The sequence below is a fragment of the Saprospiraceae bacterium genome (assembly GCA_016716185.1).
Lineage (GTDB): Bacteria > Bacteroidota > Bacteroidia > Chitinophagales > Saprospiraceae > Vicinibacter.
On sequence record JADJWV010000002.1, the window covers coordinates 2,721,689 to 2,770,000 of the forward strand.

Sequence of the window (48,312 nt, forward strand, 5' to 3'; positions counted from 1 at the left end):
ATAAAAATCTCACATACCTCAAGGAGAATTTATATAAAACCAAGCTGGATTTATTGATATCCCATGCTTTCATGGATCTTGAGAAATCAGGGCTACAGACTGAATACCTGGAGATTGTCGATGACCAAAGTCTGGAATCTGTTATGGATCCAAAGAAGCACGAGAATCTGGTTGCCTGTATAGCGGCATGGGCGGGTAATGTCAGGTTAATCGACAATTTGTGTATAAAAGGAAGCTGTGATTGAACTATTTGGGTCTAAACCGACTTATAAGGGGTAAATTCTTTTTTTAAGCTAATTTTGCGGCATGTTCCTCCAGTTTTTTAAGTCAAAAATTCACCGGGCGAAGGTTACCGAAGCCAATTTAAATTATGTGGGAAGCATCACCATTGATGAGAATTTGATGCAGGCAGCCAATTTATTTGAAGGGGAAAAAGTCCAGGTAGTCAACAACAACAATGGCGAACGTTTTGAAACTTACGTGATCAAAGGTGAAGCCGGAACGGGAATGATCTGTTTAAATGGAGCTGCAGCCCGAAAAGCGGAGGTCGGAGACATCATCATTGTGATCTCATATGCTTTTATGACTCCCGAAGAAGCAAAAACCTTTCATCCTGTTTCCGTGCACGTGGACGAAAACAACCGCATAAAGTAGTACCCGTTTGCCTGTTCAACTTAAAAATGTCCTCAAGCTGCTGCTTTTTTTAAGCATTGGTTTATCGATTATGTATTTTTTGTATTCAAAAAATCAAGCAGCCTACCTTGAGCATTGCCAACAAGAAGGCATATCCCAGGAAGATTGCAGCCTGATGGATAAACTTGGCGAAGACTTCAAACAGCTTAATTATTTCTGGATCTCCCTGATTTTTGTGGGATTCGCAATGACCAATTACTCCCGCGCAAAGAGATGGCAGATCCTTTTGGAAACCATGGGCTATCAAGCCCGGTTTTCAAGTGCCTACAGTTCTATTTTTATAGCCTATTTAGCCAATTTGGGATTCCCGAGAATTGGAGAATTTGTAAGAGCTGCTGTATTTTCCAAACAAGAAAATCTGCCGGTTGACCGGGTTTTTGGGTCTGTAATTTTGGACCGAATTGCCGATATGGTCACCTTCGTTTTAATTGTCGCTCTGGCCATTACCCTGGATTGGACGACATTTCATATCTTTTTTACAAAATTTGCGAAAATACCTGGCGTGCATGTGAATGGTTTGTTGTTGGGTGTTCTTATTATTCTTATGGTGCTTATTTGGCTCTTAAGGGAAAGTTTTTTGAAGTTAAAACTCATTCAGAAGATGGTTGGAATTTTGGATGGGATCTGGGAAGGTGTGAAATCCATCCGCAATTTGCAAAAAAGGAATGCTTTCATATTTCATACCTTAATGATCTGGGTTTGGTTTTTCCTGATGTTTGTATTCGCCTGTAAATCATATCAACCTACCTCCGGTTTGAACTCCATTCAGATGCTGGTTGTTTATGTGTTTGGTAGTTTTGGTGTGTTTATTCCTTCGCCTGGTGGAATGGGAACATTCCATTATTTAGTTATTATTTCTTTGGGAATGTATGGAATTCATCAGGCTGATGCTTTTTCATTTGCCAACATTGCCTTTACCTGGGGACAGTTTTTGGCACTGGTTGTGTTTGGAACCGGAAGCCTGATTTGGGTCAATTGGAAATCAAAAATTAACTCCTCTGATCATGAGCGCATTCAAAAAATCGAGCAGTAAGTATCGGGAATTAGCGGACCTGCTAAAAGTAAGGAATCAGTGGAAATCAGAGGGATTGGTATGCGTCTTCACCAATGGATGTTTTGATATTTTGCACGAAGGCCATGTGCGGTATCTGGAGGAGGCTCGGATGCTGGGAGACAAGCTCATAATTGGGCTTAACAGCGACAAAAGTGTGCGGAAACTGAAAGGTCCTACCCGACCGATCAATCTGCAGGACAGCAGGGCCCTTGTTCTGGCCGCCCTTCAAGCTGTAGATGCGGTGGTTGTCTTTGATACTGAAACCCCGGAGGATATAATCAAACTGCTCAATCCGGATGTTTTAGTGAAGGGTGGAGATTGGAAAGTCGATCAAATCATTGGGGCAGATCACGTCCTTAAAAACGGAGGAAAAGTATACTCCCTGAGCTTTCACAAGGGCTTTTCGACAAGCCTGATTGTAGAAAAAGTAAAAGCAGACTAATGACCAAAATCAGTGAACTGGCCGGATTTTTAGAAGAAATTGCACCCTTGCATTTGCAGGAATCCTACGACAACTCAGGTATAATATGTGGAGACCTTACATGGGATATTCGAGGGGTTTTATGTGCCCTGGATGCCACTGAAGATATAGTTAAAGAAGCACACCAAAGAGGCTGCAATGTGGTTGTAAGCCACCATCCGATTATTTTCAAAGGCATCAAAAAAATCCAGTATCGCCATTATGTGGATAAGGCTATTATTTATGCCATTAAAAATGACATCGCCTTGTATGCCATCCACACCAATCTGGACAATGTACTTGCCAATGGAGTGAATCAAAAGATCGCTTCAAAACTCCAACTGAATGAATTGAAAATTCTGGCTCCATCTGGACCGGATGGACAGACCGGAACGGGCATATGTGGTGAGTTAAGCACGGCGATGGATGCCGGGTTATTTCTTGATTACCTTAAGGAAAAGCTCCAGACGGCCTGTGTCAGGCATACCCGGATTTTATCCAAACCCATAAAAAAAGTAGCAATCACCGGAGGTTCCGGAGCATCGTGGATCGGATCGGCCATTGCTGCCGGTGCAGATGCTTATATCACAGCAGATGTGAAATACCATGAATTTTTTGAAGCTAATGGCCAGATCCTGATTTGCGATGTCGGACATTTTGAAAGTGAGCAATTTACGATTGAATTGCTGGCTGGGCTGATTTCGGAAAAATTTCGTAATTTTGCAGCCCATTGCGCTAATTTAAATACAAATCCAATTCAATATTTCTAATATGTCTAAGACCACACCACAGACAGACCTGCCTATAGCTCTGAAACTCAAGCAATTATATGAATTGCAGCAGATTGATTCCGAAGTGGATAAGCTTCATATCATCAAAGGTGAATTACCCGTAGCGGTTAGCGATCTGGAAGACGAACTTGCCGGATTGAATACAAGAATTCAAAAATTGGATGGTTCAATTTCAGACCTGGACCAGGAGATTGCCAATCACAAGGTAAATGTCAAGAATTCCGAAGAACTTATTAAGAAATACGAAAAGCAACTCAACTCGGTCAAGAACAACAGGGAATACGATGCTTTAAACAAGGAGATCAATCTTCAGAGGCTCGAAATCCAGCTTTCCGAGAAAAAAGCCAAAGAAATTGCCGAACAAGTCAAATTGAAAAAGGCCAGTCTGGAAACGGTCAACGAACGCCTGGAGCATAAGCAAAAAGAGTTGGAAGAAAAGAAAGAAGAACTAAGCAAAATCATCGAAAAAACTGAAAAAGAGGAGCTGACGCTCAGTAAGAAATCTGAAAAAGGACGTAAAACTATAGAAACCAGGCTACTCAATGCCTATGATAAAATCCGCCATCGCTATCGCAATGGGCTGGCGGTTGTGACTATTAAAAGGAATGCCTGTGGTGGCTGTTTCAATCAGATCCCTCCTCAGGTTCAACTCGAAATCGGACTTCGGAAAAAGATCATCGCATGCGAACATTGTGGCCGCGTACTGGTCGATGATCAGATTGTAGAAGTAGAAAGTTGAACATTGAATTGAGCCATGATTCGAACCCGAAATTTATGGCTGTTGTGCATTCCCTTCTTCCTGTTTACACAGTCGGTTTTTTCATTACCAAGAGACACTTTTATCTTTGATTCAGGTGTTCGCGAGATCTATAACAGTATTTTAAACCTGGATCTGGATGCTGCAGGAAATCAATTAAGTGAGATCAGAAAAAAGACCGGGAAACGTCTAAACAAAGCATATCTATTGCTTGAAAATGAGCTCGATTTTTACAACATTTTTCTTTTAGATAAAAAAGCCATATTCGAAAAGAGTAAATCCAACCGCGATATCCGGATCAAGGAGTTGGATAAAAGCAAACTCAGCGATCGCTGGAAAAGTTTTATCAAATCAGAAATCGATTTACAATGGGCACTCATTCATCTCAAGCAACAAAACATGTTGAAAGGCATACAATTGTTGTACGGCGCCAAGAAACTGCTGGACGAAAAAATAGAAGAATATCCTGATTTTTATCAATACAAAAAATCCTGGGGCATACTTCAGGCCTTGTTGGGAACCATTCCACCTGAATATCAGTGGGCCAGCCGTCTGGCCGGATTGGATGGAAATATTAAACAAGGGAGAGAAGCACTTCAACTATTTGTTCTTAAAAGTGAAAAACAAGGCGGTTTTTTAATAGAAGAGGCCTATGCTGCCTACTGTTTTATTCTTTGTTATCTCGAACACAAACCCAAAGAGGCGTTTCAATACTGGATTGGTAAATCCATGCATCCGAACCCCGGGCCTCTCCAGGTGTGGGTTCAGGCCAAAGTAGCACTCAGAGCAGGTTTAAACGAAGCCGCCAGAATGGCCCTTCGATCTGCTCCGGAGAGCCATTTTGAAAAACTTCCGCATTTGTATTATTTGAGAGGTCTGGCTGAATTGCAAGCCCTTCAAAATCAGTCGGACAAGTACTTTGAAAAATTCATAAAATCCAATCAGGGACACAATTACATTAAAGAGGCCTGGCAAAAAAGAGCCTGGAATGCTTTACTGAAAGGACAACCAACTCTTTACAAACTGCATATTTCACAATGCCTGACCCAGGGAGCTAACCAACTCGACGAAGACCAACAGGCCTACCAGGATGCAAAATCAGGTGTATTGCCCGATACGCTGTTGTTGAAAGCCAGATTGCTCTGTGATGGGGCGTATACGGAAAAGGCCAGAAACTTGTTGGAAGCAGGTAAGGCGGATTTTAATTCCAATCCCCTTCACTTATTGGAATATCATTACAGAATGGCCAGGATCTATCATATCGAAAAAAACTACAACAAAGCTTTGGAATTTTACCAACAGGTCATGGCTTCAGGTCAGCATCAAAATTACTGGCACTGCAATGCTGCCCTGCAAAGCGGACTCATATTGGAAGAACTCAGAAAGGATGAAGAGGCTGCACGGTATTTTGAAACCGTATTGAAGTTAAAACCAGATCGGTATAGGAATTCCATGCAACAAAAAGCCAAAGCCGGCTTGTCAAGATTGGCAACAAAATAATTGGTGAGTTGGCTGTAGAATTATATTTTTGCAGCCCGAAAGGAAAACAAGTTCTTTGTGGCGTGGTAGCTCAGCTGGTCAGAGCGTGCGATTCATAATCGCAAGGTCGAGAGTTCAAGCCTCTCCCACGCTACTTCTTTTCCACAAATTTACTGAATCATTTATAGGGATATTTCAATAAAAAGTACTTTCATTTTGCTTTCCAGATATTCCGATTAGTAATGTCAATCTTGTTATTTGCTTACGGTACTTTGAAACGAGAATCCTCAATTTTATCGGATCTTCGCATTGCTTATAGAAAGATAGGCCCCGCCAGGATAAAAGGAATACCTCAAAGTGGTACGGAATATCCAGCCATCGTAAAACCCAATGCAAATCAGGGCGAATGGATTCCCGGAGAACTGATCGAATTGTTGAAAGGAGAAAAAGACCTGGCTAAACTCGATGAGTACGAAGAATACGATCCTTTGAATCCCAATCTATCTTTGTATCAAAGAGAACTCGCATTGGTATATCCGACGTCAAAAGATCAACCTGCATCAGCTTATGTATATTGGTTCAATCAGCATGCCAAAAAAGCTGAATTTGAATAAAATCAATTTGAAATTTACAAGTGGTTTGGCCATGAATCGCCTTGAATTCCTTTGAATTTTTTTTCATCGAATAAAAATGAGTACAATCAGAAAATAAATTCTTTATTCGATCATCAAGAGATAATTCCATTTCATTTCTGCTACTTCTTCTGTAAGTAAATAAATTCCCGATTCGATGCGATCTAAATTTGAAAGATCATTTGTCAGAGTTCTTCCATCAAGTGTTGATAGGCGGTAATAGGCTACCCCTAAACTGCAATTTCTTACCAAAGTTCCTGTCCCACTTCCCTTTCTGTATTTTAAAGAAATCAGTTGATCCGGATCGTTTTGCCATTGTCCAAAGGACTGACAACTTTTAATGTATTTCCCTTTCCAAAAACAGTCCCCTTTTTTAACACTCACGCTGAGATTGTTGAAGTAGGGTGCCATCAGCTCTACGTATGATCCTGTTGTGCCATTGGACCAATTTATTTCATAATCCGAAGGATTGATCAATCGTCCATCTGTTTCAAATAATGCAATAATAAACTGGCAGGCACCGCCACAAATGGTTTTACAAATACCGGTTGGATAATTCAGATTAAATTGTTTATGGTAATCATCTTCGCAGGAAGCCAATATAAATTGAAGTTCACTACAGGGTCCACTGCAATTTAGTTTCACCGTATCCTGGAATTTTTGCTGGCAGATATCCGCATACTCGATAGATTTTGGTCTGCCCGGCGGCCAACTGTAATACTTGTAAGTCAAACTGAAAACATCGCTTTCGTAGAGGAGAATTGGATTCTGATTCTGAATGGTATACTCGGGATGGTTACTGTGTTTTTGGATATTCCAAAAAAGTTCGCGGTCGCGTTGCCTGGGTTGGACGAGCCTGGCATTTCCATCCAATGCCGATATTTGAATCATCCCGTTGGGCAGGCATTCCGATTCCAGAAAGATGGCACAAGGATCAATTGTACATGGCTTGACAATGACATCAACGGTGTCAAATGTTTCGCAGGTAGCATTGTAAGTTCTTAAAATATACCGGGTGTTTTTTACGGGACCGGCTTTGGGATTTGGACAACGAACACATGTTAGTCCTTCCAGGGGACTCCATTCATACATATAATCCGGATCGTATACCTTGACTAATTCCACTGAATCGAGCAGGCAAATGGTATCTGTTCTGAAATTAAAATCCAATTCGGGACCATCCAAAACAAATTTCTTTAAAATTGTATCGCGACACATTTCTTTCGACTCTACAATCAATTGAATTTCAAGAATACCCGTTTCGGAGCTTACGAATTCCGGATCTTTCAAATCGGATCGTTGCACCTGACCATTGATCCTGAATTCCCAGAAATATTTCTCCAGGCTTGAAAATAAGTCTGTGGAATTGTTTTGCAATTGAACCTTAAATGGATTAAGGCACTGGAGAAAATTTAAATCAAAATCAGCATGGGGTGTAGAATTACACAAACGCACATTGATTTGAAAATCTCTACGAAGCGTAGAAAGCAATTTCCCATTCCGGTATTCTTCCACGCAGTATGCAATGAGGTATTGCGCAATTACAGGTTCAGCAAAACCCGACATAAATCCTGAAGATGGAGAAATATTCAAAGGAGGAATCCCTCCGATCATATCATTGAGGCTGTAATTGCCACTGAATATAACGAAGTCATATGGTGGATTTGAAGGTGTGGCCGGCCTTGGATTTAGTTGATCGGCACCCAAGTAGGGTGTACACATTTTATACACCAAAGAATCTCCATCTTCATCCCTGGCCTTCAAATCAAATGCGATGGCCTGGCCTCCACAAATATAAATCGGAGGATAAGGTCCCAAGAGCGGACTGGCATTGCATTGCAGTAAGGATTCTTCAGTAATTTCCAGGGTATAAGTAGCTCCGGATGCCAGCGGGTCAACAATATTGCGGATCGTAAAATTGCGACAACATCTTTGGTACGATAGGATGTATCCGCCAACCAGGAATGGAAGTTCTATAGTATCCACATAAGTTGTAGTATGCACGCAAACATCGCCGCCAATAATTCCACAGGATTTCGAAAGAACCTCATTTAAGGTATCATCTTGTCTGAATTGCATTAACAAACGACCCACGTTTCCTAATTGGGATTGCAATCTCCCCTGCCGGTCAAATATTCCCATGGAAGCAGGGTTATCAAACTGAGCTCCCGGATTACCGTTTATGCAATCTCGTCGCAGGGTCAGCGTAATTTCATATAGATTATTGCCCAAACACCGGTAACCAATGTCTCCTCCAACAATGTGTGTGGTATGCCCCGTGTTAAATTGCAGCATAAAGAACACAATCAGACCGAAACGCATAACAGGAATAAAACCTGACAATTTTCTTACGATGAAAGCTCCGAATACAATTTTTTGAATGAGATGATGCATACTTTTTCCTTTAGACTGGATAAAAATACAATAAACTCCAATGAGACGCCTGTTATAACCAAACAGCTGCCCCGAAGACGTTAAATTAAGGGCATGTTTATGTTAAATGTTCAAAACGAAAAATAGACTGGCGACTTTGTATCTTTGCATCATCCATTACAATCATAAATTAATGATTTTCTCAACGGTTTATAATTTGCGTCATTTTCAATTCAGGTTTCAATCTTCCAGGGCCATCCATTTATTATTGTCAGGCTTATGTTTGGTTTTATTTTCCTGTTCAGCTCTAAAAAAGTCAGCTGAGGTAAAAAACAATAAAGAGGTTTCCTTTGCAATCATCCAAATCAATGATTTTTATGAGATTTCTCCCCTGGAAGGTGGGAAAATCGGAGGTGCGGCAAGAATTGCAAGTTTGAGAAAAAAAGTGATGAAGGAATATCCCAATACTTTTACTGTACTTGCCGGCGATTTCCTGAGTCCTAGTTTAATCGGAACCCTAAAATGGGAGAACGAAAGGATCCGGGGAAAGCAAATGGTTGAAGCATTGAACACATTGGGATTAGACCTCGCTACATTCGGCAATCACGAGTTTGACATCGATTTGTCCTCGTTGCAAAAAAGACTCAATGAATCCAAATTTGAATGGGTCTCATCGAATGTACTTCAAGTCCGGGACGGAAAAAAATCAGCATTTGGTACAATGAAAAATGGCGTAATGCTGGATATTCCAAAATATAAAATCATCCGTTTTGTAAATGAACATGGAGCAAGTGTTCGCGTTGGTTTTGTGGCACCCTGTCTGCCAGCAAATCAAACCGATTTTGTGTATTATGAAGATATTTACGAAAGTACAGCAAATCAGATCCGCTTCATTAAAGACAGCATTGATTTTCTTATATCTCTTAGCCACCTCAACAAGGAAGACGATCTGGAGATGGCAAAACGATTTAAAGAACTGAATTTGATTTTAGGAGGCCACGAACATGACCACATGAAGTACAAAATAGGACGAACTGTGATGACTAAAGCCGATGCCAATGCTAAAACTGCTTACGTTCATAAAATAAAATATAACACCACCAGCAAAACCTACACGCTGATTTCGGAACTTGTTAAACTGGATGAACACATTCCTCTGGATCCGGAAGTCAACCAGGTAGTTGAAAAATGGAAATCTATCGAAACAAAAATCATCAGGGACATGGGTTTTGATCCGGATGAGGTCTTAATGAAACTCAGCACTCCTTATGATGCCCGTGAACAGACGACCAGAAACAGCCAGTGTGCTTTTGGCGAATTGATCGCTAAATCGATGTTTCATGCATATAAGGATTCAGATCTGGCTTTATTGAATTCTGGTGGTATCCGGGTGGATGACATGTTGAGTGGTAGTTTATCGCAATACGATATCCTTAGATCATTGCCGTATGGAGGTTCGATTCTGCTGGTTATGATGAAAGGCTCACTCTTGCAAAAAATTGCGATCATTGGCGAAAAAAATAAAGGATCTGGTGGTTATCTCCAAAGGTACAGGCTTTCTCAAAACAATAAGGGTAGCTGGTTTGTGGGAAATGAAATTTTGAATGAAGAGTCGTATTACAAAGTATCCATCAATGATTACTTATTGACAGGAAAAGAAAAAGGATTGGATTTTCTGACGCGTTATCATCCGGAATTAAAAGTCATTCATGAAGCAAATCCCAGCGATAAAAATGACGATACAAATGACATCCGGACTGTGATTATTCAATACATCAAACAGGGAGGAAAATAAAGTAAATCCGCTGGAGTGGTTTATTCATAATATGAGCCAATTGGATTCATGTAATTTTTGAGTTTTTGAAATCTAAATCGTATTATCAACTTGAATTTCACTATTGATAAAAGTATTTTAGATCATTAATCAGGGATCAAATAAAGTTCGCTATTTAAATAAAATTAATAATCTTCGTCCTCTATATTTTTACTATGAAGGATAAGAAAAACATAAAGCCGGCAAAAGAGGCAGCCAATCGAAATGCTGTACAAACCAGGTCCCAAAATTCATTTATCCTGGAAAGCAAAGGCCCCTGGCTGCTTCCAGCGATTGCAATCCTATTGACATTGATCGGATACCTACCTGCCCTGGATGCAGATTTTGTAAACTGGGATGACCAGGATTATGCAAGCAACAATCCGTTGATCCATAATTTTTCAGATTTTCTGAAATTCTTCACCACCCCGGTTCAAGGGAATTATCACCCGCTTACCATGATAACCCTGGCATTCAATTATGCCATATCGGGTTTAAATCCCTTCAGTTATCATTTGCTCAATATTTTATTCCATCTTGCCAATGTCTTTCTGGTTTATCAATTCATTCTTAGATTGGTACCCGGACGATTATTTATTGCCTTTAGTGTGGCATTGCTTTTTGGGGTTCATCCCATGCATGTCGAATCGGTAGCCTGGGTATCTGAAAGAAAAGATGTGCTTTATACATTTTTCTTTTTGTTGGGATTTATAAATTACCTAAAATATCTCGACCAACATTCCAGAAAGCATTACGTTTATTGCTTTTTGTTTTTCTGTCTTTCCATCCTGTCGAAACCGGCTGCCATTATTTTTCCTGCAGTATTATTGACATTGGACTTTTACCGGAATCGAAAGTTTGATTTTGCAATCATCAAAGATAAAATTCCATTTGGAATCATAGCGGCCTTCTTCTTATATCTCACTCTTCATGCTCAGACGAGTGCAGGAGCTACACCAACCTCAGAATTCTATGGTTGGGATAAACGTATTTTTTTTCCGTTCTACGGTTACATGATGTACATCTATAAAATGTTTTTCCCTGTAAACTTAACTGCATTTTATCCATTGCCGCCAATCAACGAATCTCTCAAACCAGCATTTTATCTTGCACCCTTCGTTTTTGCATGGACAGCATTATGGTCATTGCGAACCTGGAAAAAAGACCGGGCTGTAGCATTTGGTTTTAGCTTTTATCTGGTGAATTTATTTTTGGTGCTGCAATTGTTTCTGGTAGGAAGTGCCATCATTGCAGAACGATATACTTACGTCCCTTATATTGGTTTGTTCTTTGTTTGTAGTTGGTCTTTAGAAAATTTTTGGGGAGAAAATAAAAACCGGATCTATGGAATCGTACTCGCTGCCGGTATTATTTGTACTGGATTAACTTTCAAACATGCAACCAGCTGGCAAAATACAGGGAGCTTGTGGGACAATGCGATCAGATCCTACCCGGGTGCTAAAGCATACACCAACAGAGCTTATTTGTATCAACAACAAGGACAGCTGGAAAAAGCGCTGCAACATTATCAGCTTTCACTAAAATACAATGTCATCGATGCAGAGGTGTATTACAACATGGGTGTGATCTACTACAATACTAACCGCGACAGTCTTGCACTCGTGTCTTATGGTACCGCACTGCAATATAAACCCTCCTACGCCGAAGCGTTCAACGGCAGAGGATCGGTATATGCACGCATGGGCAACAGTCAGAAGGCTTATGACGATTTCAATAAATGCCTGAGCCTGGATCCCAACTATGCATTGGCTTATAAAAACAGGGCGTCTTCGTATTTTCTTGAAAACAAATACGATTCTGCGATTGCAGATTATAAACGGTACATTAAACTCAATAAAAGCGATGTGGAAGGTGTATCCAACCTGTGTGTAGTTTATTTAAATAAAGGCGATAACGAAGAAGCTATTAAAGTTTGCGATCAGGCAATTCAACAAGATCCAAAATTTGCAAAAGCGTATACCAATGCCGGCGCGGCATACATCAATCTGAACAATTTTCCGAAAGCCATTGAATACTTAAGCAAAAGTTTTCAGTTGGATTCCCTGAGCGAAGAAAATTTAAAATTCCTGAGTCTCGCTTATCTTAAAAACGGCGACAGCACCAAAGCGTATTCAATTTTTGAATATGCGCAAAGAGTGAAAGGGATAAAGTAGCTTGTAGTTTTCAGTCCCGACATGGAAGTAATCTAAGTTCACAATAAGATGAATAAGTCGGGAACAGTTACCTCTTTGGCTGAGAATTAGGAATTGAAAACTGAAAACGAATAGAATCCCCGAGGGATTCATCATCGTTTACTTCCGGAGATCGCGCAGGATATTGATCGATTCGGCCACATAAATATCTTTTGCAAGATTCTTCAGAAAGTCTTCATTTCGAGCTATCCGCGAAGAGTCTGCCTGAATATAAGCGAGATCTGATTTTAAGTTTTCGCAAACCAAACCGGGTATCGGAACATCCATGATTTTCTCGTATTTCTTTGCTTCCGAATTTCTCTGGTCATACCAGGCTTTGTATTTTCCGTATTCAAGTGGAATGATCGTTTCTTCCCGGGTTTTGGCAAGTCTTTTAGCATTTTCATCGATCAAACTAAAAGTTTGATTCTCTTTTACACGATCCTTACTTTTTCTCTTCAATTCTTCCAAGTTTTCAACGACAAAGGTGTTTTGAGTATAATTCTGTTTTTCGATGACGTCGTATTGCAGCGGATGATCGTATTCCTTTTCGCCATTAGTGATGTAACTATAAGTGTCTGGTAAGTGAATATCGGGGTCAACACCTTTCAGTTGAACCGAACCCCCACTAACCCGGTAATACTTCTGTATTGTTACTTTCATGTCTCCCATTGGCCGCATCTGTGGATAAGGAGTAAGCTGATCGAGATTCCGGAATTGTTGAACCGTACCTTTACCAAAAGTAGGCTCCCCCCCGACAATTATTGCCCGTTTGTAATCTTGCAGACACGCGCTGATGATTTCCGATGCTGATGCACTGTTTGAATTAACCAGAATAACCAATGGACCATCAAACTGAACTTTCGGGTCAGGATCGTTGTATGCTCTGACTCCCTTCTTATCTTTTACCTGAACAACCGGTCCTTCTGTAATAAACAGACCAGACATTTCCACAACTTCCTGTAGAGAGCCGCCCCCATTATTTCTCAGATCCAAAATGATACTTTCTGCACCTTCTGCTTTTAGTTTGGCAATTTCTTCTGCAATGTCTTTTGCTGCAGATGGACTATTTGCATCATTGAAATCGGCATAAAACCTCGGCAACCTGATAAAACCGACTTTCTCCTGAATTCCTTCGAGTTTCAACAGGGCAGACCTTGCAAAACCTTCATCCATAATGACTTCATCCCTGACGATGGTTATTTGCTTAACATCGCCACCTTGTTTCTTGACTTTCAAAGTAACTTTTGTTCCTTTTTTTCCTCTGATCTTACTTACAACATCGTCTATCCTCATCCCCTTAATATCCACTTCTTCTTTACCATCCTGCTGTACACCCATGATGATGTCATTGGCTTCCAGGTCGCCCTGCCTTGCAGCCGGTCCTCCTGGAACGATCGAAGAAACTTTGGTATATTCTCTTTCTGTTTGAAGTCTGGCCCCAATCCCCTCGAGTTTTCCCGACATATTGATGTTAAAATCTTCTTTCTCTTTGGGGTTTAAATAATCTGTATGAGGATCGTATAAATGAATGAACGTGTTGACAAATAATTCAAAACGGTCAGATCTTCTGATCTGCTTCAGCCGATCAAAAAAATTGTCGAGATTGTCCTTCACCTCCTTAACAATGTCCATTCTAATTGAATCATCCGGTCTTTTCTTATTTTCTTTTTCCAACAAAACCTGATCTTCAATATATCTGTTTAGTTTTTCATACTTGACCATTTTTCTCCAATAATCCTTCATCGCCTTTTCATCTGCCGGCCAGTTCCTTTTATCGGAGTCAAACTCATAATCTTCATCTTTTGAAAAATCAAATGGCATATCGATGAGTTCACTGTAATATGTTTGCGATCTGGAAATTCCCTGATCCAGGAGTTGCAATGCAAGATCGAAAAACTCGACCTTACCCTCTTTAAAGTGATCGTCCAGATCCTTTTTATATTTTTCGAGTTGCTTGATATCTTTCTGGGTATAAAACCGCTTTCCCGGATCCATATTATCCAGAAAATCTTTATATGCTTTTTCCGAAAATGCATCGTCTACAACGGGAGGAGCATAGTGAAATCTCTGGGAGCTTTCATAAACCAATTTCAACAGATGGCTTTCCTTGGATGAGGGTTCATGTTGGGGCTGACGGCAATATCCCGATAAATAAAATACTAACAACAGGATTGGTAATAAAAGAAACCAATTTCTTTTTGAATTCATCTTCTTCTCCATTTTTAATTAAATAGAAACAACAATTCAGGCAAATCGATTACAATGTTCACCCAACTTTAAAAAAGCTTTAACAAAGATGCAACTGATGCCTGCAATTATTGAATTTTCAAACGCAAATATACTACGAATTGTTTCGTAGAAATTTTTAAAATTCAAAAAATCGAAATATCCAGCTCCCATATTCGATCCTAAGTTTATTCAGCTTTGGTCTTTGATTTCACAATGTTGCTTTTTGTTAAACCAACGATATCGGTTCTTTGCCACAAGTTGATATAAAAAATCTCGAATCATTTTCGGAATGACAAGCCCTGCTCCAAAAACCTTATAAATCCCCCCCAATACAAGCCCTAATTGAATGATGGCATCGGATGCAAAAAGCCATTGATTTTCTTTAATAAGCAGAATAGAGTCCGGAAGTTCTTCCGTAGAATAAGATTGATCCGGGCCAATACCCGCTTTCCTGAATTCATTTAGGGTAAAAATTTCAATTTTGCCTTGTTTATCAGCTTTTCTTACCCAATTGCAAAAACGGGAACATAAACTACATTCCCCATCGTAGATAAGTTTTAAGCGCTCTGGTCCAGACATGATAAATTAACAATTTGACTCCCAAACTGATCAAATCGAACAGCAAAATCTTAAAATATCGGTCTTAAAATTGTCATAATAAATTGATTTACTGTAAGATAATCAGAAAATTGCCTTGCAAACCTTAGGTTTTGCCTTTTCTTTATACTTTTGTGCCGCCAAATTAGAAAAAATGGAAAACCTCATTTATTATTTACCGGCTTTCGGGATTGTTGGATTGCTTTATATGGCCTATTTATATAAATGGGTCGCTAATCAGGACTCCGGCGATGACAAGATGAAATTTATCTCCAGCAACATTGCAGAAGGAGCGATGGCTTTTTTAAAAGCGGAATACAGGGTATTGGCTATTTATGTAGTTGTAGCGGGCGGATTACTTGGTTTTCTGAGTTTTATGGTACCAACTACCCATTGGACCATCGTTGTTGCCTTTATTGTTGGGGCTCTTTTTTCTGTTATTGCAGGGTTTATAGGTATGAAAATAGCTACTCAAGCCAATGTCAGAACAACACAAGCGGCCAGAACTTCCCTGGTGAGGGCATTGAATGTTTCCTTCAGAGGAGGTACCGTTATGGGTCTGGGTGTGGCCAGTTTGGCGGTTCTTGGATTAAGTCTTTTACTTGCTTTTTTGTTTTATACATTTATGGGAGGGAGCTGGTCAGGAGCTGCTGTAAAAGGCACGCAACTCGCCGCGGGAGATGTCATGACAGTAATTCTGGAGATCCTGGCCGGGTTTTCGCTGGGTGCCGAATCTATTGCCTTGTTTGCTCGTGTAGGAGGGGGTATTTATACCAAAGCTGCTGATGTGGGAGCAGACCTGGTCGGGAAAGTTGAAAAAGGAATTCCGGAAGATGATCCGCGGAATCCCGCTACAATTGCCGATAATGTTGGAGATAATGTTGGCGATGTTGCTGGTATGGGAGCGGACTTATTTGGATCGTATGTGGCCACGGTATTGGCCGCCATGGTGCTTGGAAATTACGTGATCCGCGATATGGGTGGTGACATCACTGCAATAGATGCATTTGGTGGGTTGGGCCCAATATTGTTGCCATTATTCATTGCTTGTATCGGGTTGATCTTTTCGATCATCGGTTCGTTTTTTGTATACATCAAATCTGAATCCGCCAAAGAGCAACAAGTTCAAAATGCCCTGAATATGGGTAACTGGGTGGCCATCGGACTCACTGCTGTTGCATCCTATTTCTGCATTCAGTGGATGCTTCCCGAGACCATGAAAATGAACTTTTTTGGAATCGGAATACAGTCTGTAACATCCTTGCAGGTATTTTATGTAGTTCTGGTAGGTTTGTTTGTAGGTACTGCTATTTCATATCTCACAGAATATTACACCGGATTGGGTCGCGGACCTGTAAATGATATCGTCCAAAAATCCGGTACAGGAGCTGCTACAAACATCATCGGAGGCTTGAGCAATGGAATGTTGAGTACGGCGTTTGCAGTGTTGATCTTTGCCATGGCCATCTGGATCAGCTATGCACTGGCTGGGTTTTACGGAGTTGCCATTGCTGCTTCAGCCATGATGGCTACTACTGCTATGCAGCTTGCCGTAGACGCTTTTGGTCCAATTGCAGATAATGCCGGTGGTATCGCCGAAATGTCAGAATTACCAAAGGAAGTGCGTGTACGTACAGATATCCTGGATTCGGTTGGAAACACTACTGCAGCTATTGGAAAAGGATTTGCCATTGCTTCGGCTGCTTTAACCGCACTGGGTTTATTTGCAGCCTATGTCACATTTACTGGAATCGATGGCATCAATATTTTTAAAGCCGATGTGCTTGCCGCCTTATTTGTTGGTGGAATGATTCCCGTGGTATTTTCTGCATTAGCCATGCGTTCTGTAGGCTCTGCGGCCATGGATATGGTCAATGAGGTTCGTCGCCAGTTTAGGGAAATTCCCGGTATTATGGAAGGTACTGCAAGACCCGAATACGGCCGTTGTGTGGAAATCTCCACAAAAGCGGCCCTGCAACAAATGGTTCTCCCCGGAGCGATTACTCTGATCACTCCAATCGTCATCGGATTCGCGATGGGTCCTGAAGCTCTTGGTGCATATATGGCCGGAGTTTGCGTAAGCGGCGTGGTCTGGGCCATATTCCAAAACAATGCCGGAGGATCCTGGGACAATGCTAAAAAATCGTTCGAGGCGGGTGTCACGATTGGCGGACAAGTCTATCACAAAGGTTCTGAACCACATAAAGCAGCAGTCATTGGCGATACGGTTGGAGATCCGTTTAAAGATACATCTGGTCCTTCCATGAACATTCTGATCAAATTGACCTGTCTCGTCGGATTGGTGCTGGCGCCGATACTTGGCATGAAAACAGGTAAGGGTCATGGATACATTCCGGAATCAGAACTTCGGCAGCAACAAATGCTTCATAAACTGGAGCAGGATCGGGAACTTTGGTGTTGTTTGGAGGTAAAAGGCTGAAAAGAATTCTCTTGGAGGCTTGGAGGATTTAAGGAAAAAGTTCAAAGATCGATTTGTATTCCCATGAAAATACTAACAATCGTTAGTTTGGTGTGCATCGCATTTTAGGACAAATTTAAAGATAACCAGATTCTTCCGTGGCGCTTTATTCCCTGTATAAACTTTTGTCATCCATCCCAATCTCTGCATTAGAATTAAAAATAAACTATATGAATAATGGATAATCCCAATTCATGCATTAGAAAACTTATATGGAGGCCTAATCACCTCCAGTTTTTCAAACAAGTGCTCTAAAAAATGTCGTCGCCTCCCTTCTGCAGAAAGTTTCATTACCAATTTTCGACTTCTCTTTGTCAGATAACTTCCTATTGCAATGCATTGGAATCGAATAGTTGGTAATCTATGGTTGCGTTCACTATTCATGATTGCTTGTTTAAACAATGTCATAATATTGTATGCTACCATCACAAACCTGAATGCAGCTTCCATGGCTCCAAACTCTTGGAGAGCAAACCCATCCATTCCGAAGTCGTATTTTAATTCCTTTATTCTATTTTCGCTGTCGCCTCTTTGATTATATCTTCTATGAACTTCCACCATTGATAAATTTGAGTTCGTTACATAGGCTGTGTAATCATATTTACTTAGGTTCTCATATTCTTCAAACAATTCTTTGGGTTTATTGGATTGGTATTTTTTGGGTGTTCGTACAATGATCATTCTGCGGGTTTGCTTCCAATTTGCGGCTTGATATTCAATTTCTGCATAGGCTGCATTTGGCATTATACTTTCATCATGATAAAATCTCTTGATTTCCATTATTTCACTGGCAAGGGCTGTTGTCATCTTGGCTCGGAAGATATAAGGTACCACATTTGGCTTTTCTTCCAGATAGCCCATTATATGCTGACTATAAAATCCCGAGTCGCCTCTTATTAAACCAATATTGCTCCGATCTATAATTGTAAATACTTCTTTCAGAAATTCAATTGAATCCTTCGCTGAGTTGCTATCTCCGCTTCTCATCCAGGCATTTACTACCATTTTTAATTCATCGCAAAAGGCCATTATTGGATGGTGTGAGACCCTACCATTCTTATTTGGATTGTAACCTTTACATGCATACTCTTGATGACCATAGCGCGTAATGATCGTGCTATCTATGTCGATTGTTATATACTTCATCGGAACTAATGAAAGGATATACTTCATCAGTTTTGGAAATATTTTATCGTTCCGCTCAACCGTGTATTTTGAAAAAAATCTACTAAATGTACTGGCACTAGCCATCCCCTTTTTCCACCCAAAGATTTCTTGAACAACGTTATCCATCCTGATCATAGAACTATGCTCCAATCTTCTAGCTCCTAAAATAACACTTGCCAGAAATCCCTCTATGATGTCAATGGCTTGATAACCTCGATTTGATCCTGGATGGGGAATATCCAGTTTTGAAAGATAATCCCGGATTCCGCTGGTCACATATATTTTATGAAAGTATTTTAAACCACCCCATGGACTTACCTTGCGATCTGTAAACTCATGCGCTAATTCATGCATCTTTTTGGTGCGTTTAGGTATCCGTCAAATTTCCTTATTTTTATGCAAAGTTCAAAGCTTTTTTACCTTCTATTGCATGAATTGGGATAATGCATACTGATTCTGCCTTACGCCTTAAGCCTTAAGCCTTTAATCTGAACCTAAATTCCATTGCATGAATTGGGTTCATCAGTTTCCTAAAATCTTCTTCCAGGATATCTTTTCCCGGATTATACTTTCAAGGGCGGAGATCGGCACGCGCTCTTGCAATAAAGTATCCCGGTCGCGAATGGTCACGGTCTGATCTTGAAGCGTATCGAAATCTATGGTTACGCAATACGGAGTTCCGATGGCATCTTGTCTTCTATAACGCCGCCCGATGGCATCTTTTTCATCGTATTGGCACTGAAATTCAATTTTTAAATCTTCAAAGATCGATTTAGCTTTTTCAACCAATTCGGGTTTATTTTTCAGCAAAGGTAAAATGGCACATTTGACCGGAGCAATGGCCGGATGTAATTTCAATACGACACGTGTAGATGAATCTCCTTCAGCATCGGGGACTTCTTCTTCGGTATAGCCTTGGCTCAACATGGCTAAAAACATGCGATCGCATCCAATGGAAGTTTCAACCACATAAGGTATGTAATTTTCATTTTCTTCCGGATCAAAATATTGTAATTTTTTTCCCGATAATTCCTGATGATTCTTCAAGTCAAAATCCGTACGCGAATGGATACCCTCCAGCTCCTTAAATCCAAAAGGAAATTGGAACTGAATATCGACTGCAGCATTGGCATAGTGGGCAAGGTTGTCGTGGTCGTGAAATTTTAAACAGGAATCGGGCGTGCCTAAAGCAAGATGCCAGGCCATGCGCTTTGCTTTCCAATATTCGTACCACTTCATCTCTTCTCCCGGTTTCACAAAAAACTGCATTTCCATCTGCTCAAACTCCCTCATCCTGAAAATAAATTGCCGAGCGACAATTTCATTCCGGAATGCTTTACCTATTTGTGCAATTCCGAAGGGTATTTTTTGGCGACTGGTTTTGCTGACATTGAGAAAATTGACAAATATTCCCTGCGCAGTTTCCGGGCGCAAATACAATTTACCTTCTTCACCTGCAATGTTTCCCAACTGGGTATTGAACATCAGATTAAACTGCCTGACCTCCGTCCAGTTTCTCGAACCGGTATCGGGATCTGCAATTTCACAATCATCGATGAGTTGTTTCATGGCTGGCATATCGCCTGATCCAAGCGCATCGGTCATGCGTTTTGTAGTGGCGTCCATCCGGTTTTGAATTTCCAATATCCTCGGATTGGTCTTCCTGTATAAATTTTCATCAAAAGCATCTCCAAATCGATTCCTGGCTTTGTCAACTTCCTTTTCCAATTTTGCGGATTGCTTGTCGATGTAATCTTCGATCAGCTGATCTGCTCGATAGCGCTTTTTAGAATCCTTATTATCAACCAATGGGTCGTTGAATGCATCGACATGTCCCGAAGCTTTCCATGTTTTTGGATGCATAAAAATTGCAGCATCAATTCCAACTATATTCTGATGCATCTGCACCATGCTTTTCCACCAATATTCCTTGATGTTGTTTTTCAAAGCAACACCATTCGGTCCGTAATCATATACAGCACTCAGGCCATCGTAAATTTCAGAGGATGGATAAATAAAACCGTATTCTTTACAATGCGCAGTTACTTTTTTAAACAGATCTTCCACGGATAAAAGTTGTTAGATGTTGGTTGTTAGATGTTGGTTGTTAGTTGTTGGTTGTTAGTTGTTGGTTGTTGGTTGTTAGGATTAAAGGCTGAAGGCCTAAGGCTAAAGGTTTGTTTAGTTTAGCTTTAAAAAATCAGACTTCACTTTATAATTTATTAAATTGTAAAATCAATTTTAAAATTCCTTTTATAATTTTATGTCCTTAAAACATCATTCGTTTCTATCTTCTATCTTCTATCTTCTATCTTCTATCTTCTATCTTATATCTTCTATCTTCCAGCTTCTAGCTTCTAGCTTTTCCCTTTTTCCCTCTTTCCCTTCCAACCTTTGGCCTTCAGCCTTCAGCCTTTTCCCCCCTTACACATCAATATTCGCATACACCGCATGGGTTTCAATAAACTCCCTGCGCGGAGGTACATCATCTCCCATCAGTATGCTGAAATAATAACTGGCATTGGATGCATCCTCTACAGTCACACGACTCAAAGTTCTGGTTGCAGGATTCATGGTGGTTTCCCACAATTGTTCGGCGTTCATTTCACCAAGACCTTTGTAGCGCTGGATGTGAACACTGTCTTCCTTTCCTTTGCCAATTTCGGCAACGATTTCAGCTCTTTCCTTTTCATTCCATGCATATTTCGCTTCTTTTCCTTTTTTAACCAAATACAGTGGCGGCCTGGCAATGTATAAATATCCATTGCTGATGAGTTCAGGCATATAGCGGTAGAAGAATGTCAAAATCAAAGTCGTGATGTGGCTGCCGTCAACATCGGCATCGCACATGATCACGATTTTATGATAGCGCAGTTTATCGAGATTTAATCTGCGTTCTCCTTCTTCGTCTTCAAAGATGTGCACACCCAATGCGGTGAAAATATTTTTAATCTCCTCGTTCTCGTAAATTTTATATTCCAATGCTTTTTCGACATTCAGAATTTTTCCTCGCAAGGGAAGGATGGCCTGATAATGTCTGTTACGGCCTTGTTTGGCTGTTCCACCCGCAGAATCTCCTTCGACGAGAAACAACTCCGATTCTTCAGCTGACTTGGATGCACAATCCGCAAGTTTACCAGGAAGTCCCCCTCCCGTCAAAACATTTTTGCGCTGAACCATCTCCCGCGCTTTACGGGCCGCATGCCGGGCTGTTGCAGCCAATATAATTTTGTCGATAATCCTTCTCGATTCTTTGGGATTCTGCTCGAGAAATGCCATGAGTGTGTCACCCACAATGCGGGAAACAATACCCACGACTTCGGAATTTCCCAATTCGCCTTTGGTCTGACCTTTGAACTGGGGTTCGGGAACTTTTACAGATATTATTCCCGTAAGTCCTTCTCTAAAGTCTTCACCACTAATCTCCATCTTCAGTTTGGAGAAAAAACCATTCTGGTCTCCGTATTGCTTAAACACTCTGGCCAATGCCCTTCTGAATCCACTGACATGGGTCCCACCTTCGCGGGTGTAAATATTATTCACATAAGACAACAAATTTTCCTGGAACCCATTGTTGTAAACCAAGGCGATTTCAACGTCCACATTTTCTTCTTTTCCGGTAATGTAGATCACATCCTCGGTGAGCGGTGTCCGTCCCTGATCGATATATTTGACGAATTCTTTCAATCCGCCCTCTGAATAAAATTTTTCTTCCCTTTGCTGACCCTCTCTTTCATCTTTGAGGAAAATGGTAAGACCGGAATTCAAAAATGATAATTCCCTCAGACGCTGTGCCAGCGTATCGAAATGGTAGACCAGCGTTTCAAAAATTTCGGAATCGGGGGTAAAAATAACTGTCGTGCCTCGCGAACCGGATTCTCCGATAACGGCCACATCCGCTTTGGGTTTTCCACGCTCGTATTCCTGCATGAAAACTTTACCTTCTCTTCTGACCTCAGCCCTGACATAAGAAGAGAGTGCATTGACGCAGGAAACCCCTACCCCATGCAATCCTCCGGAAACTTTATAAGAATCTTTGTCAAACTTTCCACCGGCATGTAATACGGTCATGACCACTTCCAGGGCAGACTTTTTCAGCTTTGGATGAATATCCACAGGTATCCCACGTCCGTTATCTTCAACTTTAATGCTGTTATCCTGTAAAATGCTCACCAAAATATGGCTGCAATGGCCTGCAAGATGTTCGTCAATGGAGTTGTCAACTACCTCCCATACCAAATGATGCAATCCTTTGACATCTGTACTGCCGATGTACATCCCCGGTCTTCTTCGCACCGCCTCCAGTCCCTCCAAAGCCTGTATACTCGAGGCGCTGTAATCTCCATTTTGTCCTGACATATGCTCGTTTTAAAAGTGCCCAAAGATACACAATAACCATCAAAAAAATTAGGCTAAAATCCTAATAATGAACATATTTTGAATGCAAAAAAAATGTATGAAATGGAGGTAGGTGGGCTTTTTGAATTATGGTCCCGATAAAATAAAGGGAATTATTTATTTTCTTAGATATTTTGCAATTTTATCGGGATTTAGACTTTTGAGCTGCTGATTAAATGTTCATTTATATTCCGAAGAAGTGTGTCATTTTGTTGGAACAAGCCTTTTCCCCTTCTAAGCTTTCGACCTGTTCGCCTTTGGCCTTTATAGGGTAAGGACTGAAAATAATCGCCAGAAACAAATTGAACCCACAAACTGAGAACTGGAAACTGGAAACTGAGAACTTATTTCAAAAATCCACGCAACTTTTTGTCTAACTCGTACTCATCTCCCGGTGTATATCCGGAATGGGTATATAAAATCTCACCCCTGGCATCAACCACAAAGGTTTGTGGAATGGACTGAAAATTGAGCGCGCGCATCATTTCTTTATTCTGGTCGGAAAGAATGGTGTATTTCCATGACTTCTGAGCAACCATGGGTTTTACTTTATTTAAGGCCTGCGCATCATCAACGGTTATAGCGATCATTTCTATGCCCAGTCCCTGCCACTCTTTATAAAGATCTTTCATTGCATCCAATTCTTTTTTACATGGTGAACACCAGGTCGCCCAAAAACTAATAACTGTTAGTTTGTTCTTGGTGAAATGGTCGTTTAGCAAAATGTTTTTTCCATCGAGGGATTTTAACTGCGCAGTTGGAAATAATTTATCGACAACGACAAAGGAACTTCCAATAAGGAAAAAGACCGGTAAAAAGAATTTCATTAATTTCATAAAGTTAAATTGATAACAAACGTAAATGTCATTAAAAAATCATTTACTTTAGGGCTTTCAAAACAATTTAACGAATGATTAACCACAGATATTTAAGTTTAATTTTTTCTTATATCTTTCTCGCATTCAATGCTTTATATGCTCAGGAAAGCTTGATTCTCGGTGGAGGCTTTCAGGCCAACGCCAACATTTTTTTAAGAGACAGCCAGATCGGCGCTTTTAATATTCCGCAATACGATTATCAGATTTACGGGGGTGAATCCTGGATGGATCTCAATGCTTCCTATGCCGGGTTTACCGGAGGTATTCGCTTCGATGCCTTTCACAATTCGAACCTGTTAAATCCCGTGAGTTCTTATACCGATTATGGAATCGGACGTTGGTATTTGCGAAAAGAAACCGATCAATTTGAAATAGAAGCCGGATACCTTTACGACCAGATCGGCAGTGGGGTCATCTACCGGGCTTATGAAGAACGGGCACAATTGCTCGACAACGCACTGGTAGGCATCAGCGGTAAATACAAAATCGGAAACGACTGGAGCATCAAGGGCTTTGCAGGTAAACAAAAAAACTTGTTTGAATCTTACAACTCAATACTCAAGGGAATATACCTTACCGGGTATTTCAAAGTAAGCGATACCAGTATCTGGAGCATTTCGCCAGGATTCGGATTTGTAAACCGCACTTTTGGAGATGAAGTGGTCAACCAGTTAGCCACCATCCTTGGTGATTACGATGCAGTCGATCAGTTTAACCCTTACTATAACGTAAATGCTTTTACGATTTTCAATACCCTCAACATTGCTGATTTTACCTGGTACGCTGAAGCAGCATTCAAACCAAAAGATATTTATTTCGATCCGAATGCGGTAAGAACACTACCCAAAGGACAAACCGCTTTGGGTAAACTGGTCGACAGAAAAGGTTCGGTACTTTATTCAAGCCTGAGTTATGCAAAAAATCAATTGGGAATTACAGCCGAAGTAAAACGTACGGAAGGTATGATCTTCAGAGCTGAACCTTCTCTGAGTTTAAACAAGGGACTCATTGGTTATATACCACCCATGGCTAAAATAAATACTTACAGACTCAATGCATATTACTATCCGGCCACACAATTTCTGGACGAAATGGGTTATCAGTTGGATATCAAATACGGCATTGGCGATCACTGGAACTTTTCATTCAATACCTCTGAAATCAGGGATAAAGATTTTGATGAAAAATTTTACAAGGAATATTTCCTGGAAGTGATCTATAAAAGTTCGACACAATGGCAACTTACCGCAGGACTCCAGAGGCAGGAATTCAATCAGGCCCTTTACTATGGCAAAACCGGAGAACCTACCGTAAAAACATTTACTCCTTTTGCAGAATTTTTGTACAAATTCAATAGAAAAACTTCGCTGCGTTTTGAAACCCAATACATGGATAATAAGCAGGACATTGGAAGTTGGGTGTACGGACTTGTCGAACTGGGATTCGCCCCCCACTGGCTGATCGAAGTTTCCGATATGTACAACACCAAAGCCTTGAAAGGTAAAGAAAAATTAAACTATCCAGCCGTTGGTTTTGCTTATACTAAAGGCGCAAATCGTTTTTCCGTACGTTATGTTAAACAGATTGAAGGCATTGTGTGCTCCGGCGGTATTTGCAGATTGGAACCGGCTTTTAGCGGCATACGCGCCGGCATTACTTCCACTTTTTAATCAATGAATACAAAAATCTTTATGAGAAATAATAAATCAATTGCGCTGATACTCCTGGTTGTTGTTTTATTCTCTGCATGCAAGGACTGGGAACAAACCGTCGAATTACCCAACAACAATGCTGTGGTGTCCAAGAGAGTCGTGCTTCTGGAAGAGTTTACCGGGGCTTCCTGCGTGAATTGTCCGGCAGGTATTGCAATTTCGAATCTCATCGCCGATGCATATCCCGATAACGTTATTTTAGTTGGTGTACATTCCCGTTTTCTGGCCCAGCCTGCAACCAAAGGACAAGTCGATATGAGATTACCCGATGCCCAGGCCATAGAAGACTTTCTGGGCGATTGGTTGGCAAAACCTGAGGCCGCGATTAATCGCCTCTATTCCACACAAGCAGCGAGTTATCGTTATGGCAATCCAGACAGTTGGAAGGGAATCGTAGAAGCTGAACTTCAGAAAGATCCGGAATTCGAACTCAGTATTAGTCCCTCGTATAATGAAAACAGCCGGGAACTGCGCGTCGTCCTGAATGCAAAAGCTCTGAAAAACATCGACAAACCGATTCACCTGCATTGTGGCATCAATCAATCCGGAATCCTTGCCGACCAACTCGATAATCAGGGACCTAAAATCATCAACTTCGAACACAATCACGTTTTATTGAAAATGTTGTCCGCCATTTCCGGAGACCGAATTGCTGCATCTGCAACCGAAAACACAAGCTACACGAAGACTTATACTTTCACGATGCCAACAGATTCCATTTTGTGGAATGCCGATCATTGTCACGTGTTCGGATATGTTTCACTTGATGAAAATGAAAAATACATTCTGCAGGCAGCAGAAGCACCGTTGAAATAATAATGTTTATTGGAGAATGGAGTCCCGACATGATGTAGCTCATATAAAATTACATCATCTTCATGTCGGGAGGAGGATAGAGTATGGAGTATAGAGAATAGATGAATAGTGATGATGGAGAATAGATGATGGAGAAAAGCATTTAGGAACATTAATTTAACCAAAATCCAGCCCCGTAGGGGTGACATGTCAATAGAGTATGGAGTCATGACATGATGTAGCAGAAATTAAAATACGGCAACTATAAGTCTCGGGAGGAATATTGTGAAAATCTAATTAACAATTATTAGTTGTTGTTCTTACAACTAATAATTGTAACCTGGTGTCTAATGACTTTGGACTTATAACTGAAAACTGGGAACTGGGAACTGTAAACTATTCTGCCATCAGGCTGATCGCACATCCTCCGCCAGGAGCTAATTTGATTTTAAGTTGATCTTTGGATGATACGTTTTGCATTTCGATTTTGTAATCTGTTGGATTGCTTTGCCAGTGGGCTTTCGCACCATCCCCATAAATTTTTGCAAGGTATTTTTTTCCAGGTTCCAGGAAATCAAAACTTAATTTAAACTCCCGCGCATTCTCATCGGTAATCAAACCTACAAACCAATGGTCCTTTCCTCTTTCTTTCCTGGCGATATAAATGAAATCGGCCGGAATGGCATCGATAACCACCGTCGTATCCCAGGTAGTTGGAACATCTTTAATAAACTGAAATGCTTCCGGATGTTTTTCGTAATTCTCTGGTAGGTCTGCAGCCATTTGCAGCGGACTGTACATCGTCACATAAAGTGCAAGTTGTTTGGCAAGTGTTGTTTTAACTTTTTTATTTTTGGATCTCAATGATCCATATTGGTCTAAATCCAATTGAAAGATTCCGGGAGTGTAATCCATAGGTCCACCCAACAACCTGGTAAAAGGGAGAATCGTTTCGTGTTCCGGAGGATTTCCCTGACTCCAGGCATTAAATTCATTCCCTCGACCGGCTTCACAACTTAGCCAGTTGGGGAAGGTGCGATGCAATCCTGTCGGCCTTACCGGTTCATGCGCATTCAACATTAATTTTTGCCCGGCAGCTTTTTGTGCAACATGCACATAATGATTGACCATCCATTGTCCGTCATGCGATTCCCCTCTGGGAACCAGCCTTCCAACATAACCGGTTTTTACAATCGGATAATCGAATCTTTTCATGAGACTGTAAGCATCATCCATTTGTCGCTCGTAATCCGTTACAGCCCCATAAGTTTCATGGTGCATGATGAGTTTTATATTTTTCCCATTTGCATATTTATGAATGCGTTCAATATCAAAATCAGGATAAGGTTTTGTGAAACTAAATTTTCTTTCATTCCATCCCTGATCGCCAAACTCCCATCCGCGATTCCATCCTTCGACCAAAACGTATGGAAACTTATGCTGCGAAGCAAAGTCAATGTATCGCAACACGCGCTCAGTAGATGCCCCGTGATCTGCATGTAATGTGGAATCCAATACTTCGCGATAAGCCCAGTCTTTCGTACCCAGATGCATTTCCCACCAAATGCCTAAATATTTTCCGGGTTGGATCCACGATGCATCTTTGATGACTGAAGGTTCATTCAAATTCAAAATGATCCGGTTGCGCAAGAGATCTGCTGCTTTTCTGCCCACGAGTATAACTCTCCAGGGCGTTCGATCTCCGGCATTCAAATAGGCCTTATGGCCAAACAGGTCGGCAACAGATTCTGCCTTTAAAATGAATTTTGATTTTTGTACGCCGAGCATCATCGCCGGATAATTGACCAATGCCGCTTCGTGAATGGACATGTAGTAGTTGTTGTTTAGACGCATGGTGAATGGTGTTTGCACCATCGTATCGCTCAGTGGATTTTTAAATCCGATACCATCACCCGGACCTTCGGCTAAACTATTTATTTCTTTAAGTGTGGTTAATGAATATAAATATTCGTTTGTATCCGGATCGCCGGGAATCCAAAAAGCGCTGTGGTTTGAGCTCATTGGAAAGGTGGTTAGTTCATCTTCCACAATGAAATGACTCAAACCTTGCTGCACAGGGAAGATATACCTGAAACCAACCCCATCGTTGTACAACTTGCATTCAACTATCCATTTCCGTCCGGATTTGGTGTGTTCGAGATGAACCAGCATTCTTTTACAATGGTCTCTGATGATCCGCTCCTCACCCCATACAGTTTCCCAAATGGAATCAATAGTGGAAGTATCAATTTGTTTTAATTCAAATCCCTGATCAAAAGAAAGCTGGTCCTTAAGCTTCAGGCCCATTCTACCTTCTTTGACCAGCGTTTGTTTGTCTGCATACAGCGAGTATCTGACAGATCCCTCCGGGGTTACCTGTATATTAAATTGCAGTGAAAGGTCAGGAGAAAACAAATTGAAAAAACGCGCTGCGTTTGTAAAATTTGAAAAGGATAAAAACAAAAATGCTAAACAAAATGGCTTCAAATTCATAAGGACTTGTGGATCGTGAAAGTTGCAAAATTAGTTGAATTCAGACGAAACAGGCTACCCGGCCCTTTAAAGTATCAACATGAGTTGCCTGGCTTTTTATCAAGAATCATTGCTAAAACGATTAAACAAATACTTTTAGATTGCGTTCAATTAGTTGGAAAATAAGATATTCGGGATTGATCCCTAAAATTCTGGAAGATTTTCTTTCAATTCCCGGAAAACAAGAACCTATGGATCTTAAATCAATTTGGATCGGTGAAACATTAAGAGTGATCTCGCGGAATGCCGTCGTTCGGTTTGAAGGAATCTCAAAAGGGGGTGAGGCTTTGGTAAAAGATCACACGGGAATCTGGAAGGCCCTTGCAGAAGATCTGGAATTGTGGGTTGAGCCTGAACCTGAACCAATTCCGGATCCTGACGAACCGCTGATCAAACCCGGATTCTCAAAATTAAAAAGTGCAGCCAGAATATTTGACGGAGTAATTGATTTGCATTTTGAAAAACTTGCTCCGGAAAGAATTTCCAATCCTCCTCCCCACATTCTGGAATTTCAATTATTAAAATGCAAGGAGTTTATTGAGGAAGGAATACAAAAAAAAGTTTCCTACCTAAGAATCATACACGGAAAAGGTGAAGGAAAATTGAAAGCTGCTGTCGAACATTTGTTGACGTTTTATCCGCAAACACACTCTTTCTATTCAACACCTGATCTGGGTGCTTTGGAAGTCAGATTACAACATCAATTTTAAAAAAGAAGGAATGCGTTATAAGATCAGGATATTAGTTCATGCTCTATGGATGAGTGCAGTTTTTCTGCAATGTAAAAAACCGGGATCAGAAGAAAGCAGCCCAACAATCGGCATTATAAAAATCGGATGCGACCATCAAATCAAAGATCTGATGATCCAACAAGAACAGATTTTTGAACAGCGTTACAAGTATGCAGATGTGCAATTAGAGTTTTTCAATGAAAGGGAGTTGGTGAATCTCTGGATAGCCGACAGTTTCAGAAACGTCGTGATGGGAAGGGCTCTGGATAGTTTTGAAATGGATTTTTTTATCAAAAATAAACAAGTACGGCCGAGGCATTTCCCTTTTGCAGTGGGTGCGATTACTTTATTGACTTATAAATCAAACTCTGACTCTACCATTTTATTTGAAGAGTTTATCGACTGGATTAAAGGAATAAAATCAGGAAGGCATGGTTACCAAACCTTGGTGGTTGAAGATGCCAATTCCGGTCTTTCACATTACCTTCTCGATCTGATCCGGGAAGAACAATTCAAGGGTTCTGTCTATGCTTTGAAGGATAAATCCAGCATCCTGGAATATCTCAAAAACAATCCCAGTGCATTGGCTATCGTAGATTGGGCTGAGTTCAGCGATTCAGACGATAGCCAGCGCCGGTCTTTGTTAAAAGATTTCAGACGAATTGCAATCAGTCGCCCCAAAGACTCTGTTCAATTTGGATTCCTGTTTCCCGATCAATACAATCTGCAGGATAAACGTTATCCATTGCAGAGGACCTGGCAATTCATAAGCAGCTCGGGCAAATCAGATCTGGCCTTGGGATTTGCTTCGTTTGTGACAGGTGAAATCGGACAAAAAATTATACTGAAAGCAGGATTGTTGCCAATTTATCAGACAGAACGGTGGATTGAGTTCCAGGCAGGCGATATAAAGGTTGTAAATTAGATCTTTATAAATTATAATAATTTATAATGTAAATTATCATAAAGAAATCCTCTTCAAAATGAAAACAGAAATTTAACTAAACCAAATTGATCTTTTGTCTCCGCAAAATGTCAAATTATAAGAATTATCGATTTGATCATACTTAATAAAAGCCAGAACCATGAAAAACCTTAATTTTGGCCTCCTTTTTAAAGACAAGATGAAAACTATGAAATCATTGTTTAGTGGAATTTTTATAATCACATTTTCACTTTTTAATTTGACCGCTCAATCCATCCAGGATGGACTGCGGCATTTAGAAAATGAAAATTACAAATCTGCGATGGATGTTTTTGACAAACTCATCGCGATGCAGCCAAAAGCCTACATCAATCATTACTACAAAGCCGAAGTTTACGTGGCCATGGGAAATTCGCAGGCAGCAAAAACTTCTTACTTGAAAGGATTGGAAATCAGTTCGAAATGCGATGAATGTCTGATAGGCCTGGGCCGGCTGGACTTAAACGAAAATAAAACAGCAGAAGCCACCAAGCATTTGGAGTCAGCACTCAAAGGAAATTCCAAGAATGCAAACATCCAGGCTCTGGTAGGCAAGGCTTATTTATATGCAGACAAACCACAACCGGAAACTGCACTTATCTATTTGGAAAAAGCACGCGATCTGGACCCAAAACAATCCAAATATTGGATTTATCTCGGAGATGCATATCAAATGAAAGAAGATTTGGGACAGGCAATGACCTCCTATGAAACCGCTGTTGAAAAGGATAAAAATGACCCTGAAACCTATGTTAAAATGGCAAGGATCTGGGCGGCTGGAAAGAATTTGGATCTGGCGGTTCAAAATCTTCAAAATGCGATTAAAATAGATTCAGGTTATGCCCTGGCCTATAAGGAGTTGTACGAAATGTTGATCCGATCCAGAAAATTTGATCAGGTCATTCCCATACTCGATAAATATGTCGAGTTAAGCGGGTCTGATGTTGATGCAAAGGTCCGATTGGTGAAGTTTCTTTGCTTCCAGGCAAAAGACTACAACAGGGCTATCGTCGAGGCCAACAAAATCCTGGAAAATAGTCCGGAGCAATACACGCTTTACCGTTGGTTAGCCTGGTCCTATTACGAAAATGGAGAATACAATTACTCCCTGGCGTCCAGCTACAAATTATTTCGGGCTGTAGAGCAGGGTGATCCTTCAGAACAAAAATTATATCCTAATGACTACGAATATGCCGGTAAAGCCGCTTTGAAATTAAAATTAGCGGATACCTCCGACCTCTTTTTCAATAGGGTAATCAATTTACAACCCGAACGAAAAGCCGAAATCGCTGGTATGCTGGGCAAAGCTTATTACGATATCAAAAGATACGACAAGGCTGAAAGCTGGTATCTGACAAAAGATTCCATTAATCCACTGACCTCAGAATTACTTTACCTGGGAATGTCTCAAAAATTTCAGAAAAAATTTGTCGAAGCAGACACCACTTTCGGAAAACTTCTGGTTAGAACCCCAGGATACGAATACGGATGGCTTCAAAGAGCGGATATCCAACATAAATTGGATACATCTGAACCTAAATCGTACAAGGCAAAACCGTTTTACGATAAATTTATAGAACTTGCTTCAATGGCACCTGATAAGAACAAAACAGGATTAATTGAAGCCTATATCTACATGCTCGTTTACAATGCTCAGATAGGAGCTTATGATTCAGCCAAATCCTACTGTGAAATGGTTTTAAATATTGATCCGGAAGAAAGCAGGGCTGTGGAATATTCTAAAATCTTAAACGGCGAAAACGACCAAAAACCTAAGAACAAATAAAGGACTTTTTAACTTAAGAGCTTGGTCAATTCTTCCTGATACCGATAGAGATCCTTGGGTTTCTTCAAGATCATTTCTTTCATATGAAATACCTGCTCTGTGGAATTCCAGTTGGTTGCTTCGTAAAGCATCGATACATCTGCCAATACCCTTCGGAATTCAGATTCGGTAGGTTTTCTAAATCCTGTTTTCTGCAGAAAAGCCTGAATGCAGGATCTTTCAGCCCTGAACCGGTTGCCATCATAATGCTTGTTAATATGAGCCGTAATCTTATCCCTGATTTGCCAAAGAGCTACCGGTGTACCTTTCCCTAAATTCATGACCAAATTAGATCCGGTCAACTTTTGTAAAACAGCTTTTGTCGATTTATATGATTTTGATTTTTGCATTTTGGAAAATTCCGATGCAGCCAATTTAGCCTGATTTGCATTTTCAGGTTTGAAGCCATTTCGGTAATAAAACCAGAATGCTCCAGAATCGATGCCTTCGCTGTTGTTTAATCCAAACTGATAGGGCTCCACCTCAAAATATTCAACGGAAAATAACTGATGGTACACTCTCAACAATTGCCAAAGAAAATAGGAAGATTCACCACCTCTCATCCATTCAAAAACATTGATCCCGAAAAGTGCTCTTCTTCCAAAAACCCAGGCCCCTCCATACGCTGCAGGATAGCCATTTTTAAATAAAGTATAACCAACATAGGATTCCAATGGCAATTGCCGCTCTGCAACCATGGTGTATAGAGCAATAGAAACGCCCCTGTCCAAAACATAGTACCTGATTGACTCCGGATCCATATAAGTTACTGGATCCGTTTCCCTCTGCAAATAAATCAATTTCAACTTGCAGACTTTAGGGATCAGCGCTTTCATTTCAAGAGACAAAAACTCAGGTGCCGGTAAGGTTTCTGCGATCACTGATTTCCCGTTAATCTCATGGTTCAATCCATCGTGAAAGTAGATGTTATCCACCGGCAACTTATTAAGCGGTAAAGCATGTGATTCATCTGTAAGATTAATTCTGAATTTTAATTCAAGGGCATCGAATAAATAGTCTTTAATCGTAGACATATTTTCCAAGCGCTGGAATTCGTAGATGAGAAACTCCAGGATCTGCTTGGGCTTTAATCCAAGATGATCAAATAACTCTTCGTTGGTTTCTGAAATATCAGCCAGGTCTCTTTCTATATCGGGTAGGGTGAGTCGGAGGAGTTTAACCAGATCATTTCCCCTTTTTTTATAAGATTCCAATTCTATCTGGAAATCTTCGTTGAGCAACCATTTAATCAGTTTGTGAGAAAAATTTGAAATGATCCTGGTTTGAGGCAATCCTGTATTATCCAGTTTAGAAGCTGCTTTGCCCAATTTTTTACAAGCTTGAAAAATTCGCTGAATCTCCAATTCACAAATAGACCGGTGCTTATCTGAAGCAGGATAGGCCTGCATAAAAATCAGGACATATAAATACTCCTGCAATAATGAAGGCACCAAAGGATCTTTCTGAAGTTCCAGCAATATGGCAAGGCTGGTTGCCTTGCTCCTGGCATCGAAACGATTTCGCAAATCACCCAATGCACTCAATCTGGATTTAAAATTGCCTTTCATATTTAAATCAGGGGCTGGTTTGATCCTGAATGCCATTTGCGTTTCAACTCGCAAATGGAACAAACAAAAATATTAAAAAAACAAAAGTGAACAAGATAAATTCAGTATTTCCCTTAAAATTAAGATAAATATTTATTTATAAAGGAATTACACATTATAAATATTAAAATTTAATTAAGAATTAACACAAAAAAACCCGGTATTGGAGTACCGGGTTTTTTAACTTTTTCTAAAAATTGCCTTTATTTCTTTACTGCTTCGGAAAGACCCTTTCCAGCTTTAAAGCGAACAACACGGCGCTTTGGAATTTTTATAGCTTTTCCAGTGGCTGGGTTTCTTCCTGTTCTGGCTTTGCGCTCAGCGGTAGAGAAGGTTCCAAATCCCACTAAAATTACACTTTCGCCTTTTTTAAGGCTTTTTTCAACAGCAGTAAGAACTGCATCCAAAGCAGTACCAGCCTGAACTTTAGTTACTTCGGCTTCTTTGGCAATTACATTGATCAAATCAGATTTATTCATGTTCTTAATTTTAATGATTAAATTTACGACACAAATATATATTACAATTTTTACTTATGCAAGACATATATAAATATTTTTTATATTTGAATTGCCCTAAAAATAAGGGGTTGAATGTTGGCACTGATGCAATTGCCTGTAAAATAAGCACATCCGGCAGGTTTCTCCTTTAAAAGCCTTATAGAATGGACATCCTCAAGCTTCATAAAAAGTTAATTTTATTTTTAACGGCCTTGTGTCTCCTCTCCTTTTCATGCAACCGGGGAACGGGGTGTCCGGCAGAAGACGCCAACACCAAAACCAATAAAAAAGGAATGCCTACCAGCAAAGCGAAATCGGGATTGTTCGACAAGAAAACAACCAAAAAAATCAACAAGTCCTCTTCGTAGTTATTCCTTCCTATCAGTTGTTAGAAGTTGAAGTCCCTTCGAGCATCACGTAGTTATCTTTTCTTCCCGACAACCACTCACCAAACCTGTTTAAAGTATAAACCACCCAGAACACAAGTAGTCCGGGAAAACTAACAGCCCACCAAGCCGACGGATTGCTGCTTGAAATATGCATGATATTTCCCAGACTGATGGCTTCAAGTGGAAGTCCCAATCCTAAAAACGACAAGGTGGATTCCAAAAGAATGATGTTGGCAAGTCCGAAAACAAAGACAGGAATCAGGTCGAGGCCTACTTTGGGAAGGATGTGCCTAAAATAAATACGCATCGGTTTGGCTCCGGATACTTCCAGCGCATCCAGAAAAGGTTCCGAGATGATTTTATAAGTAATCGCCCTGCTGTATTTTACCACAATCGGGGTATATAAAAATGCAAGGACCACACTCAGCACCCCCATATTGGGGTGTAAAAAAATTTGAATCAAAATCAGCAAAAACAGGAGTGCCGGAATTGATTTCATGATCTCCACATAGGCAAGACAAATGCGATCCGCGGAAAACAAGAGCTTTGGTTTTTGGCTCATAAATAACAGTGAAGCCACTGTGGTCATTAACCATAAAAAGAACAGAAATATGAACAGTGTGTTTATTGACCGCCATTCGACTGCCAAAAAAATGAGAAAAATAAACTCCATCAAAGACAGGATAATCAGGACTATTGAAATCCGGGAAATAGACGGTATCCGTTGCGCTTGAAAAACGACAATGGAACCCAAAATCATTCCCGTAAAACCGGCAAGTAACATGGTACAAACCGATAGCCAGAGACTTCTTTTTAATCCGGAAATGCAAGCAGCAAAAAGATCTCTTCCCAAATCATAGGTTCCCCATACATAAAATGAATGATCGCTTCCTCTGGAACCGGGACGCAGCCATGCATCCTGTGCTTGAAGTCTGGTTGCGTCCCTGTAAAACAAAGGCCAGATTACAAATTCATATGAAAGCAATTTAAAATCGGATTGTGCCAGGGTATTCAAATCAGCTTTCAATGTCGAACCCGAATGTGAGTCCGTTTGAAAAGCAGGAAAATACCATTGGTTTTTATATTGACAAACTATGGGTTTTTGGCCAATCAGAAAAATACCAAAGATGACGATGAACGCGATTCCATGCAAAGATAAAAACAGGGGTTTCTGCTCCTTCCAAAACTTCCGGTAGTTCATTGGGTATTTATTTTTATCCTGGGATCCAAATACCGAATGATGATATCGGAGACCATAAATCCCAAAACAGTGAGCACTGCAGTGAAGAAAAATAAAAACTGTACCACCGGCCAGTCCCGTGTATAAATTGAAATATACATAAGCCTGCCGAGGCCAGGAATGCTGAATATTTGCTCGATCACGACTGATCCAGAGAAAATTGCAGGCAAGATGCCAGCCATCCAGACTGTAAAGGGAATTGAGGCCTGTGGTAATGCGTCCACAAATAAGGCTCTCCTGGATGAAACACCGGAACTTAGTACACGTGTCCAGTGCAAGCTGTCCATATTTTCTTTTAACCCGGCTTTCAGAATGCGTATCAGGTATGCCAGCGATGGCAATACCAAACAGATTATAGGCAACACAAAATATTGTGGGTAGCGGATCCAACAATAAAAAGGATTGTGGTTGTTGATGGCTTGCATTCCACTTGGAAACCACTTTAAGTAAGCGGTATTTGCAAAAAAGAACAAGAGCAAGGTGGCCATCCAAAATCCGGGCACCGATGTAAAAACCAGCAATAGATTATCCGCCAATCGAACCCAAAGCCGATCACCCCGAAGACTGGATTCAATGGATAAAAACACGCCGAGTAATAACAAGATCAAAATGGCTGGCAATTGAACCGCAAGCGACCAGGGAAATGCCTGTGCGAATTTTTCTCCAACCGGTACGCCATCAATAGACGAATTCCCGAAATCCAGTTTCAAATAAGCGGATAAAGTTTGGTGAAACAAATTTTGATTTCCGTTCCAATGCAAATCCAGGGATTTATCCCGACCCAATTTTGAAAGGACCCCAAAATAAAAAAGCGGGATTGAAGTCTCTGCTTTAGAGAATTCTTTGACATTGTTTTCGATAGGTTCCAGGTCCGATAAATCGCGATATGAACCCGGTATCTGACTGATCATCCAAAGTCCGGATGCCAGAATACCCAGAATGACCAGCAATCCCGAAAATATTCTCTTAATGATAAAATTTCTCATAACAGCATACCCCGCTCAAATCCAAACGATGGATTAAAAGTGCAAAACTCTTAAAATTAATTCTTTCGCTATAAATCAAGTCAACTTTATCCTAATCGGCCCATAAGACTGCGGCCTGTTATACCAAATTCTTTCGAAGTAGATTAAAGAATCATTTCCCGGTGGCCTTTGTCTGTTTTCTCATCTCAAGAGACCACAAAAGCCCGACAAACTATACTTCTCCAGGGAACCTTACGTTCATAAATTTGTATTCTAAATGTACAATTTCAAAACATGAAAAAAATAGCACTTTTTGCCCTGTTGGCAGCTTTATGTTCAGGATTTTTTATCGATTACAACAAACACTTCGAGATTGCGAAAAACCTTGAAATATTTGCCAACGTTTACAAAGAAATCAATGCACATTACGTCGATGAAACCGATCCGGCAAAGTTAATGAAATCAGGGATTGATGCCATGTTGCATCAACTCGATCCATTTACCAATTACATCAGCGAGGTTCAGATTGAAAATTTCAGATTGGTGCACGAGGGCAAATACAATGGATTGGGTGTACGCGCCAAAAAAATTGGAGACTATGTGACCATTACCGAGGTATACAAGAATTATCCGGGAGACCAGGCCGGTTTAAAAGTTGGTGATCAGGTCATCGCAGTAAATGGGCTGGAAGGAAAAGGTAAAGACAGCGAGGATCTTTTTCAAATCCTGAGGGGCATACCCAAGAGTGAAGTTGAACTTACGATTAAAAGACCCGGACAGCAAGAATTCATGAATTTGAAATTGGTAAGAGATGAAGTCAACATCCCAAACGTGCCTTATTCAGGAAAAGTAAATGACAGCATCGGTTATATATTGCTTACTACGTTTACGGATAATGCCGGTAAAAATGTGCGCGATGCCTTTAAAAAACTGAAATCCGAAAATCCGAATTTAAAAGGTGTCATATTGGATCTGAGAGATAATGGAGGCGGATTGCTGCACGAAGCCGTAGAGGTCTGTAATGTATTTATACCGCAGGGGCAGCTGGTATCTACTACCCGAAGTAAGTTTAAGGAAAAAGACCAGGCCTACCATACCCGACAAATGCCTGAAGATCCAGTGATCCCCCTGGTCACTTTGATCAATGGAAGATCTGCATCGGCTTCAGAAATAGTGAGCGGAACCTTTCAGGATCTCGACAGGGGTGTAATTGTTGGCCAGATCAGCTATGGTAAAGGATTGGTTCAAAACACCAAGGAGGTTGGTTATAATGCTAAGGTCAAATTGACCATTGCGAAATACTATATTCCTTCGGGAAGGTGTATCCAAAGTGTGAAGTACGAAAATGGTGAACCTGTCCATTTGCCGGATTCCCTGAGGGTTCCATTTAAAACGAGAAATGGCCGGACCGTTTATGACGGAGGCGGTGTCAAACCCGATTTGGAGGTGACAGATGCCAACTACCCGGAAGTCGTACAAAAGATACTGGACCATGACTTTATATTCAATTTTGTAACAGAAATGCAATTGAGTTCCGCAGCATTGGAAGATTTAAAAAAGTTCCAATTTGAAGATTTTCAAAGTTTTAAGCTCTATTTGAGGAAAAATGGCTTCAAAAATGACAACGAATTTCAAAAGAAACTGGACGAATTGGGAAAACTGGCAGGAAAGGATCCATTTAAAGCTTATGAGAAATCCATAGATCAACTGAAAACCCAGGCCGAAACCAGCCAATGGGTTGAAATAGAAAGTCATAAGGAGCTGATTAACAATCTTATAGAAGAAGAAATTGTTGGCAGGGCCGCCTATCGCGAAGCCATAATTCAAAAGCGTATGGATCACGATCCGGTTGTTTTAGCTGCACTCAACGTATTAAGGGACCAGAAAAAATATCAATCCTTACTTTCAAAACCTTGATGAATGGAACCTACTATTCTGCACATTGAAACCTCGGGTCGTTTGTGCAGCCTCCTTTTATCAAAAGGGATTGAGCCCATTGCACAACTCGATGACGATAGCGGCGATCATCAGTCGGTAATTGCAATAAATATTAAAAAAATATTAATAGATAATGGCGTTAAAATAAATGAATTAGATGCATTATCAGCAAATATTGGCCCGGGATCTTATACCTCGCTCAGGGTTGGACTTATGATGGCTAAAGGGCTCGCCCACCTGAACAATAAGCCCTTAATTGCAAAAACCAGCCTTGAGCTACTTGCAGCTGAGAGTATCCGGGTTCACCCTGTAAGAAGGATCCATATTCCTTTGATCGATGCCAGAAGAGAAGATGTTTATTATGCTGTCTACGATAGCCACATGACTGAATTAGCAGGACCACAATTTGCCAGCCTTAATGCCGATTGGTTCAGGAGTATGGGATTTGCCCCCGAAGAATGCGTGATCTCGGGTAGCGGGAGTTTGAAATGGAAAAACTATTTGTCTGATTATCAAGTTAATGAGTCGGATATTTTGCTTACATCGCGATTGCTGCTTCTGCCTTCTCTGGCTGCTTTCAGGCAAACTGATTTTGTTTCCCCGGCAGAATTGTTGCCTTTGTATCTCACAGATCCTAACATTACCATTCCTAAAAAAAAACTATAAGTTCTTGAACTTAAAGGGAATTGGAAGCATTCATATATATAAGATCTACTCATATTTATTAACACCCTGAAGAAAATCTGAGTAAAAATCATTTTCGGCACAGTTTATGCTACCATCCTAACATATTGCGAAACAACTAAAAACTGTGACATGAGGAATAAAAAGAACGAAACGATTACTCTCAAAAAAGGACCTAAAGAAGTTCAATTAGATTATTCTGATCTGAGGAGGGCTGTATTGGTACTTCGGGCAGTCAATCACAAGCTTCGCCAGCGCGTGATCGATTTGTTGGAAGAACACGATACCATGACTGTCACAGATATCTATATTAAACTTCGTTTAGAGCAGTCGGTTGCTTCACAGCATCTGGCCATCCTGAGAAGAGCGGGAGTTGTCGCAACAGAAAGGCAGGGAAAGTTCATTTATTATTCCCTGGATCGCGATCGTCTTAACCAGATTTCAAAGCTGGTGGAAGACCTTGCGGGCTAAGCCAAAAACCATCCATCTGATCAGGCAATATACACACTGCAACGTATCTAACTGATTATCTATACTTTAATAAATAAAAAAAATATTTAATATTTATTTGCAATTCTGAAAAATCTTCTCATCTTTGTTCCGTTAAGGTCAACTACGAAATCAAAATAAGAACTCTCGATGAAGAAGATTAAAATTTCTTTTAATCCTGTACAGCTCGACTATTCATGTGAGCTGATGAGGGCCCTCGCCCACCCATTAAGACTTAAGATCCTCGAATTTATTGACAAGAGTGGCTCTGTAAATGTCAACAAGATTTATTCAAATCTGAAGATTGAGCAAAGCGTCACTTCACAACATTTGAGCATTTTGCGTTTAACAGGCGTCATCGCCACTGAAAAAGTTGGAAAATTTGTTTTCTGCAGTATCAATTACCCCTGTCTTGAGAAAGCTGAAATAGCTGTCAATCGCTTTTTGGGGAAAGCTTAATAAGCTGTATTTCAGATTTTTAAAAAAATCCGGATCAAATAATTGTTCCGGGTCAAATGAGCTCAGGCATTTACTTCCGGGTCTTGATTTGATGGTTTGGAATTTGCACCCTGATTTATGGTTCGATACAAGAGCAGAAACAGGCAGATCCCGCAAAAAATCGATGAATCGGCTACATTAAAAACGGGTCGGAAGAATTCAAATTCCTCTCCTCCCCATATAGGCAGCCATTCAGGAAAATTTCCATTGAACATAGGAAAGTATAACATGTCGACCACTTTCCCCATGAGAAATGGAGCATAACCTCCATCTGCCGGAAACATCACAGCCAGGCCCCCGTGGTAAGGCGATGCAGAAAAAAGCATACCATAAAAAAGCGAATCGATGATGTTGCCCAATGCACCGGCAAGAATTAACGAAAAGGAGACTACCACCCACTTATTTTCCCGCGAATCGATCATTCGGTATAGCAAATAAAATAGAAATCCCACTGCAATGATCCGAAATAAGCTCAGAAACAACTTGCCTTTGGCACCACCAAAGCTTAATCCGAATGCCATTCCCTCGTTTTCTACAAAATGAATCCTGGCCCAATCCAATCCAAAAATCAGGAATTCATCTCCATGTTCCATGTGGGTTTTGATCCAGATTTTAGAACTTTGGTCAATGATCAGAATGAATAAAATCGTCAAGGCAGACAATAAGTAGTAATTTCTCTTTTGCATAAGTCTGCAAATTTAACCACGCGGAACAGATTCAACCGAAAGCATTTTCCGGTGTTTCTTCTTCATGACCAGATTTCGAAGCATTGAATTTATACTGAGTCCACCCAGTCCTCATATGGTTGGCGATGGGTTCCGGGTACACCACTTTTTTCCGGGAAATGCCCCATTCGACATGCAGCGCTTGAGCCCGTTTCTAATGCTGGATTACAATGCCCCTTTCAGCTTTCCTCCTTCCCACATACCAAAAGGGGTCGATGTCCACCCGCATAAAGGGTTTGAAACTGTGAGTATTGTATTTAAAGGATCCATTGCGCATCACGACAGCTCCGGAAATTCCGGGGTTATCGGAGAGGGAGAAGTCCAGTGGATGACTGCCGGAAGCGGAATTCTGCACAAAGAATATCACGAAGAAAGTTTCAGCAGCTCAGGGGGTTTGTTTCACATGGCACAATTGTGGGTAAATTTACCTGCAGCATTTAAATCGCATGCTCCCCGGTATCAGGAGATCAGCCGGGCCATGATCCTGACCAAATCCATTGAAAAGGGAAAAGTCGAATGTATTGCAGGAGAATTTCAAAATGATACTGGTCCGGCGCAGACTTTTTCTCCGGTGATTTTATTTGTTGCAGAACTCGATGCAGGCGGAATATTTGAACATTCTTTTCCCGAACATTTTAATGCGGCTTGTCTTCAGGTCGAAGGAAGCGGAACTTGGAATAGGAATTCGCCGACACCCGAACATCATTTGGTGGTTTTTTCAAATGATGGAAACAGCGTCAGTTTTGAAGCAAAACAACCCAGTAAATTATTATTTATGGCAGGCGAACCCCTTAACGAACCCATTGCATCCTATGGCCCCTTTGTAATGAATACACAAGCAGAAATCCGCGAGGCGCTCGAAGATTACAGAGCAGGGAAGTTTGGTCGGTTGGAGTAATTGAATAAACAAGCCGTAAGGCGTGGGGCGTGAGGCTTAAGGCTTAAGGCGTAAGGCGTGGGGCTTAAGGCGTAAGGCTTAAGACTTAAGAAATAAGGCGTAAGGCTTAAGGCTTAAGAAATAAGGCGTGAGGCATAAGGCTTAAGGCGTATGGCGTAAGGCGTAAGATAAAATTTCTAAAAAAGGGAATACTTTCTAATTTAGAAACTAACATTTGTTAGTACCTGTTGGCTACCTATTCTTGCCTTGAGGAACAATACGACTACTTAAAAGTGAAAATAAATTAACCTCCAATTGAAATTTTGCAAATAACGATTACTCAAGCGCTGACTTTGTTTCTGGAAATGATAATGCAACTCTAAAAAATCATGCTTTAAAATACCATTTCTAAAATTTCACTTTCATTTTAATGCATTTTTACGAATCTTCCTTGACTTACAGATACATTGTTTTTGCGAATTACGTAGAAATACATACCAGACGGCAAATCGTCCAAATTCAGATGAATCCCAGTGCCCAATAATTTTTTCGAATAAAATGACAAACCATTCAGATCGTAAATAGAAAGTTGACACCACGTAGATCCCGGGGATTCGTTGCTCAGAAGTTGCAGAGTGTTTGAAGTTTGATCAAAATAACTATTGAACTGGTCCGATAAAGGATTTTCGCTATCCACAATAATTACACCATCTTTAATTTTGTATTCAATACAGGCATCATTCACTTTATATTCCACAAATGAGCTTCCATTGGTATAAATTACCTCCCTGGGCATTGATTCGCAAAAAATGCCAAATGAAGGCATCAAACAAATAAAATGATCTGTTGGTTGAATTTCGCTGTACTCAATTGTTAAGAATCGTTGACCTTTCTTGAGTTGAACGTTTTTGTTAGAATTAGAATTCCATGCCATTAAAACTTTTCTTGGACAAATTTCGTTAAAATTTTTACGAAATAAATTATCCAACACATCAGAGTACAAAGTATCAAATGTAACCTGATCTGAGTTATGATTCACACCAAATTGCATCCCAATGACCTGGTAATCCTCTAGAGGGACAAAATCGCAATAGATCTTTTGATTTTCAAACCTTAATTCAAACTGAATTTGAAATTCCTGAATTTGCGCAAAAGATTTTTGCAACAATATAATCAGCATTAAAATTGGTATTATTATTTTTCTCATAAAATTGGATTTAATATGTTTCTAATCATGAAATTCATTAATTTCTGTTTCATTCAAAACACTAGAAATTTTCCCACCCCAATTGACTTTCCTTTGCTGTATATTTTATATACATAGATGCCTGTATTCAGGTGTTGAAGCGCAAAGGAACCCTCAAAATCAATATCATCCATGGAAATTACTCTATTCCCATGCATATCGAAAATATCCAGAGCTGGAAAATCAAATTTCGATATTTGACTAAGCTTGTATTTTAATTGTTTAGAATAGGGATCAAAATATACATTGTTAACATTCTGGTCAACTGGGTTGTTTCCTACAATAATTACACCATCTTTAATTTTATATTCAACACAGGCATCAGAAAAAATGGAATACGCTTTTAAACCATTATTTTCTACATAAATAACTTCTCTAACCATGGTCGTACAGGTATATTCTTTCGATGGCATAATACAAATAAAATGATTTGTCGGACTCAGTTCTTCGTACTCCAGAGTCATCAAAATATCGCCTTTATTAACAATAAGATTTTCGTTTAAATTCTCATTTATATATAATATTCTAACATTATTCGGACATATCTGATTGAATTTAAACTTGTCGCCTTTCAGAACATTAGAAGTTAGTGTTTTAAAAGCTACTTGATCCGAATTGTGGTGAATTCCAAATTGCAAAGTAGCCAATTTGTAATCCTCCTTTGGAATAACATCACAATAAACTTTCTGATTTTCAAATCGCAGTTTGAACTCCAAACTAAAATCATTCGATTGACTCCATATCAAAGTTGATACGAAGAGCAGAATAAAGATGGGCAAGGTTTTCATATGTGAATATTTTAGCTCCCAAAGTTAATAAAATAATAAGATGGATACAAATCATCACAAGAAAATTTGAATTCCGGTAAGGTTTATTCCATAAAATTTGGTTTAACTTTAGGCTTTGTAACAAATCTATGTTCTCGCGAATTTGGGTCATTTACCTGGTAATAACTTTTAATTTTCCGAATTGTGCTGGCCAGTTCCTGGTTCCTATTGAATACCTTTCATTAAACTCGAAAGCAAGCTGTTGTTGCGGCCAATTCACAGAGATCTTTTTCCCAAACCTCGATTTTGAGACCGGGCCATTACCAGGACCCGGGACCTTTTTTACTTATGGCACCGGGACCAATTTTGGGGGCTGGACTGTAACTCAGGGCACCATTGACCACTGCGATGCATTGGTTGGCAATCTTGGACTGGGCAATCCTAACGGCGCCACCTATTTTATTGATTTGCACGGCTCCCCCGGTTTAGGAGGTATTTCTTATGATTTGTTTGGTCTGACCCCTGGAAATCAATATCGCGTAGAATTCTGGACAGCTCAAAATGGCGGCGGCTTTTCATCTACCGGTTACCTGAAAATTGCAGGAGGAAGCTGGCTCAATGTCAACTGGACAGTATCTGTTTCCGGGTCCGTATCCTGGCGAAAAGAAATGTATGAATTTACGGCACAGGCTGCGAATGCCACCATGGAGTTCAGCAGTTCCGGCCCGATGGTCTTTGCGGGAACTTTGGTAGATGATATTAAAATTTTTGAATGCCCGGGGGATATGGAACCCCCTGAGGTTTTGAATCTTCCTGTCGATCTCACCGTTGAATGCGATAACCAGGTGCCTGCTCCACCCCGATTACAACTTAGTGATAATTGTGATCCCAATCCTTCCATTCTGCTCAAAGAAACGAAAGTGACCATTGATCCTTGCACAAAAATGATCACACGAGAATGGACCATTAAAGATGTTTGCGACAATGAAGTAAAGATTCAGCAACTTATTGATATTATCGATCAAACGCCCCCTGAATTCACCAAATTACCACAGGATAAAATTGTAAAATGCGAACAGGATGTAAACAAAGAATTTACTGACTGGATCAAGAAAAATGGCAATGCCACTGCCCGCGATGATTGCGGACCTGTGAGTTGGCGCAGTAGTTACGATCGCGATCCGCATAAATATTGCGATACCATACTGACAGAATTTATTGCCATCAGTCCGTGTGGATTGGAAAGTATTGAATTTGCAACATTTTACGTAATCGATACAACAGCTCCTCAATTTACCACCGCTGCACAAAACAAAAATCTCATTTGCGTTGCCGGAGCCAAAGACTCCTTAAAAATGTGGATCGATTCATTTGCATTTGCGAAAACATCAGGCAACTGCGATACCGTCCTGTTGTCGCACAACTTCAACGGTGACTTCAATCAGAACCCTGTCCGACTCACGGTTTATGCCAAAGACCGCTGCGGCAACATCGACAGCAGTTCAGCCGTGTTTACTTACCGCACGGGAAGCGATACGTTCAGAATCAAAGAATATTCCTGTTCGTTTGCACAGAATTCTACAGACACCTCTGTTTTTACTTCCCATGGTTGCGACAGCATCGTCATTTCTGAAAAAATTAAATTGTTTTCTGATTCTGTTTACATTCAAAATTTTACCTGCGATACATTCTCTTCCGGGTTTGACACGTTGTTCCTAACAAATGTTAGTGGTTGCGACAGCCTCGTTTTTATGGACACCGAACTCAAACCAAAATCCATTATTTCCATTGACCTTTACGATTGTTCCTTTAGTACCATGCGTACAGATACTTCCGTGTTCCAGGGCCAGTACTGCGATTCTACAGTCTACACGCATTACATCCCCCTTCGAAAAGACACCACCGTTTTGCAACTCTTTACCTGCGACTCTTCCAAAGCAGGACAACAGACCATCGTTCTTCAAAACATATTTGGTTGCGACAGCACCGTGATCAGCAATACCCTTCTGAGTACCGTTCAAACCAGCATGCAGACTTTATTTGAGTGTGGATTATCGGTGGGCTATACAGATACTCTGGTCTTTCAGGCAGGCCTGTGCGACAGTTTGGTGATCAGACAGCATGTTCCCCGTCCGCTGGACACCCTCCGGCTGTTTAATCAAACCTGCGATCCCCTTCTATCGGGTGTGTTTAATTTTCATTTTTTCAATCGTTTTGGTTGTGACAGTCTGGTCATCGAAACGATCGATCTTTTGCCTTCCGATTCGCTGATTCTTTTGAGTTCAACATGCAATTTATCACAGGCCGGATTTTTTAAAGACAGTCTTCTAAACCGTTTCGGTTGCGACAGCATCGTCAGACGGGTTGTACAGTTTATTCCTTCCGACACAACGGTGATACAGGCATTTACCTGTGATCCTTTGTCGGTTCGCAACGACACCTTGGTTTATCAGACATCCACTTGCGACAGTGTCGTTTTTAGGTCGATTAAACTTTCTGCATCAGACACCGTAAGCATTCAATTCTCAACTTGTGATTTTTCGCAAGCAGGATTTGATACCTTGCGTTTGTTGAATATTTCCGGTTGCGATAGTTTGGTTTTTGTTCAAACTCAATTTGTTCCTTCAGACACTATTTATTCAAAAGTATTTGTTTGTAATCCGCTGTTTGAAGGAATGCAAACATTCCTGCTCAAAAATCAAGAAGGATGTGATTCAATAATTTATCATTCCAGTATTTTTCAGGCCATTGATTTGTTTTGGAAAATAGATTCCATTAATTGTCATGGCGCGAATGATGGCGTATTCTATTTATTAAATTCAAATGATTTTAGAGAACCCATTGAATATATTATGAATGGGAAAATTCAATCCGGGCTTCAATCTATCCCTAATTTATCACCTGGTGCATATCAAGTATATCTTAAAGATCGACGTGGTTGTATTTCTGATACGGTAGAATTTGAATTATTCGATCCTTCGCCACTCATCACCGATTTAGGTGCGGATCAAACGGTAAAAAAAGGAAGTCCCGTAAATGTAAAATTGATCTCCAATAAAAATCTTCAGCAAATTATCTGGCAGCCCAATCATCCGGCTTCCTGTTTCAATTGCAGTGATTTTGATTTTGTGGCGGATCGGGATCTTTGGATTTATGCACTGGGTATTGATGAACGCGGTTGCAACAGTCTGGACTCGGTTTTCATTCAGGTTCAACGCGCCGGAAATGCTTATGTACCCAATGTATTCTCTCCCAATGGCGACAACATCAACGATTATTTTTATGTGCAGGGTGAGCCCGGTACCATCGTCGAACTCATGCAGATTTACGACCGATGGGGAGAACTGATTTTTGAAACTAAAAATATTCCCGTCAACGAGCCAAATCTGGGTTGGGACGGAAACTATAAGGGGGATAAAATGAATCCCGGAGTGTTTTTATTTGTTGTCAAGATCCTTTTTGAATCGGGCAACAGCCAGATTTTGAAAGGCGACATGAGCTTAATTCGATAGAGGAAAAGCCCGCATTTTCAGTTCATCCCAATTGTAAAATTGAATTCAAAATTATCGACCTCAATTTTGGAATAAAGCGGCTACAATTTGAATTGAAGCCCCCTATTCTGGGTTCAGATGTATATTTTTCATCAGATATTTTGTGGATCTGCCTGTAAATTATACTTTTGCAGTCCCTTAGCCAAAAATGTTGGTTTAAGGCAAAAGTTCATTGAGGAAATTGCCAGAAAGGAAAGGTAAGATTTAAACAATTCTGGAGAGAAAGCCAGTAGATCAAAAGTCAATAGACTGAAGATACAGTACTATGGAGAGTTTGATCCT

General features: G+C 40.4%; 38 protein-coding genes, 1 tRNA gene and 1 rRNA gene (2 of these 40 only partly in view). 25 read left to right on the forward strand and 15 right to left on the reverse strand.

Translation table 11 applies throughout. The annotated features are described in order from the left end of the window. The 9 genes from IPM34_12375 to IPM34_12415 all read left to right on the forward strand — a co-directional run. Positions 1-245: the 3' end of a pantoate--beta-alanine ligase gene (locus IPM34_12375; GenBank protein ID MBK8956333.1), read on the forward strand. Its footprint begins 613 nt before the window's first position; the window shows 245 of its 858 coding nt (coding positions 614-858); its start codon lies off the left edge, out of view; its stop codon occupies positions 243-245. Between the two features lie 61 nt (positions 246-306). After that, the gene (locus IPM34_12380) at positions 307-654 is read left to right on the forward strand and encodes an aspartate 1-decarboxylase (protein MBK8956334.1); all 348 of its coding nucleotides are present in this window, start codon (positions 307-309) and stop codon (positions 652-654) included. Between the two features lie 79 nt (positions 655-733). Then, a complete protein-coding gene (locus IPM34_12385) occupies positions 734-1,726 on the forward strand; it encodes a flippase-like domain-containing protein (GenBank protein ID MBK8956335.1) in 993 nt (330 codons plus the stop codon). Next, positions 1,698-2,189 carry a D-glycero-beta-D-manno-heptose 1-phosphate adenylyltransferase gene (gene rfaE2, locus IPM34_12390; GenBank protein MBK8956336.1) on the forward strand — a complete coding sequence of 164 codons (492 nt, stop codon included), beginning with the start codon at positions 1,698-1,700 and terminating at the stop codon, positions 2,187-2,189. Before IPM34_12385 ends, rfaE2 begins: the two co-directional genes overlap by 29 nt. Continuing rightward, positions 2,189-2,977, forward strand: coding sequence for a Nif3-like dinuclear metal center hexameric protein (locus tag IPM34_12395; protein MBK8956337.1), 789 nt, complete (start codon positions 2,189-2,191; stop codon positions 2,975-2,977). The genes rfaE2 and IPM34_12395 overlap by 1 nt, the downstream gene beginning before the upstream one ends. 1 nt (position 2,978) lies before the next feature. After that, positions 2,979-3,737 carry a hypothetical protein gene (locus IPM34_12400; protein MBK8956338.1) on the forward strand — a complete coding sequence of 253 codons (759 nt, stop codon included), beginning with the start codon at positions 2,979-2,981 and terminating at the stop codon, positions 3,735-3,737. Positions 3,738-3,752: 15 nt separating this feature from the next. After that, positions 3,753-5,255, forward strand: a complete 1,503-nt coding sequence (locus IPM34_12405) for a hypothetical protein (GenBank protein MBK8956339.1) — start codon at positions 3,753-3,755, stop codon at positions 5,253-5,255. Between the two features lie 59 nt (positions 5,256-5,314). Beyond that, positions 5,315-5,388 (forward strand) — tRNA-Met (locus tag IPM34_12410). A gap of 88 nt (positions 5,389-5,476) precedes the next feature. Then, positions 5,477-5,848: a gamma-glutamylcyclotransferase gene (locus IPM34_12415; GenBank protein MBK8956340.1), complete on the forward strand. Its 372-nt coding sequence runs from the start codon at positions 5,477-5,479 to the stop codon at positions 5,846-5,848. 102 nt (positions 5,849-5,950) lie between these two features. On the opposite strand, the gene IPM34_12420 is transcribed toward IPM34_12415, so the two are convergent. Continuing rightward, positions 5,951-8,260, reverse strand: a complete 2,310-nt coding sequence (locus IPM34_12420; protein MBK8956341.1) for a hypothetical protein — start codon at positions 8,258-8,260, stop codon at positions 5,951-5,953. Positions 8,261-8,432: 172 nt separating this feature from the next. Between IPM34_12420 and IPM34_12425 the strand changes: the two genes are divergently transcribed. After that, a complete protein-coding gene (locus tag IPM34_12425) occupies positions 8,433-10,034 on the forward strand; it encodes a bifunctional metallophosphatase/5'-nucleotidase (protein MBK8956342.1) in 1,602 nt (533 codons plus the stop codon). Positions 10,035-10,228: 194 nt separating this feature from the next. Then, positions 10,229-12,226, forward strand: a complete 1,998-nt coding sequence (locus IPM34_12430; protein ID MBK8956343.1) for a tetratricopeptide repeat protein — start codon at positions 10,229-10,231, stop codon at positions 12,224-12,226. A gap of 138 nt (positions 12,227-12,364) precedes the next feature. On the opposite strand, the gene IPM34_12435 is transcribed toward IPM34_12430, so the two are convergent. After that, the gene (locus IPM34_12435; protein ID MBK8956344.1) at positions 12,365-14,455 is read right to left on the reverse strand and encodes a carboxy terminal-processing peptidase; all 2,091 of its coding nucleotides are present in this window, start codon (positions 14,453-14,455) and stop codon (positions 12,365-12,367) included. A gap of 210 nt (positions 14,456-14,665) precedes the next feature. Next, positions 14,666-15,055 (reverse strand): DUF393 domain-containing protein, encoded by a 390-nt coding sequence (locus IPM34_12440; GenBank protein ID MBK8956345.1) that lies wholly within the window; start codon positions 15,053-15,055, stop codon positions 14,666-14,668. A gap of 172 nt (positions 15,056-15,227) precedes the next feature. Here IPM34_12440 and IPM34_12445 point away from each other — a divergent pair, with 172 nt between their 5' ends. Beyond that, positions 15,228-17,513, forward strand: coding sequence for a sodium-translocating pyrophosphatase (locus tag IPM34_12445; protein ID MBK8956346.1), 2,286 nt, complete (start codon positions 15,228-15,230; stop codon positions 17,511-17,513). Positions 17,514-17,744: 231 nt separating this feature from the next. Here the strand turns inward: IPM34_12445 and IPM34_12450 are convergent, their stop codons facing one another. The 4 genes from IPM34_12450 to IPM34_12465 all read right to left on the reverse strand — a co-directional run bounded on the left by IPM34_12450 (position 17,745) and on the right by IPM34_12465 (position 23,953). Then, the gene (locus IPM34_12450) at positions 17,745-19,073 is read right to left on the reverse strand and encodes an IS1380 family transposase (GenBank protein MBK8956347.1); all 1,329 of its coding nucleotides are present in this window, start codon (positions 19,071-19,073) and stop codon (positions 17,745-17,747) included. A gap of 168 nt (positions 19,074-19,241) precedes the next feature. Further along, a complete protein-coding gene (locus IPM34_12455; protein ID MBK8956348.1) occupies positions 19,242-20,786 on the reverse strand; it encodes a glycine--tRNA ligase in 1,545 nt (514 codons plus the stop codon). Positions 20,787-21,143: 357 nt separating this feature from the next. Further along, positions 21,144-23,078, reverse strand: a complete 1,935-nt coding sequence (gene gyrB, locus IPM34_12460) for a DNA topoisomerase (ATP-hydrolyzing) subunit B (protein MBK8956349.1) — start codon at positions 23,076-23,078, stop codon at positions 21,144-21,146. 383 nt (positions 23,079-23,461) lie between these two features. Continuing rightward, the gene (locus IPM34_12465) at positions 23,462-23,953 is read right to left on the reverse strand and encodes a TlpA family protein disulfide reductase (GenBank protein ID MBK8956350.1); all 492 of its coding nucleotides are present in this window, start codon (positions 23,951-23,953) and stop codon (positions 23,462-23,464) included. Between the two features lie 74 nt (positions 23,954-24,027). Between IPM34_12465 and IPM34_12470 the strand changes: the two genes are divergently transcribed. Continuing rightward, positions 24,028-25,665, forward strand: coding sequence for a hypothetical protein (locus tag IPM34_12470; protein MBK8956351.1), 1,638 nt, complete (start codon positions 24,028-24,030; stop codon positions 25,663-25,665). A gap of 21 nt (positions 25,666-25,686) precedes the next feature. Continuing rightward, positions 25,687-26,523 carry an Omp28-related outer membrane protein gene (locus IPM34_12475; GenBank protein MBK8956352.1) on the forward strand — a complete coding sequence of 279 codons (837 nt, stop codon included), beginning with the start codon at positions 25,687-25,689 and terminating at the stop codon, positions 26,521-26,523. 375 nt (positions 26,524-26,898) lie between these two features. Here the strand turns inward: IPM34_12475 and IPM34_12480 are convergent, their stop codons facing one another. Further along, positions 26,899-28,995 (reverse strand): glycoside hydrolase family 97 protein, encoded by a 2,097-nt coding sequence (locus IPM34_12480; GenBank protein ID MBK8956353.1) that lies wholly within the window; start codon positions 28,993-28,995, stop codon positions 26,899-26,901. 140 nt (positions 28,996-29,135) lie between these two features. Between IPM34_12480 and IPM34_12485 the strand changes: the two genes are divergently transcribed. From IPM34_12485 to IPM34_12495, 3 genes are all read left to right on the forward strand, one after another. Continuing rightward, a complete protein-coding gene (locus IPM34_12485; GenBank protein MBK8956354.1) occupies positions 29,136-29,744 on the forward strand; it encodes a Smr/MutS family protein in 609 nt (202 codons plus the stop codon). A 10-nt stretch (positions 29,745-29,754) separates the two neighbouring features. Then, positions 29,755-30,690, forward strand: a complete 936-nt coding sequence (locus tag IPM34_12490) for a substrate-binding domain-containing protein (protein ID MBK8956355.1) — start codon at positions 29,755-29,757, stop codon at positions 30,688-30,690. Positions 30,691-30,898: 208 nt separating this feature from the next. Continuing rightward, entirely contained in the window at positions 30,899-32,515 is a 1,617-nt protein-coding gene (locus IPM34_12495; GenBank protein ID MBK8956356.1) for a hypothetical protein, read from the forward strand. An 8-nt stretch (positions 32,516-32,523) separates the two neighbouring features. On the opposite strand, the gene IPM34_12500 is transcribed toward IPM34_12495, so the two are convergent. Beyond that, a complete protein-coding gene (locus IPM34_12500) occupies positions 32,524-34,122 on the reverse strand; it encodes a hypothetical protein (protein MBK8956357.1) in 1,599 nt (532 codons plus the stop codon). Between the two features lie 242 nt (positions 34,123-34,364). Next, positions 34,365-34,640 (reverse strand): HU family DNA-binding protein, encoded by a 276-nt coding sequence (locus IPM34_12505; GenBank protein ID MBK8956358.1) that lies wholly within the window; start codon positions 34,638-34,640, stop codon positions 34,365-34,367. Between the two features lie 185 nt (positions 34,641-34,825). On the opposite strand from IPM34_12505, the gene IPM34_12510 reads away from it, so the two are divergent. Continuing rightward, positions 34,826-35,029, forward strand: a complete 204-nt coding sequence (locus IPM34_12510; protein MBK8956359.1) for a hypothetical protein — start codon at positions 34,826-34,828, stop codon at positions 35,027-35,029. A gap of 13 nt (positions 35,030-35,042) precedes the next feature. On the opposite strand, the gene IPM34_12515 is transcribed toward IPM34_12510, so the two are convergent. Then, positions 35,043-36,251 carry an ABC transporter permease subunit gene (locus IPM34_12515; GenBank protein ID MBK8956360.1) on the reverse strand — a complete coding sequence of 403 codons (1,209 nt, stop codon included), beginning with the start codon at positions 36,249-36,251 and terminating at the stop codon, positions 35,043-35,045. Continuing rightward, the gene (locus IPM34_12520) at positions 36,248-37,276 is read right to left on the reverse strand and encodes an ABC transporter permease (GenBank protein ID MBK8956361.1); all 1,029 of its coding nucleotides are present in this window, start codon (positions 37,274-37,276) and stop codon (positions 36,248-36,250) included. Before IPM34_12520 ends, IPM34_12515 begins: the two co-directional genes overlap by 4 nt. Before the next feature lie 273 nt (positions 37,277-37,549). Here IPM34_12520 and IPM34_12525 point away from each other — a divergent pair, with 273 nt between their 5' ends. The 4 genes from IPM34_12525 to IPM34_12540 all read left to right on the forward strand — a co-directional run bounded on the left by IPM34_12525 (position 37,550) and on the right by IPM34_12540 (position 40,825). Further along, positions 37,550-39,172, forward strand: a complete 1,623-nt coding sequence (locus IPM34_12525) for a S41 family peptidase (GenBank protein ID MBK8956362.1) — start codon at positions 37,550-37,552, stop codon at positions 39,170-39,172. A 3-nt stretch (positions 39,173-39,175) separates the two neighbouring features. Beyond that, entirely contained in the window at positions 39,176-39,859 is a 684-nt protein-coding gene (tsaB, locus tag IPM34_12530; protein MBK8956363.1) for a tRNA (adenosine(37)-N6)-threonylcarbamoyltransferase complex dimerization subunit type 1 TsaB, read from the forward strand. Between the two features lie 150 nt (positions 39,860-40,009). Next, the gene (locus IPM34_12535) at positions 40,010-40,348 is read left to right on the forward strand and encodes a helix-turn-helix transcriptional regulator (GenBank protein ID MBK8956364.1); all 339 of its coding nucleotides are present in this window, start codon (positions 40,010-40,012) and stop codon (positions 40,346-40,348) included. Between the two features lie 168 nt (positions 40,349-40,516). Beyond that, positions 40,517-40,825, forward strand: coding sequence for a helix-turn-helix transcriptional regulator (locus IPM34_12540; protein MBK8956365.1), 309 nt, complete (start codon positions 40,517-40,519; stop codon positions 40,823-40,825). A 62-nt stretch (positions 40,826-40,887) separates the two neighbouring features. On the opposite strand, the gene IPM34_12545 is transcribed toward IPM34_12540, so the two are convergent. Next, on the reverse strand, positions 40,888-41,550 hold the full coding sequence (locus tag IPM34_12545; GenBank protein MBK8956366.1) for a lipoprotein signal peptidase: 663 nt from the start codon (positions 41,548-41,550) through the stop codon (positions 40,888-40,890). A 64-nt stretch (positions 41,551-41,614) separates the two neighbouring features. Between IPM34_12545 and IPM34_12550 the strand changes: the two genes are divergently transcribed. Next, entirely contained in the window at positions 41,615-42,487 is an 873-nt protein-coding gene (locus IPM34_12550; GenBank protein ID MBK8956367.1) for a pirin family protein, read from the forward strand. Between the two features lie 406 nt (positions 42,488-42,893). On the opposite strand, the gene IPM34_12555 is transcribed toward IPM34_12550, so the two are convergent. Continuing rightward, entirely contained in the window at positions 42,894-43,673 is a 780-nt protein-coding gene (locus tag IPM34_12555) for a T9SS type A sorting domain-containing protein (protein MBK8956368.1), read from the reverse strand. A gap of 53 nt (positions 43,674-43,726) precedes the next feature. After that, the gene (locus tag IPM34_12560; protein MBK8956369.1) at positions 43,727-44,500 is read right to left on the reverse strand and encodes a T9SS type A sorting domain-containing protein; all 774 of its coding nucleotides are present in this window, start codon (positions 44,498-44,500) and stop codon (positions 43,727-43,729) included. Positions 44,501-44,628: 128 nt separating this feature from the next. Between IPM34_12560 and IPM34_12565 the strand changes: the two genes are divergently transcribed. Then, positions 44,629-47,991 carry a gliding motility-associated C-terminal domain-containing protein gene (locus tag IPM34_12565; GenBank protein MBK8956370.1) on the forward strand — a complete coding sequence of 1,121 codons (3,363 nt, stop codon included), beginning with the start codon at positions 44,629-44,631 and terminating at the stop codon, positions 47,989-47,991. A 301-nt stretch (positions 47,992-48,292) separates the two neighbouring features. Continuing rightward, positions 48,293-48,312, forward strand: a 16S ribosomal RNA gene (locus IPM34_12570); it runs 1,520 nt beyond the window's last position.

Excerpts from the sequence above, each read along its gene's own strand:
- IPM34_12495 (MBK8956356.1), top strand. The coding sequence starts at position 30,899 with ATGAAATCATTGTTTAGTGGAATTTTTATAATCACATTTTCACTTTTT.
- IPM34_12405 (MBK8956339.1), top strand. The coding sequence starts at position 3,753 with ATGATTCGAACCCGAAATTTATGGCTGTTGTGCATTCCCTTCTTCCTG.
- IPM34_12465 (MBK8956350.1), bottom strand. The coding sequence starts at position 23,953 with ATGAAATTAATGAAATTCTTTTTACCGGTCTTTTTCCTTATTGGAAGT.
- rfaE2 (MBK8956336.1), top strand. The coding sequence starts at position 1,698 with ATGAGCGCATTCAAAAAATCGAGCAGTAAGTATCGGGAATTAGCGGAC.
- IPM34_12425 (MBK8956342.1), top strand. The coding sequence starts at position 8,433 with ATGATTTTCTCAACGGTTTATAATTTGCGTCATTTTCAATTCAGGTTT.
- IPM34_12535 (MBK8956364.1), top strand. The coding sequence starts at position 40,010 with ATGAGGAATAAAAAGAACGAAACGATTACTCTCAAAAAAGGACCTAAA.
- tsaB (MBK8956363.1), top strand. The coding sequence starts at position 39,176 with ATGGAACCTACTATTCTGCACATTGAAACCTCGGGTCGTTTGTGCAGC.
- IPM34_12450 (MBK8956347.1), bottom strand. The coding sequence starts at position 19,073 with ATGCATGAATTAGCGCATGAGTTTACAGATCGCAAGGTAAGTCCATGG.
- IPM34_12475 (MBK8956352.1), top strand. The coding sequence starts at position 25,687 with ATGAGAAATAATAAATCAATTGCGCTGATACTCCTGGTTGTTGTTTTA.
- IPM34_12505 (MBK8956358.1), bottom strand. The coding sequence starts at position 34,640 with ATGAATAAATCTGATTTGATCAATGTAATTGCCAAAGAAGCCGAAGTA.
- IPM34_12435 (MBK8956344.1), bottom strand. The coding sequence starts at position 14,455 with ATGAATTCAAAAAGAAATTGGTTTCTTTTATTACCAATCCTGTTGTTA.
- IPM34_12550 (MBK8956367.1), top strand. The coding sequence starts at position 41,615 with ATGACCAGATTTCGAAGCATTGAATTTATACTGAGTCCACCCAGTCCT.
- IPM34_12520 (MBK8956361.1), bottom strand. The coding sequence starts at position 37,276 with ATGAGAAATTTTATCATTAAGAGAATATTTTCGGGATTGCTGGTCATT.
- IPM34_12440 (MBK8956345.1), bottom strand. The coding sequence starts at position 15,055 with ATGTCTGGACCAGAGCGCTTAAAACTTATCTACGATGGGGAATGTAGT.
- IPM34_12420 (MBK8956341.1), bottom strand. The coding sequence starts at position 8,260 with ATGCATCATCTCATTCAAAAAATTGTATTCGGAGCTTTCATCGTAAGA.
- IPM34_12400 (MBK8956338.1), top strand. The coding sequence starts at position 2,979 with ATGTCTAAGACCACACCACAGACAGACCTGCCTATAGCTCTGAAACTC.
- IPM34_12560 (MBK8956369.1), bottom strand. The coding sequence starts at position 44,500 with ATGAAAACCTTGCCCATCTTTATTCTGCTCTTCGTATCAACTTTGATA.
- IPM34_12510 (MBK8956359.1), top strand. The coding sequence starts at position 34,826 with ATGGACATCCTCAAGCTTCATAAAAAGTTAATTTTATTTTTAACGGCC.
- IPM34_12445 (MBK8956346.1), top strand. The coding sequence starts at position 15,228 with ATGGAAAACCTCATTTATTATTTACCGGCTTTCGGGATTGTTGGATTG.
- IPM34_12500 (MBK8956357.1), bottom strand. The coding sequence starts at position 34,122 with ATGAAAGGCAATTTTAAATCCAGATTGAGTGCATTGGGTGATTTGCGA.
- IPM34_12540 (MBK8956365.1), top strand. The coding sequence starts at position 40,517 with ATGAAGAAGATTAAAATTTCTTTTAATCCTGTACAGCTCGACTATTCA.
- IPM34_12430 (MBK8956343.1), top strand. The coding sequence starts at position 10,229 with ATGAAGGATAAGAAAAACATAAAGCCGGCAAAAGAGGCAGCCAATCGA.
- IPM34_12415 (MBK8956340.1), top strand. The coding sequence starts at position 5,477 with ATGTCAATCTTGTTATTTGCTTACGGTACTTTGAAACGAGAATCCTCA.
- IPM34_12395 (MBK8956337.1), top strand. The coding sequence starts at position 2,189 with ATGACCAAAATCAGTGAACTGGCCGGATTTTTAGAAGAAATTGCACCC.
- IPM34_12555 (MBK8956368.1), bottom strand. The coding sequence starts at position 43,673 with ATGAGAAAAATAATAATACCAATTTTAATGCTGATTATATTGTTGCAA.
- IPM34_12515 (MBK8956360.1), bottom strand. The coding sequence starts at position 36,251 with ATGAACTACCGGAAGTTTTGGAAGGAGCAGAAACCCCTGTTTTTATCT.
- IPM34_12545 (MBK8956366.1), bottom strand. The coding sequence starts at position 41,550 with ATGCAAAAGAGAAATTACTACTTATTGTCTGCCTTGACGATTTTATTC.
- IPM34_12480 (MBK8956353.1), bottom strand. The coding sequence starts at position 28,995 with ATGAATTTGAAGCCATTTTGTTTAGCATTTTTGTTTTTATCCTTTTCA.
- IPM34_12380 (MBK8956334.1), top strand. The coding sequence starts at position 307 with ATGTTCCTCCAGTTTTTTAAGTCAAAAATTCACCGGGCGAAGGTTACC.
- IPM34_12490 (MBK8956355.1), top strand. The coding sequence starts at position 29,755 with ATGCGTTATAAGATCAGGATATTAGTTCATGCTCTATGGATGAGTGCA.
- IPM34_12525 (MBK8956362.1), top strand. The coding sequence starts at position 37,550 with ATGAAAAAAATAGCACTTTTTGCCCTGTTGGCAGCTTTATGTTCAGGA.
- IPM34_12565 (MBK8956370.1), top strand. The coding sequence starts at position 44,629 with ATGTTCTCGCGAATTTGGGTCATTTACCTGGTAATAACTTTTAATTTT.
- gyrB (MBK8956349.1), bottom strand. The coding sequence starts at position 23,078 with ATGTCAGGACAAAATGGAGATTACAGCGCCTCGAGTATACAGGCTTTG.
- IPM34_12470 (MBK8956351.1), top strand. The coding sequence starts at position 24,028 with ATGATTAACCACAGATATTTAAGTTTAATTTTTTCTTATATCTTTCTC.